This window comes from Mycoplasmopsis caviae, assembly GCF_024498215.1.
GTDB classification, from domain to species: Bacteria; Bacillota_I; Bacilli_A; order Mycoplasmatales; family Metamycoplasmataceae; genus Mycoplasmopsis; species Mycoplasmopsis caviae.
On the sequence record NZ_CP101806.1, the window covers coordinates 749728 to 807398 of the forward strand.

The following is a 57671-nucleotide window of genomic DNA, read 5'->3' on the forward strand; positions in this document are numbered from 1 at the left end:
TAATAAAACAGATGAGTTAAGTGATATTGAAAATGAACTTCGTAGCCTTGAAAATATTTACAAAAAAGTTGATGAAATACCTTTTGACTTTGTTAGAAAAAGAATGTCAGTTGTTGTTAAAAGTATTAAAAGTGGAAAAACACAATTGATTACAAAGGGTGCTGTAGAAGAGATTTTATCTATTTGTTCGAAATTAGAGTACAATGATGAAGTTGTTGACCTTGATGACAAAATGATCCAGAAGGTTTTGATGCAAGTTGATAAATTAAATGATCAAGGTATGCGTGTAATTGCTGTTGCTCGTAAGAGTAATCCGGGTCAGGTAGGCAAATTTGGTGTTGGAGATGAAAAAGATATGATCCTAATTGGCTATCTCGCTTTCTTAGATCCACCGAAAGAGTCAACTAAAAGTGCAATTGAAAATTTGCACAATTTAGGTGTTGATGTCAAAATTTTAACTGGTGATAATGCTAGAGTAACCAAAGCAATTTGTTCACAAGTTGGTATACCAAGTGAAAAAATTATGCTAGGAAAGGATTTAATTGACCTAAGTGACCAAGAATTGCAAAAGGTTGCTAATGAATATAATATTTATGCAAAGCTAAGTCCCGATCAAAAAGCAAGAGTTATAAGCGCTCTGAGAAATAATGGTCATGCTGTAGGGTACATGGGTGATGGTATTAATGATGCTCCTGCTATGAAAGTTGCTGATGTTTCAATTTCAGTTGATACGGCAGTTGATATAGCAAAGGAGAGTGCTAATATTATTCTTCTAGAAAAGGACTTGAATGTTTTAGCCACTGGAATTGTTGAAGGTCGTAAAACATATGCTAATATGAATAAATATGTGAAAATGACTGTAAGCAGTAATTTTGGAAATATTATAAGTATGATACTAGCATCAATTCTAATTCCTTTTGTGCCACTTATGGCAATTCAAGTTTTATTCTTAAACTTAATTTATGATTTTGCCTGTGGAACAATTCCATGAGATAGAGTTGATAGTGAACTAATAACGAAACCTCGAAAATGAAATGCTAAAAGTATTTTAAGGTTTATGCTCTGATTTGGGCCAGTTTCTTCCTTTGTTGATATCCTAGCTTTTATATTACTTTACTATGTGTTTATTCCTTATGCGCATCCAAATGTTGCCAAAAATTCAGAAGATTTTAAGATGCTTTTTTGAACAGGTTGATTCATAATTTCTATGTGAACACAAAGTTTAATTATTCATTTTATTAGAACAGAAAAAGTGCCTTTTATTCAATCACGTCCTGCATTTATATTACTATTTTTCTCAATATTTGGAAGTATATTAATTACAATAACTCCTTATATACCGGGTCTTAATACTGCACTAAAAGTAGCTCAACTTAATCCTTGATATTTTGTGCTTTTAATAGCCTCAATAATACTTTACATTCTTCTTGTTTTAATTGTCAAGAGAATATACATTAAGAAATATAAGGAACTATTGTAGTTTTCAAAAAGCCTATAAAACAGCCGAATTCAAAAAAACGGGTCTATCCCGTTTTTGATTATGCTTAATATACACAGAAGGTCAATAGCTTATTTGATAGTGACCTTATGCTTGTTGATTGTGCTTGAATAATATCTAAAATTTGGATAATAATATTCACCTAATTGATAGAATCCTTCTGAGTGATCCATATGAAAGTAGTGGCATAGTTCATGAACTATTACATAATCAATATATTTAGGATCAAGAGCAACTAAAAAAAGCGAATAACTTAATTTACTAAATGTTTGATACTTTTTAAAGTGTGTTCCCCACGCACTTTTCTTTTTTCTTATATAAAAATAAGGATTATTAATTTTCATTAAAGCACTATAAACAAGTTGTTTTTTAGAAATATATTCTTCTAAAAAAGTACTTAGTATTTTTTCAAAAACATTGGTCCTTTTCTTCTGGTCACTTGCACATTTAATTGAACATCTTATTGTTAGGATATTATTATCTTTATCATAAATAGCATCACTTGTGTCTCGATAGTGAAAACTCCATTTTAAAAGTGTTGACTTACCAAAAAAAATAATTGTGTGTTCAGCGACATCACTTGAAAGAATTAAATTGCTTGAGTTCTCAACTTTCTTGTTTGCTTTTTTAAACACTTTTAAAACAAGACTTTCAAGATTGTGAAAATTATAGTCTGCTTCACTTATGTGTCTAAAACACTTAATGCTAAATTTCTTAGCTTCAGAGTCATAGTGAACAATAATGTTAGTACAACGAGAATTTACTTTGGAATAAATAGGATATGAAACATTATCAATAACAATATTTTTGATTAGGTTCTCGTTATTTTTTCTTTGATTCATTTTTACTACTTAAAATTTTTCCAAAGCGTTTAATATCTTTTAGTGACGCGTTACGATTTGAGTTAACTGACTCATTAATTAATAATAACTCATCCTTAGTTAAGTCGCGATCTTCACTCATATCTTTTGCAACATCATCTAACAAGTTGGCCACTTGATCCTCTGTAGTAACTAATGCTCATGATTCTAAGTTATTGATATTAAAACTTGAGCCTGTTGGCAAAATAACCAAAGAGAAAACAGGAAAGTTAAAGCCACACATTTTGTAAAAGTGTTGTATGTGCTTAAAATTTTGAATAAGTGGGTTTTTGAATTTTAAGATCTTGTTGCCTTTTGTTTTAAGTTCTAACTCAACAGCACTAGCATCACCGCTTAGTTGTCCAACAAAATATTTAACTTCTATAATAAAAACTGCTTTATTGCTAATTAAAATTCCATCAAGTTCAAACATTTGACTTTGACCATATTTAAATAAGCCACCATTTAGATATTTATAATTTTTATCCTTGGCTATAGTTAGCAATTTGTTTCGTACTTTTGCTTCAAATCGAAAACCAATTGAATTATTTTTTTTACTTTTAATATGTTTGATAATCAAAAAACTTAACACTAGCGCAATAATAACTAGTGTTAATGGAATTCCAATTGACATTCCTATTATCATTTCAGTGCTTGGTTTAACCATATACATAATTATATTTAAAATTAAAATTAATATAGCAAATTAATAATATAATTAAGAAATTCCAAGGAGGTTAAAAATGAGTGCAAAAAAGATTATTTCTATTTTAGGTTCAGTAAACCAAGATAGTTTAAGCAATAAGATAAATAATTTAGTAACAAGTAGATTATTCAAAAAATATCCAAATAGTGAAATAACATTATTAAATTTAGCAAATTCACCTTTTAGCAAGCTAATGCTCAATGGCAAAGACACAAATTCTTTTTGAGAAGATACAGAGGCTAAAATGTGAATTGAGCGACTAAAAGAAGCAGACTACGTAGTTATAAATAGTCCAATGATTAATTTTAATTATAGTGTGTTAGTTAAAAACTTTATTGATGCAATTTGTATTGATGACCACTCCTTTAGTTACAAATATAGTAAGCAAAATGGTTCAGTTGGTTTATTAAACAAAATGAAGGTTATATTAATTGGAACTCAAGGAGCTCCAAAAGGATGATACACATTTGGAGACCATCTAAAAATGCTTGAAGGCACTTTTGGGTTTCTTGGAGCAAATAAAATTAAAAGTTTGCTTGTTGCTGGAACTAAGACAGCACCACTTAAAGATATGAGCCATGATGAGATAATTGCAAAATATGATGATGAAATTAACTCACTAATTGAACTATAAAACAGGATTTTTGGTCAAAATTTGAAACAAAAATTTATTCAAAAAACTCTCTTAGTTAGGAGAGTTTTTTAATCTTGCTTTTTCAAAATAATTTCGTTTAAGACAAAAAATTTATATACATTTTCTAAAATTGCATTGACCATTTTAAAAAAGTTTTTTTCGCTATCAAAATAATACTTAGTTATCTCAACTGATTCATTGATTATTATCTTAGGTTCAATTGACATTAATTCATGTGCACCATTAATTAATATAGCTCGAATTAGTGGACTAACTCTTTCTCAAATTCAGCTTTCTTTAAAAAATTGGCTAATTGATTTTTTGTAAAATTCATAATTTTTACTTATTTTTTCAAGATGCAAAAACTGTTCATTGCTTAAATTGCTTTCTGATTCAAATAATTCATTAATATTAATTTTTTGTTCCATTAATTCATAACGGTAAAGAACATTTATTATACCTAATCGAAATTGACGTCTATTTTGCATGACCTTATTTTATAACAAAAACTTTAATATACAAAATATTTAAAATAAATGAAAAAACTGTAAACTGTTTTAATGCTCAGAAGTAGAAAAAAATTAAGCCAAAATTCTCACAATGACAAAGATTTCTAATTAATATTATGATAATTTTCTTCTATTTTGTCCAATTTTTAAGGTTGTAAAAATTATAGCCAAAACACATAAAAGTTTGGCTATTTTTTAACCAAAACAACAAAAAATGTGTTATTTTTTGTTTTTGTGTGTACAACATTAAGGTTTACCGCATTTTTAAATGTTAAATTACATTTTTTAAAATTTTGCATATTAAAACATACAACATCATTAAGAAGTTGCTTTTAATTAATTCATTTTGTCTTCAATCCTAAAGTTTTTTCATAACTTTTGGGGATTGACATCATTTGTTAATTTCTTTTTAAATATTCTTCAATCAACAAATAAATTGTTGATTGAAATAAAAATAACTTATTTAATAAGTATTGAGCCGTTGGCTCTTATTAAGACCTGTCGGTCTTAAGAAGCAAAACTTCTTTTGTCTTGCCAGACAGGCTTTCTTCTTTTAAAAAGAAGAAACAAGAAAAACTTACTTAAATGATTTGTAATTAGCGTCAATAAATTCCTTCATTTCTTTTGTAATATCATTTAACTTTTCAAGATTTTCACTTAATAGTTTTTTAATAAATTCAATGTCTTTATTGTTTGGGTTTGCAGAATTCTTAAATATATTTTCAAGTTTTTCAAATGTACTGGATGTTCATGTTCTATTATGAAGCATGGTTTTAATTGTAGGCTCTTACACCTTGATGTTGTGGATCAAGATTTTTGATATTGCATATACATCGATTGCACTCAATTCGTTTCCTTTCGGTACTCTGGCTTCATATTTTCTTTTCCCCTCAACAAAGAATAATTTATTTTCAGGAGTTACCATAAGACTTTGCCTCTCCACTTTCAAACATAGAAACCCTAGCGCCATTATTATCAAATGGAGCAAGATATTTGTTGTCATATCTCACAGTATGATTAACTATTTTTCTTTTAATTACAAGATTCATCTCTTCTTCAAAAATTTCAGTATTTGGCTTTCTAAAAACATTTGATTTTTACTTACTGCTTCGGCCTTTTTAAATTGTTTGTTGTATTCATCAATTAAAAGTTCAATTTTTCCCAAAAAGTCTTCAAAACAGTTGATTCCGTTTGTATGAAAGAATGTTCCTATTCATCTTTGCAATGTTCAAAATGATCTTTCAACATTTGGTTTTGCCTTTGGATTCTCTGCTTGTTATAAGTTCAATTCCTCTTGCGTTTAGTGCTTCTTCCATATTTGTTCTTGTACTATCTGAACCTCAAAAGTTCTTCTTCTATCCGTTATTATTACTTGTGGAATGCCATACCTTTTAAATAATTGTGTTAGAAGATTTTGATATCCAATTGTTGTTTCCTCAATGTCAATTCAGATTGCTAACAAACTTTTTGTTGCCGCATCAACAACATTATAAATATGGTACTTCTTACTTTCTCCAAAAAGATGAAGTGGTGTTGCATCAATTTCAATAATTTGCCCAAAATCATAGTCAGAACTTTTATTTTGGTAAACACCTTTTAATGGATTTTTATTTAGAATTTTTTCATAAATTTTAATAAACTGTGCCTCGATTTTAGAAATATCTTGACCGTTTTCTAAAAACATTCTTCTTCTCTTAAGCTCATTTTTTACTTTTCTCGTTGCATATGAACTGCAATAACCAAGTCTAAGCATTCTTTTATAAAAGGTAGTGAAAGGCAACAATTTTTTTCATCATTAGTAAGGCTCATTATTGTAAAAATGCAACAAGGCTACACTAAGATCACCTTTTGATATTTTCTCAATATGTTCCACTAATTCATAATATCTATTAGTTAAATCAATAATAACTGAATCACTTACTTTCACACCCCTAAGTTTATTTTTATTACCATGTGATATACTGATTGCATCTTGGTTATTTGTAGATGCAATCAATATTTGATTTCTATATCTTTTAATTGTTTTTGTTGATGTTCTACAACCCAATTTTCCTAATATTTTTGATATTTCGGCATTTGGTCTATTTCAATATTGTTGAATTTTTTTAAATCTAAAATTTTTTTATCTTCATAATCAGTTGTTTTACCTGTATCAACTGCTTGAAATCTGGTTTTAATTACAAGATTTTCCATAATTTAAATTCTCCTTTTTAAAATAATAATTGAAACCTAAAAATGGACAAAATAAAAGATAAAAACAGGGTGGACAAAATAAAATAAAACCATTAATGACAAAGATTTCTAATTAATATTAACTTTTGTAATTATAATTAGATTACATATGAATATTAAATAAGGGAGGCAATTATGATAAGCAATGAGGAAAAACAATATCAAAGCATACTTGATAATTTACTTGATGTTAGTCCTAATGATAATGCAGTCTTTACAAGAGTAAATAATAAATTTGCTTTTGATTTTTACACACTTTTTGGGCCCGAAAGTTTCAGCAAAATTTACAGCAACAAAAACTTTGATATACCAATTTTAGAAGTAAACTTAATTAGAATTTGTAACTTATTAGAGGAAGCAAATAGTTATGAAGAAATTAAAAGAATTCTGGAAGAAAACAATATTGAAGTAAGTGACAATCGCAATAGTCAATTAAAAAAGAATCCTTTGGGTGTCAAAAATAATATTATCAATGAACTTAAAGTTAATTTTCAAAAACAATCTCTAAAGTGAAAATTGTTTTTTAATAAAGCAAATGAAATTAACACAGAAACTAATATTTGGCCTATGCATTTAGGTTTCTTATTTGTTAAATTAACCATTGATGGTAAAGCAATATATGGACCTTTATTCCTAAAAGAAGTCTACCTCGAAATTAGAAATGTAAGACCTTATTTAGTATCAAACGGTGATATAAAAGTAAATGAAAAATTATTATTTTTATTAAACAATGCTGACTTTGATTTAAATATTTCACAGAATTTTGGTGACTGATCAATTAAAGATTTAATTAAATACTTACATGAAGAATGAAGAGATATTTATAACTTTAATTTAGATCTTAATCAACCATTTAAACGTTGAATTCCAGAAGCTATTGGAAATCAAGCAATTGAATTTGAACCTGGTGTTGTTTTAGGTTTATTTCAGCCTAGTGGTGGCTATGCAAGAAATAGAATGCTTGAAATTATTAAGAACAAAGAACTTAATAAAATTCTTGATATTGAATTTAACAAAAACATCTATAAAAACAGGGTTAAACAAACAATTTATAATCCAAAGACATCGATTTTTAAAATCACACCAACAAATTATTCACAAGACAAAGCAATTGCATCAAGTCTAAATCAAAACACAATTATTTGAGGTCCACCTGGAACAGGTAAATCTCAAACAATTGTTAACATTTTGACAAATCTTTTGGTTTATGGAAAAAGTTCGCTTGTTTGCTCGCAAAAAAAAGCAGCCTTAGAGGTTATTAAGAATAGAATGGGTGCTTTAAAGATTTTTTGTCTTTTTATGCTGAATTCTAAAAATATGAATAAGAAGAATTTTTATCTACCTTTGCGAGAGTATTTAGAATATTTGGAAAACTATGATGATAAAGCAGACTTAAAACCATTGAGAATCATTAACCAGAAAGATATTCGTTTTGTAAACAACATTGCTAACTTTAGTAGTGATCCACGTTTTGTTAATATTACTCAAGCATTAGCTAAGGTACATAATAATTGAACATCATTTTCACAAGAAATTTGAAATGCAATTCTTAAATTACCTAAAAATATTTTGTACCCAACAGAGTTTAATTTTGATGACTCAAAAGCATTAGCAAAATCTATGCTTAAACTTAATAAGGTTAAATTCAAGTTTTGACACTTTAAAAACTGATTAGTTAAATTAACTGCTAACAAGATGTTTAATACATTTAAAAAGTTCCAAGGAAACTTAAATGATTCAGTTCAAGTTATTAAAAATTTAAAACAAGAAGACTTTGAATTCTTAAATGATTTAATAAATATTTTACCTTCGAACAACAATCAAGATGTCAGCGATGAAGCAGAACTTAAGAAGTTTATTGCTCAAGGAATTATTAAAAGAATTAACAATTTCACAAGCGAAGAAAAGGATCAATACTCTGAATTTGCAGCTACGATAAGACTTGGAACACTTGAGCCCTATAAATTTATTAAGCGCTTTGCTTATATGATTAAGAAAATTTTTCCTATTGTAATTGTTACTCCTGAAGCTGACCTAAGTGCATGAGTTAAAGATGAATTTGACTATGCAATACTTGATGAATCAAGTCAAATTTTCTTAGAAAAAGGTTTGCCAGTTCTTTATTTAGCAAAAATTAAAATACTTGCAGGTGATGACCAGCAAATGAAACCAAGTAACTGATTCGGGGTTCGTGTCAGCGATGATGAAAGCATCTACGGTAAAGTTGACAGCCTTTTAGATTTTGCTAAAAGTTTAGGTGTTTATAGTGTATTACTAGACAAAAATTATCGTTCAAACTATGCATCACTTATGACATTTAGTTCAAAATATTTTTATAAAAGTACTCTTGATGTTATTGACTCAGCAAATGTGGAAGCCGATTTTAAGCCAATTGATGTCTATGAAGTTAGCGGTACTTGAGAAAATAATCAAAATGTAGTTGAAGCTGAATTATCAATTAAACTTATTAAAGAAAACATTAATAAATATAACAAAATTATTTTGCTTTGTTTTAACTCAAAACAACAAGATTCAATAACATCAACAATCTTTAAAAATCACCCTGAACTAGAAAAAGCCATCAACAATGGTAATTTATTATTAAGAAACATTGAAAATATTCAAGGAGATGAAGCTGATTTGGTTATTGTTTCGATTGCTTATGATAGAAATACAGCTATTCATTCAACGTATGTTGGCCGCCCCGGTGGTATGAATGCATTAAATGTTGCAGTTAGTCGTGCCAAGGACAAAATGATTGTTATTAAGTCACTTCAGGCAAAAGACTTAACAATTATGACAGGTAACGAAGATGCTATTATGTTTAAGCGTTGACTTGAATTTCTTGAATTAAGTGATGCACAAAGACAAAATTTCTTGCACCTTGATGATGAAAGTTCAGCAAATAGTGAGCAAAATATAATTGATACTAAATCACTTAATGCTAATAGTTCTTTATTAAATCAGGAAATTAAAAACACTATTTTACAAGCAATTAAAGATAAACCATATTTAAAATTGATACCTAATGAAACATTAGGTACCTTAAAAGTTGATTATGTATTAAGAAGAAAACATGAACCAATTTTAACCTTTATGATTGATGACTATAATTATGTGAACAATCCTGAAGAATTCGTCATTTTTAAGGACTTGTGCAAATTTATAAGATCAAAAAAATATACTGTTTATAAATTGGATAGAATTTTGTGAGAGGATAAGAAGGAAGAAATATTGCAAACAATTGAATCGATTGAACCAGTTGATGTGACACAAGTAGTTGAAATTGCAAAAGAAATTCCTTCAAGTCAACTTGAAATTCTTGCACAAAACAACGAAGAAATTAAAGAGTCACAAGGAGTTGCCAATAATCAATCTCAACAAATGCTTGTAATTGTTGAAAATGCAAAAATGCTTGATATAAATGCTGAGCAAATCAAAAACCAAGAACACTCTGATTCATTTACAGTTGAGGAAGTTAAGGAAGTACCAGTTTTAGAAGCAAATGCTAAAAATGAAGCAATTGAGGATGTTTTAGAAAAAATAAGTCAAGATAGTGAAAATGCCAAAATAGAAAATAATAATTCTGTCGTTATAGATTCTAGCGAAACAAATAAAAGCACACAAGACGTTGTCGAATTAAATAAAGATAAAACTCAGGAAATTGGTTTTATTAAAGATGAAGCAACAATGGTTATTGATCTTGCTAATAGTGGTGAAATATCACAAGAATCAACAATGCCTATTTCTACCAAAAAGACTATAAAACAGGATAATACACAAAATGATGAAACTCACGATTCAATTGAAATCCAAGAAAAAACACTTGAACAATTAATTGAAGAAGGTGACAAAATTGAACAAAGTGAATATCTTGAACGTGAAGAAGTTAAAGTTAAAAGTTTCGAAGAATCTAAAAGAGAATGAGAGGTTATACTCACTCAAGAAATAAAAGTTAAAGAAAGAATAACAATACAAAGTAATGATAATAATTAATCTCCTTTTGGAGATTTTTTTGTGCAAAAAAACTATTGTCAAATGACAATAGTTCCTAAGTTATTATTTAGCTTCACGAGCAATTTTAATTAACATCGCAAATGTTTTAGGTTCACTAATTGCTAATTCAGAAAGCATTTTACGGTTAATTGTAACGTTTGCTCTCTTTAACCCATTAATAAATCTTGAATATGATAAACCCTCAACTCTAGTTGCAGCATTAATACGAGCAATTCATAATTTTCTGAATTCACGTTTAACTTGCTTACGGTCTCTAAATGCATATGTTCATGATTTAACAACTGCTTGTTTTACAACTTTGTAACCTATTGATTTGTGGCCAAAATATCCTTTTGCTAATTTAAGTCATTTTTTACGTCTTGCTCATGTAACTGTTCCACCTTTAACTCTCATGATAATTTCCTTTCACTATAAATTAAATAACTTCAAGTTGAGCATTAGATTAATGCTTTAAATCTCTTTACATCTGAAGAGTGCATTAATGCTGATTTACGAGCTTGACGTTTTTGTTTTGTTGTTTTGTTTTGGCTTAGGTGAGAACGATATGCTTGTTCACGCATAATTTTTCCAGTTCCTGTGATCTTAATACGTTTCTTAAGAGCACTTTTAGTCTTCATTTTAGGCATTTTATTGTTCTCCTTCGATAGTGTTTTCATTTGCAACACTGTCTTCTTGACTATCTGAATTTTTATCTACTAAGTTATGTTCTTTTTTATATTTATTAACCTTAATTTTATTTGGTTGTAAATACATATCTAAGAAACGGTCATTAACCAATGCAGCATCTTTTGCAATGTCTGCTAAGTCTTCAACAGCTTTATAAAATTTTTCTAATGTTTTATGACCTAGTTCAGGGCGTGCCAATTCACGTCCTCTAAATTTTAAACTAACCTTAATTCTATCGCCTTCAAGTAAAAATTCTCTTGCTTTTTTAGCTTTGACATTTAAGTCATGTTCACCGATAAGAGGTGTAAGCCTTATTTGACGATTTTGAATAACAGTTTGCTTTTCCTTAGCTGCTTTTTGTTTCTTTTTTCTTTCGTATTTAAATTTTCCATAATCTAAAATACGCGCAATTGGTTTAGGTTGAACACTGATTAAAACTAAGTCTAATCTTTGTTCCTTAGCCATTTCAATGGCTTCACGTGTTGGAAAAACACCAATTTTTTCACCATTTGCTCCGACAACAAACACTTTTTGAAAAGGTATGTTTTCATTAATCATGTGTTCTGCTGTAGGTTTTTTCATTTTTCCTTGTGGTTGTATAGTAAACTCCTTATAGATAAATTTTAAAATAAAAGTAAAAGTGGTTTCCCACTCTCAACTACATAAAACTTAAAATTAGGTTTTAATTGTAGCATAAACCCAAAGCTATTGGCTATCAGGTGAGAATTAAGATTCTACTTTCTGCAATTAAATATTGCTTATTTATTTTATCACACATTATTAAATAATGTAACAAATAATTTTAGGTAATGGTTTTATTTTATTTTGTCCACCCTGTTTTTATCTTTTATTTTGTCCATTTTTAGGTTTCAATTATTATTTTAAAAAGGAGAATTTAAATTATGGAAAATCTTGTAATTAAAACCAGATTTCAAGCAGTTGATACAGGTAAAACAACTGATTATGAAGATAAAAAAATTTTAGATTTAAAAAATTCAACAATATTGAAATAGACCAAATGCCGAAATATCAAAAATATTAGGAAAATTGGGTTGTAGAACATCAACAAAAACAATTAAAAGATATAGAAATCAAATATTGATTGCATCTACAAATAACCAAGATGCAATCAGTATATCACATGGTAATAAAAATAAACTTAGGGGTGTGAAAGTAAGTGATTCAGTTATTATTGATTTAACTAATAGATATTATGAATTAGTGGAACATATTGAGAAAATATCAAAAGGTGATCTTAGTGTAGCCTTGTTGCATTTTTACAATAATGAGACTTACTAATGATGAAAAAAATTGTTGCCTTTCACTACCTTTTATAAAAGAATGCTTAGACTTGGTTATTGCAGTTCATATGCAACGAGAAAAGTAAAAAAATGAGATTAAGAGAAGAAGAATGTTTTTAGAAAACGGTCAAGATATTTCTAAAATCGAGGCACAGTTTATTAAAATTTATGAAAAAATTCTAAATAAAAATCCATTAAAAGGTGTTTACCAAAATAAAAGTTCTGACTATGATTTTGGGCAAATTATTGAAATTGATGCAACACCACTTCATCTTTTTGGAGAAAGTAAGAAGTACCATATTTATAATGCTTTGTTGATGCGGCAACAAAAAGTTTGTTAGCAATCTGAATTGACATTGAGGAAACAACAATTGGATATCAAAATCTTCTAACACAATTATTTAAAAGGTATGGCATTCCACAAGTAATAATAACGGATAGAAGAAGAACTTTTTGAGGTTCAGATAGTACAAGAACAAGTATGGAAGAAGCGCTAAATGCAAGAGGAATTGAACTTATAACAAGCGACAATCCAAAGGCAAAACCAAATGTTGAAAGATCATTTTGAACATTGCAAAGATGAATAGGAACATTCTTTCATACAAACGGAATCAACTGTTTTGAAGACTTTTTGGGAAAAATTGAACTTTTAATTGATGAATACAACAAACAATTTAAAAGGCCGAAGCAGTAAGTAAAAAATCAAATGTTTTTAGAAAGCCAAATACTGAAATTTTTGAAGAAGAGATGAATCTTGTAATTAAAAGAAAAATAGTTAATCATACTGTGAGATATGACAACAAATATCTTGCTCCATTTGATAATAATGGCGCTAGGGTTTCTATGTTTGAAAGTGGAGGGGCAAAGCATGGTAACTCCTGAAAATAAATTATTCTTTGTTGAGGGAAAAGAAAATATGAAGCCAGAGTACCGAAAGGAAACGAATTGAGCGCAATCGATGTATATGCAATATCAAAAAATCTTGATCCACAACATCAAGGTGTAAGAGTCTACAATTAAAACCATGCTTCATAATAGAACATGAACATCCAGTACATTTGAAAAACTTGAAAATATATTTAAGAATTCTGCAAACCCAAACAATAAAGACATTGAATTTATTAAAAAACTATTAAGTGAAAATCTTGAAAAGTTAAATGATATTACAAAAGAAATGAAGGAATTTATTGACGCTAATTACAAATCATTTAAGTAAGTTTTTCTTGTTTCTTCTTTTTTAAAAGAAGAAAGCCTGTCTAGCAAGACAAAAAGAAGTTTTGCTTCTTAAGACCGACAGGTCTTAATAAGAGCCAACGGCTCAATACTTATTAAATAAGTTATTTTTATTTCAATCAACAATTTATTTGTTGATTGAAGAATATTTAAAAGAAATTAACAAATGATGTCAATCCCCAAAAGTTATGAAAAAACTTTAGGATTGAAGACAAAATGAATTAATTAAAAGCAACTTATTAATGATGTTGTATGTTTTAATATGCAAAATTTTAAAAAATGTAATTTAACATTTAAAAATGCGGTAAACCTTAATGTTGTACACACAAAACAAAAAAATAACACATTTTTTGCTGTTTTAGTTAAAAAAATAGCCAAACTTTTATGTGTTTTGGCTATAATTTTTACAACCTTAAAAATTGGACAAAATAGAAGAAAATTATCAAAATAATGTAACAAATAATTTTAGGATGTGTGAATTCCAAAACAAATTGAGCTCTTTAAATTCCAAAACAATTTGAACACTTTGTGGTAATTTTTCATTAGATTATTTTATGAATAAAGACACAAAAGATAAGGTATCAAAAAGTTAATTTTATAATTTAGTGCCTTATTTTTTATATTTATAAATATCCATATGAAAAAATCATTTAATACTAATCACAGAGATTCAACTGAATATGAATTAAATAAAAAATTAATATTGAAAAAATTGTTTTCTATTTAAAAAAGGCTTTACTGCAAGAAGAATTCATTCTTTGATTGGAGATGGATCGAGCGGAATTTCTTATTCAACTATTAGAAGATACATTAAACAAATTAGAGAGTGTGAAAAGGAAAATGCAACATCAATTGTAATGTATTCACATGGAAATTTAAACAACAAAAATGCAGAAAAAGATTTTAACAATGAAATAGAAAAGGCAATTACAAATATGAAATTAAAGGACAAAGAATATTTTAAAGATAGGGACAAAAATAAGTTTTCTGTACCTTTTAATCATTTTTTAAAAATAAAGACGAAGATAAACTTAAAGAAAAAATGTGCCTTACAACATTCATAAATAAATGTAATATGACAGGCTATGTTAAACCTACACAACATAAGAAAACAAGGAGAAATGTTAGAAATTATTTAATTGCATTAACAAAAACAGAAGATAAAAATATAAACAAAAAACAGCTTTATATAAAGATTAAATCAATTGATAATATGGAGAATGTTAAAAGGTTACCAAGAACAATGAATTCAGTTAAATTTGAATTTGGTGAACAAGTGCAAGCAGACGCTTGTTATGAAGCGTGAATTAAAGAATTAGACAATTTTCATATATATTTCATATATATACAATTGTAGAAACATCTTCCAAAATGTTGGTCTCAATATATGCTGAGAAAGAAGAAACAACAATAGGTTATATGAAACTTTTTGAACTTCTTTATAGGGCTTTGGGATTCCAATGTCTGTTAGAACAGATAAAAGAACGTGCTTTTCTTACAAAAGGAATGATACTGAATTAGCACGACAAATCATAAAAAAGGTACTGAAGTATCGTCTGCAAGTTACGGCGAATTTAAACTAGATGTGGAGCGAACAAACAGAACTTTACAACCTTGGTTAATAATTTTTTACGTGATAATAATATAAAAACTATTGATCAAATTAATGAAAATGCTCACTTGATCATTAATAAATATAATGAACATTTCAATAAAAAATAGGTGATAAATTAAATTTCTTTATAAAACCAAAAGATGAAATGGATACAAAGTTATATCTATCAATTGATAGAAAATTCAACAATGGTGTTATTCAATTTCAAAATAAATTTTATATACCGGTTACAGATGATAACAAGTACAAAATTATACAAAACGGTGTGGAATTGAGGTTCGTTCATAATTCAAATAATGAGTATTTCTTCATTATCAACAATAAACTATTCAAAGCAAGAATATTACGTGATGATGAGTTAACTGAGTTTCAAAAATTTTGTAAAACATTTCATTTGTTCTATGATGACAAAAGATCAGAATGCTTATATCGGGCCACAAAAGCAAGTAAAGACTTTTTACCTTACCTACGAAAGTTAATTGATGACATTAGCAATACTTCTAATTGCTCAAATGAACTCCTTAAAGAAAATCTAAATATGGCAGAATTAATTTATAAATCATTAAGCGATAACTATAAATTATTGCTAGATTCAGTTGAAAAAACAGCCAGCAACTAACTAACTGTTTATAAAAAAAGGCAATAATGGAGAATTTAATTCTCCATTTTTATTTTAAAAAATAATAGTTAATTCCAAAACAAAAGGAGAACTTATAGGAGCTCATTTTGTTTTGGAATTAAACACAAAAAAGAGCTCAATTTGTTTTAAAACTTACACACATTATTAGATAATGTAACAAATAATTTTAGGATGTTAGATATAGATCTTTGATTAGTACATTTTCAAATAATACAATGAAAAATTAAAACGAGGCAACTGCCTCGTAAATTTTATCAAGCATAGTAAACGTTTGAACTCTTTGGTGAATCTTCTCATTTAGTAACGCTGTCTTTTGTTCTGAATTCGCCTTTACGTCTAATATTACTTTGAACAATACCATTAATTGTGCTTGCAACTGATGTTAAAATACCAATAATTGATGTGATTGCAGCAATACTAATTCCACCATTAATGTTTGCTTCTTGTTCTTTTGTTAAAGGTTTAAAATTTAGTGGTTTATTTTTCATTTTTCTCCTTTCACAATTCACTTTACAAAATTAACTTAAATGTTTAATTTCTGGAATAATTTGGTAAAAATTATGCCAAAATCACAAAAAATTACAAAGCCTCCACACTTTGTAATCAAAATTTATTTTCTATTTTGTTCTAAATTTTCAAGTCTTTCATTTAGTTTTTTAAGTTCATTTAAAATAAGTTCTTCTGTTGTTGGCTTTGGTTCAATAACAGCAGGTGGGTTTTTCTTTAATTTTTTAGCTTCAATTACGTTTCTAATTAAATATATCACTATCAAGGCTACAAAAATTATAAATGCAACAATAATAAACGAAATTAGTGCTGCTAAGAATTTACCAATTAAAATATTGCCAACTTTTAATTCTTTAACTTCATCAACATTAAACAATTTTGCAATTGCTTGCATAATAACATCGTTTGCTAACGAAGATACAACTGCATTAAATGCAGTACCTAATAAAAGACCGATAGCAAGCATGAACATATTGCCACGTTTAACAACTGTTCAAGCATCATTACAAGATTTTTTAAACATGATTTAATTATATATTCTTTTAAATTCTATAATATGCAATAAGGTATTTTTTCATAATAAACACATTTGATTTTGGTTTTATATTTTTTTCTAAAACGCCTGTTTTATAGGCTAATAAAAAAATAAGTAATTTTAAAATTACTTACTGTTTTTTTGATTTCTTGCTTGTTTGTTTTTTGTCTTTGGTCTTTTCAACTTTTGCTTTTGGCTCTTTTTTCTCTTTAGAAGTTGCATTCTCACTTTTGGTTTCAACAACAACTTTTTCGCTTTTTTCTTCTTGTTTTGCTTTTGTATCAACTGATGAATTTTGGTTAATTACAACTAAGGCTGGTTTAATAACTCTATCATATAGTTTAAATCCAACTGCACTAACTTTGATAATTGAATTGTGTTTTTTATCAGCATGTTTTTCAACTTCAAGCACTTTTTGAGTATTAGGATCAAAGTCATCTCCAATTTTAGGTTCAATTGCTCTGATGCCGTGTTTTGTTAAAACATCATTAATCAAATTAATAATCATTTCAAAACCTACAACATAGTTTTTAACACCACTATTTTCCGATCGAGCACCTGCTTTAATTGCTCCTTGAAGTGTGGCAAAATGAGTTGAGAAATCTTCGAAGAATTTTTGAAGTGCATATTGTTTAATTTTGTCAACTTCTTCCTTTGGAACTGTAACTCTTTGAACTGTTTCAGGAACCTTTGCAGCTCTTAATTCTTTTAATTCTGCATTTTGCTCTTCTAATTGTTTTCTAAGAACATCAACTTGTTTTCTTAATGCAGCAGGGTCAACACCTTTACTTTCTTGCTCGCTTGTTTGTTCTAATGATTTAGTAGTTTTATTTGACATTAATTCTTTAATTTGTTTAGCTTTATTGTCAACATCTTCCTTTAAAGCAGTATTGTCTGCAACGAATTTCTTATTATCTTCAATTAATTTTTGAATAATTTTTTCTTGGTTCTCATATTGTTTTTTAATATCAACAACATTTTTTGAGAAATTATCATTTTCGACTTTTAAGTTATTAATTTCATTCATTTGTTTTTCGTTTTTGGCTTTGAGTTCTTCAAGTTCTTTTAAATGATTACCTGTTGATGTGCTTAATTTTTGAATTTCTTCTCTTAAAGCTATTAATTGTTTATACGATTTAACATATTCGCTGTCTTGGTAGTCTAAAACTTCAACAACAAATCTAAAAGTTTTATCTTTAAAATCAGAAACCTCATAATTTTTTGGAAAACTTACAACAAAGTCAATAATCGGTCTAACTGTTCGGTCAATAATATTGTTGTCAAAATTTGGTAAAAATGTGTTTTCACCTAAAATAAAACTAACTTTTTCTTTTGACAAATGTTTTTGATATACATTTGAACTATTATATACCGCAACATTCGCAACTATGCCCTCACCAATTTTAAATTTATTTAAATTTGGAACTACTTTCATTATTTTTCTCCTTCTTCTTTTCTAGTGATTGGTTTATTTTCAATAAATTCCTCAAGTGCTTTGAGAGCACTAAAACCCTTCTCATAATCCATTCGGTTTGTGCCAACAAGTGCTATTTCTTTAATTTTATTTTGTGTTTCAATTTTTTTACTTATAAATGTACTGTGATCATCAAAAATTGCAATTTTTAAATTCTTGTCTTCATCAATTTCGCTTTCTATTGTTTTTCATATCGATTTGTTTTCAATTAAGTGAAGTATTCTACTTAGGTCTTGTCTTGAAATATCATCGGCTAAAATTATATTATCTTTACCGTAAACTACATTAGCATTTTTAATTTGAAAGTCAAAAACATTTGTAACAAAACTTTGAAGAATACTTTCATAGTTTTTTATTGTTTCTGACAATATTGGAGTGAGTGCTTCAGCAGTACTCTTGAGTTTTAAAATAGGTACATCTATCAATCTTTCTTTAAATATTCGTATCGCAATTTTTAAATCTTCCATTGACACGAGATTTAAGTCAATAGTTATTGTTTTAGATGTAACTTCACCATATGAGGTAACTAAAATAATGGTTGCTTCTGAGTTGTTTAGTGGAACTAATTGAATACTCTTAAGCGTCGCGTCCTCATTACTTTCTGATGTAACTAATGTTATACCAACTGTTTCACAAATAGTTTTTGCTGCTTCTTTGACAGTTTGGTCAATTGAAACTCTACGTCTAGCAAAAATGTCCTTTAATTTTTCATATAAAACATTTGAATCTTTATTTACCAAATTTTTAACATAGTAGTTATAACCAATATTCGATGGAATACGACCACTAGAAGTATGCGTTTTTTCCAATAAACCTTGATCTTCAAATTCATTTAGTATATATCTAACTTTTGAGGATGAAATGCTTAACTTATATTTCTCAACAAGCATTTGAGATCCAATTGGTATACCTTCCTCAATATATGATTCAATTACATATTTAAGAATTTTCTTTTTTTCTTCATTTAATGATATTTCAGCCATGTACTAATTATATATTAAAGTTAGTTTTATGTTAGTAATTAACATATAGAGTGCTAAATTTGTTTTTTATACTTATTAGCCTGTTTTATAGTTATTTTAGTTAAAATTTGTTGCTACATATTAAATATTTTTCTTGTCTAAGTGCCAAAAATAAAAAGTAAGAGTTAGTTCTCTTACTTAATTAAAATATCACTATTCAACTTTTGTATCAGTTGCTTGGGTTGGTGTTGCAACTTCTTCTTTTGTCATTAAAATAATTATGTGTGCAACAAAGTCGCAAATCGCAACAAAGAAACCAACAATGTATAAAATAAATGGCAATTTATATTGTTCTTTGCTTACAATTTTAACCATGATTAATATCTTTAAAATAAATACTGTAATCATTGAAAAAAATGCTAACACTACTGCAAACAATACACCTGTGCTTGCAGCAAGTACACCTGTTGATCCTATTTGTGGACTAGTCATTGAAGCAACAAAAGTTGGGTACAATAATGCTATTGAAACAACAACTAATATTGCAGCGATAACTTCAATAAGGATTGCTGATAGTGCTAATTTCTTTACTTTTGACATATTTAATTTTCCTTAAAATAAACTGAATTATTATTTTTTAGTCTTTTGCTTTTGTTTTGCTAAACGTTGGTTAAATTTATCAATCATACCAGTTGCTTTTGTTTTTGTTCTATCTCCTGTATAAACTACATGGCAACCTGAACAAACATCGACAGAAATTGATTTTTTAGTTGAGCCAAATTGAAACTTTTTACCACAAGTTGAGCATGTTGCATCAACTGTGAAGTATTGTGGATGTATATTTTTTCTCATAAATAAACTCCTTTAACTATTATTTTGAGTAGAACTCAACAATAAAGTTTTCCTTAATTTCTGGATGTAATTCGCTTCTATCTGGCATTCTGTCATATTTAACACTAAAACCTTTACGGCTTAATCATGTTGATGCTGATCTATCTTTTAGATTCGATTCAATAACTGAATTTTTGTGGCTCTTTTCCTTTAATTCAATTGTTGAACCAACTTCAACATGCATTGAAGGGATGTCAACTTTATGTCCATTTAATGTAAAATGGCCATGGCTAACTAATTGACGTGCTTGGCGACGTGTTGATGCAAAGCCAGCTCTATAAACTAAGTTGTCTAGACGGCTTTCTAAAAGTTGTAACAAGTTTGTACCTGTAACACCCTTAATTTTTGTAGCACGTATGTAGTATTTGTGCATTTGTCTTTCATTTAAACCATAAACATATTTAACTTTTTGTTTTTCATAAAGGTGAAGTCCATAGTCACTTAATTTAACACGTTTGTTTCCGTGTTGACCAGGTGCATATGTTCTTTTTCTACCTTTTGAAAATTCTTTACCAGTTTCTAAAATTGAAAAACCATAACGACGGCTCTTTTTAAAAACAGGACCTCTATATCTCATATTTCCTCTTTCTGCATAAAACAAGAAGAGGGCAATCTCTAGATGAATTAATAAAGTTCTAATGATTTTGGTCTTAGCAGCAAACCTACTTTCAACTCAATACGAAACTTTATTATTTTTCTCCTATGAATGCCTGCTGTTATATGCTATTTAATTTTATATTAAAAGTTAATAAATCATAACAAATTTGTTAATTACTGATTTTGTTGTTTTTTTTACTCATTTTTTATACTTTCGGTCACTTTATTTTCAAATTTTATTCGTAATGTTGATTTTCAAAAATAACTTAATCCTATTGGTGCAAAGATCGCTATAACAATCATCAAAACATTCAACGCAATCACAATTGCAATCTTGCCACCACGGTAAAAGAATGGCTCAATAAAATTTAAGAAACTATAAACTACTATGTCACTGTCAACATATTGACTTAACACATTTGCTTTATTTGAGTAATTGTTAGTAAAGTTACCTGAGTATTTTCTGCCTAATCAAAATATCACAAAAGCTAATACAAAATAACCAATTACACCTAAATTTGATAAAAACATAAGTTTTTTATCAACAACAATATTTTTGCGATTGAAAATTAAAATTAGAATTCCAATAAAAGGGTTAATTGCATGAACATTTGTACTTGTAAATAACGCTAATGCAGTATATTTTGCACCAAATACTTTTGGGAAAATTAAACTTCAATAAATTGCAAATGTAATAGTTATATAAACAACACTAATAAAGAAAGTTTTTTGAATTCTTTTATTGTTGTAAAAGTAACCAAAAAGTACCATACTAATACCTAACAAGAAGTTAGACATATATGTAAACGTTTGAGTATATTTTCAACTATTACCTATAAATGAAGGTGCAGCTTTAGATGCTTGAATCTTAGCAATAATGCCAGGGTTTGCAGCCTCAAGTTCCTTAATTATTTTATCTAATTTAATTGAAGTATTTAGTCAGGTTAAAACTAAGCTTAATAGTGTAATTGCTAAAACAATTACTCCAAAAATAAAGGTAATTTTTCTTAAAATTGTTCAATTTTTAAAGTCAAAATTACATTTTTTTTCACATGTAGAATTTGTCATTTTTCATCCTTTCAATAGTTAAAACTTAATTATTATAAATTATTTTAAAAAATGAGAAAAAATAATTTAATTATTAGAACTTTTGCATTTTTACAATTTATCTATAAAATAGTGTTTTTTGACAAAAAAACGAACATTTAATTAGTTAAATTATTAATATGATTAACCGTTCAAAATAATTAAAAAAAATCTTAAAAATTAGACATTTAGTGCTATAATATTTTAATATATTTTATATATTAAAAGTTTGTAAGGAGGAATTCCATGAGTAACAAAAAAAATGACAAAGAAAAAGAAGTAAAAAGCAAACTTAATTTAGATGATGACAAAGATCCAATTATTGAGGAATTAAATGAAGAATATATTCCTGATGAAGAACTTTTTGTTGCTTTTAAACCACAAAAAAATGAAGCAAAAGTTGTTGATGAAGAGGAAGAAGAAGTACCGCAAAACAAAGATGACTATGTAGTTCAATCTCAAATTTTAGAATCTCCAAAAGATGGCATTCATCCTATCGAAGTGCATAAAGAGATGAAAAACTCATTTTTAGAATATGCAATGAGTGTTATTGTTTCTCGTGCTCTTCCTGATGCTCGTGATGGACTTAAACCTGTTCATAGACGGATTCTATTTGATATGAATGAATTAGGTATTACATATAGTTCTCAACACAGAAAAAGTGCTCGTATTGTTGGTGATGTTTTAGGTAAGTACCACCCTCATGGTGATAGCTCGGTTTATGAAGCAATGGTTCGTATGGCTCAAGACTTCAGCATGCGTTATCCACTTGTTGATGGTCATGGAAACTTCGGTTCAATTGATGGTGATGAAGCTGCTGCTATGCGTTATACAGAAGCTAGAATGAGTAAGTTAGCAGGAGAAATGTTAGATGGGATCAAAAAAGACACAGTTGATTTTGTTGATAACTATGATGCTAGCGAAAAGGAACCATCAGTTTTACCAGCAGGCTTTCCTAACCTTTTGGTTTCAGGCGGTAGTGGTATAGCCGTTGGTATGGCTACAAGTATTCCACCACACAACTTAGGCGAAACTATTGATGCAACTATTGCTTTAGCTAATAATCCTGACATTGATATTTATGAATTAATGAAATTTTTACCTGGTCCAGACTTCCCAACAGGTGCTATGATTTTAGGAAACAGCGGAATTAAAGATGCTTATTTAACAGGTAAGGGTTCAATTCCAATTAGGTCAGTAGCTAAGGTTGAAGAATACTCAAATGGTAAGGGTAAAATTATTGTTACCGAAATTCCTTACGAAATTAAGAAAACTGCAATTATTGAAAAAATCGCTGAGTTGGTTAAGGATAAACAAATTGAAGGTATTTCTGACTTGCGTGATGAAAGTAGTCGCGAAGGTATTAGAATTGTTATTGATGTTAAAAAAAATGTTAATCCTTACGTGTTATTAAATAAACTTTACCGTCAAACAAATTTACAAGCAAACTATAACGTAAACTTTGTGGCTCTTGTTAATGGAGAACCTAAAGTATTAAATCTTAAACAAGCTCTTGAAGTTTATCTAAAACATCAAGAAGATGTTGTTACAAGAAGACTTAAATTTGATCTAGGTAAGGCTGAGGATAGATTACATATTTTAGAAGGCTTGAAAATTGCTGTTGAAAATATTGATGAAGTGATTGCTATAATCAAAAAATCTAAAACTGATGCTGAAGCACAAACTAATTTATCTAAAAGATTTAATTTAACTGAAAAACAAACAAAAGCAATAGTTGACATGAGACTTGGACGTCTAACTGGGCTTGCTATTGAAAATATGCTTGAAGAAATGGCTCAATTAAGAAGCGAAATCGAAAGAATCTTATTTATCTTAGCTAACCACAGTGAGTTAATTAAATTAATTGTCCAAGAATTAAGTGAAATTAAAGAAAAATACAATGACAAACGTAGAACACAAATCAACTATGAAATTCAAGGTACTATAACTGATGAAGATTTAATTCCACAGCGTGATATTGTTATAACCACAAGTTCAAAAGGCTTTGTTAAAAGAATGGACTTAGAAGAATATAAAACACAACGTCGTGGTGGTGTTGGCATTGGTACAATGAAAACATATGATGACGACGACATTGCTTCAATACTAACAACAACTACTCATACAGACTTACTTCTATTTTCAAATCAAGCTCGCGTGTATCGTATTAGAGCTCATGAAATACCAGAATTATCACGTCAAAGTAAAGGTGTTGCATTTATAAATATTATCCCTTCACTTCGTGTTAAAGAAGGCGAGAGAATTGTTTCAATGCTCCCTGTTGATAACTATGACGAAGAACATTATTTATTTACAGCCACTAAAAATGGTATTATCAAGAAAACTAGATTAAGTGAATATGAACGAATTAACTCAAATGGTAAATATGCGTTTAATCTCCGTGAAGGCGACGAGTTAATTAGAGCAATAATTATTACAGATAATGACTTACTTCTTCTTGCAAATGATGAAGAACGAATTGTTAAATTCCAAGCTGTTGACTTTAGACCAATTAGTAGAACTGCAACAGGTGTTAAAGGAATGGGCCTTGATGACCACCAAACTGTTTCAAGTGCTTCATCAAGCCAAGAAGGTGAACTAGTTTTAACTATTGGTAAAAAAGGTTTTGGAAAGCTTACACATCATTCATTATTTAGATTAATTAAACGTGGTGGAAAAGGTGTAAAAGGTATTAATAGTAAATCGGCTGGAAATATTGTATTTGCACGCTTTGTAAATCCACAAGATGAACTACTAATTATTACAACAAGTGGGCTAACAATAAGAACTGCAATTAGCCAAATTAGCCAAACCGGTCGTGCTGCCAAAGGTGTTAAGATTATCAATCTAAAAAAACGTGAAGAAATTCAAGCAGTTGAAATTATTAAGATTGATGAGAAAACCGATCCAGAAGCAACAATGGCTGCTACTGCTGTTGTTCAAAGTATTATTGAACAAAGTCAAGAAATTAGCCTTGACGATACAAATAGTAGTGAAATTGAAAGTAATGCACAATAATTTAACAAATTTTTAATATATTAGGTAAAGCATGCAAACAAGTAATTCAAAATTAAAAGATTCAGTTATCGCATCAAGCGATAATCTTTTAATTTGTAATAATGGATTTTTACTTAAATCATATGCAGGAAATAAAATTGAATTATCAACAATCCTTCGACTTATGCAAGCTTTTAATAATTCAATTTTAAATAAGCATTGTAATATTTTATTAAGCTATGAAGGCAGTTCATTTGATAGTGATAATTTTAAATATATAGCATCATATTTTATTCAAAAAGGTCACATTGTATTTAACTATCATAATTGCTTATCCACTAACTTAATTTTAGACGAATTTGCCTATAAAAAAGGTAAATACGACTTTTTGATAAAATTTAATAATATTATAAATAATCACTATCTCGAAGTTAAAATATTAGATAACAACTTTGAACTTTTAAATACCCAAGTACAAGAAAATATATACAATTATTATCAAAATAATTCATGAGAAAATCAGGAAATTAAGCTTAATAGTCCAATATTAATCAATGAATTTGAACTCATTGATGAATTAACTTCAAATGAACAAATGCTTAAGGCTTTTACCAATGTTAAGCAAAGATATAAGACATTGAGTTATTTTGCTTATGATAATGACTTTAGTAAAAGAGTTGGCAGTGAGTTGTTAAATAATTATCAATGTAAATTTATTAGCAATAACAAAAATATTTCACTTTCAAGATTAAAGTGATTATCATTTTTCGCAACACGTTCTCTTTACTACAAACAAAAAATTCAAAACATTTTTCACTTTGATAACAATAGTAATCTTAGTGTTTGTTTAAGATTAAGTGAAAAATTTAAGTGACTAAATTCACATGAATTAGTTTTAATTTACCTTGATTTTTTCTTAGAAGAAATCAAGCGGAATGGAATTGATATTACAAATTCCTTTGTAATTGTTCCTCAAAACACAACATTTCAAATATTAGAATTATTGAAGCAGTATAAAGTTAAATATTATTATTATGATCCAAATGGAAACAGCAAGTTATTAAAGAGTGAAAATTGCTTATTTGCTTATATTGAGAATAAATATATTGCAAATCCACGTTTTTCTAACCAATTTAATAACTATTATTTCTTTATTTGCTTAATCTGAATGCTGAATAGTTATACAAATAGAAATAATTTACTTTCATTTAAACATAATCAACTGAGTGAGCGTGTTGGAAAGGTTAAGATTTTTAAAAAATCATATAAATTTCAATTTGACAAAATTGATAATTTACTGAAATACTTTTCATTAAATTATAAGAGGTGATTTGTTACTTATAATGCTTATAAGGTTTGAAATGATAATAAATATATGCTTTTTAAATTAATTAACAATAGAAAGCACCAAGCAATCTTTTATTGAGATGACATAAGAGAAAGGCTTGTTGTTGAGTACCAAATGTGCAGTCATTTTGAGGACATTTCTAATAGTATTTGAATAGATAAAATTAAGCTTCAAATTTTGTTGTATTTTCTTATAAAACAGTCAAATTCGTCAAAATTCACTAAGAGTATTAAAAACAAAAACCACCCATAGCTTGAAAACTTTAACATAATATTTAATTCTTGGAATTGAATATGACTTCCTACAATAGTGAGCAAAATTTTAAAAATATAAGGCCTTGTAAACCTTATATTTTTGCTATTCTAGTTTGTTGCACTATTAGTAAATTCATACTCAATTAACTTGGTATCATTTGAGTTCTCATCACTTGAATTATTAATAGTTAATTGAACTTTAAAGGTAAAGTTAAATGCAATTTTGTTACTTTCTTCTTTAAAATTGTTAATTTTAGTTCCCATTATTTTAAGATCAATTACTTGATATTTATCGTTAAATATTCCGGTATTTTCATCAAAATTAGAACTACTTAATGTAATCCCTTCATTTGTTAAATTTCATGCTTTAAGTGTTGCTAATTTGTATGTTTCGTTTTCCTTTGAAATTAATGATGTTCATGAGTTTTGACCTGATGTAAAGCCAAAGTAACTTTGGTCACTGCTATTTATTTCAAAATCAGCTTTCTTACCTTCATTTGTATATTTATCAGTAACCTTTTTAACTAATGCACTATATTCTTGATCGCTACCTGCTTTATTAATTAATTTAAATGTTTTTGTTAAATCTTTAAATACTTCTGCACTCAATTTTTGGAAACCGTCTATTGTAACAATTGGTTTATTAGTTGATTGATATTTAACACCACTCTTTTCACAATTGAACTCATACTTAACAAACAATTTACCTTGTTCATCATTTGACTTGGCTTCTATTGTATTAATAGTAACTTGATCGCTTTCAAAGTTTTTATAATCATCACTTATGGTAATTAAATTATTTGTAAATTGTTGAGAAGCATTTTTACTATTAAATTTGCCACTATAATATGAAGCATATTTATCATCACTTGGCTTACTAATTGTTACAACAGTTTCAAGAAATTTAAAGTAATCTTGAATATCACCATCTTTTAGTTCTATTTCTGAACTAACTGTTGTAACAGTTTTTTCTTTAATTTGACCATTTTCCTTGTAATTATATTTAAGACTAAGTGTAATTGTATAGTTGTCGCTAGATTTATGGTTTAGTGATAATCCTGAAATTGAAGCACCTGCATTTAGGAATTTGTCAACTTTAATTTCATTGTTATCTTGTGTTCAAAGTTTATATTCACTAATATATGGTTTTAATTGTTCATTTGTTAGATTTTTAATTTCACTAATCTTTTTCTTATCTTTAAACAACTTGTTCTTGTCTACTTTTGCACTTAGGGATTTAGCAGAAGTGAACATTTTAAAATAATTTGATGACTTAATTTTTGTTTTCTTGAATGCTGTTCCTTTATATGAACCACTAACCTCAAATTCAATATTTCCTTCTTTGTCATCTGATCTAATAAGTGTTGCTTGAGTAATAATAAAGTCTCCAGCATTGCTATTTGATTTAATTTTTGACTCATTCATTGAAGCAAAAATGTCTTTATCTAATCCAAGAGCACTTTCAAGTGAACTAAAGTGCTCGTTAGATAGTTCACTTTGAACTTGTGGATTTAAAACTTTCTTTTTAAAACCGGTAATTTTTTTACTAAATTCTTTAACGTTTGTTGGGTTGTTTATTTCTTTTAATTCAAATTTAATGATTAATTCACCACTTTGGTCATCACTGCTTAGTTCTTTAACCGTAGCACTAATTTTGTTATTTTTAACATCAATAATTATCTTGTCCTTGCTAATTGAACTAGGTAAATGATTTCCGTATTTATCTGCATCTATATTTTTAATCTTAATTTCAACATTACTTAGTTCATTATCTAAATTAATACTATGAGAAGGTTCATTTTTCTTTTCTTGACCGCAACTTGAAGATATTAGAGCACTTGTTAATAGTGTGAAAGTTGACATTGAACCTAGTGATAATAAAATCTTTTTATTCTTTTTCATTTTTACTCTTTTCCTATTTAAAATAATTTTGTTAATTATTATATTACATATGGTAATAAGACTTATTTAATAAATTAAGCCCCGAACATTCCTTTGCGAACAGCCTCATATGTTTTGTTTCCAAAGAACTCTTTAACAAGGCTTAGACCAAATTCCATTGAACTCGCCGCACATCTTCCGCTAATAATGTTTTTATCTACAGTAACCATTTGTTCATTTCGTCCATCTCCACTAACTATTGACTCAATTGGAAATGAACTATATTTAACTTGATTACTAATTAGTTTGTTTTCAAATAAAACATTTGGTGCATCACATATTGCACATACCTTTTTATTGTTTTTTATAAAGTATTCTATGACTTCTATGCTTTTAGGATCTTTTCTTAATTCTTGTGCACCTTTACCACCTGGGATAAATATAGCATCATATTCATCAAGATTTACTTTATTTTCTAATTCAAGTGTACATAGACCAAATTGTCCACTAGCACTCTTATATTTGTGGTTATAAAAAGTAATTTTGTCTACTTTGCTACTTCTTTTAAGGCAAGCAATAACAGTTGTTAGTTCAATATCATTGAACATTGGGTGAGTTAAAACTAATAATTTCATTTTTGTCTCCTTTAAATATTGTTTAAATTATATACAAAATAAATGCGTTATTTTATTCAACATTGCAACAATAAATTGGTATTAATTATATAATTAACTGTAAGTTTTAAAACAAATTGAGCTCTTTTTTGTGTTTAATTCCAAAACAAAACGAGCCCTATAAGTTCTCCTTTTGTTTTGGAATTAACTATTATTTTTAAAATAAAAATGGAGAATTAAATTCTCCATTATTGCCTTATTTTTTATAAACAGTTAGTTAGTTGCTGGCTGTTTTTTCAACTGAATCTAGCAATAATTTATAGTTATCGCTTAATGATTTATAAATTAATTCTGCCATATTTAGATTTTCTTTAAGGAGTTCATTTGAGCAATTAGAAGTATTGCTAATGTCATCAATTAACTTTCGTAGGTAAGGTAAAAAATCTTTACTTGCTTTTGTGGCCTGATATAAGCATTCTGATCTTTTGTCATCATAGAACAAATGAAATGTTTTACAAAATTTTTGAAACTCAGTTAACTCATCATCACGTAATATTCTTGCTTTGAATAGTTTATTGTTGATAATGAAGAAATACTCATTATTTGAATTATGAACGAACCTCAATTCCACACCGTTTTGTATAATTTTGTACTTGTTATCATCTGTAACCGGTATATAAAATTTATTTTGAAATTGAATAACACCATTGTTGAATTTTCTATCAATTGATAAATATAACTTTGTATCCATTTCATCTTTTGGTTTTATAAAGAAATTTAATTTATCACCTATTTTTTATTGAAATGTTCATTATATTTATTAATGATCAAGAGAGCATTTTCATTAATTTGATCAATAGTTTTTATATTATTATCACGTAAAAAATTATTAACCAAGGTTGTAAAGTTCTGTTTGTTCGCTCCACATCTGGTTTAAATTCGCCGTAACTTGCAGACGATACTTCAGTACCTTTTTTATGATTTATCGTGCTAATTCAGTATCATTCCCTTTGTAAGAAAAGCACGTTCTTTTATCTGTTCTAACAGACATTGGAATCCCAAAAGCCCTATAAAGAAGTTCAAAAAGTTTCATATAACCTATTGTTGTTTCTTCTTTCTCAGCATATATTGAGACCAACATTTTGGAAGATGTTTCTACAATTGTATATATATGAAAATTGTCTAATTCTTTAATTCACGCTTCATAACAAACATCTGCTTGCACTTGTTCACCAAATTCAAATTTAACTGAATTCATTGTTCTTGGTAACCTTTTAACATTTTCCATATTATCAATTGATTTAATCTTTATATAAGGCTGTTTTTTGTTTATATTTTTATCTTCTGTTTTTGTTAATACAATTAAATAATTTCTAACATTTCTCCTTGTTTTCTTATGTTGTGTAGGTTTAACATAGCCTGTCATATTACATTTATTTATGAATGTTGTGAGGCACATTTTTCTTTAAGTTTATCTTCGTCTTTATTTTTAAAAAATGATTAAAAGGTACAGAAAACTTATTTTCATCCCTATCTTTAAAATATTCTTTGTCCTTTAATTTCATATTTGTAATTGCCTTTTCTATTTCATTGTTAAAATCTTTTTCTGCATTTTTGTTGTTTAAATTTCCATGTGAATACATTACAATTGGTGTTGCATTTTCCTTTTCACACACTCTAATTTGTTTAATGTATCTTCTAATAGTTGAATAAGAAATTCCACTCGATCCATCTCCAATCAAAGAATGAATTCTTCTTGCAGTAAAGCCCTTTTTAAATAGAAAACAATTTTTTCAATATTAATTTTTTTATTTAATTCATATTCAGTTGAATCTTTGTGTTTAGTATTAAATGATTTTTTCATACAGATATTTATAAATATAAAAAATAAGGCACTAAATTATAAAATTAACTTTTTGATGCCTTATTTTTTGTGTCTTTATTTATAAAATAATCTAATGAAAAATTACCATAAAGTGTTCAAATTGTTTTAGAATTTAAAGAGCTCAATTTGTTTTGGAATTCACACATTGCAACAATAAATTGGTATTAATTATATAATTAACATAAATTATTGTTAAATTAATAACTAATACATAATTTTAACTAGTAATATATGAATAGATAAAAACAATTAAAGGAGAAAAATATGAATTTAGATATGTGGTCGCTTGCTTTATTTCTGATTTCATTATTTGTAAGTATAGCAAGTATATTTTTAACTATGACAATATATTTGTGAACTAAACATGACTCAGATCGTAGCGAAAAAATCATTAAATCTATTAAGGAAGAGTTAGATAAGGAAATTCCTAATCACATTAATAATTTAGGAAGTAATATTGATACAAAAATTACTAACTCATTTACGATGATAAATGATAACTTCAAGTCATTAAGAGAAGAAATTGAAACAAAAATGAAGTCATTTGAGATATCAATTAAAGACGGTATTAGTAATATTAGAGATGAAATCAACAAAAAATTTGAAGATGAAATTTCTAAAAAAATGAATGAGAACTTTAAAAATATTAAAGAAAATATGGAAAATTTGGACAAAAATCTTATTCGTTTTGAAACTCTGCAAGAATCAGTTAAGTCATTGCAAAAAACTTTTGATGGAACTAAGAGTAGAGGAAACTTTGGTGAATTTAATCTTCAAAATGTATTGAGTGAGCATCTATCAAAAGATTTATGGGCTGCACAAGTTGATCTAAAGAAATTATCAAAAACAAACTTAAGCGAGGCTTCTGGCGTTCTTGATGATGATACTTCAAATAATGAAAGAGTTGACTTTGCTATTAAGATGCCTAATAGTGATAATGATGAAAACGGTAATTATTTACCAATAGATTGTAAGTTTCCGCTTCAATCATTTATCGAATACCAAGAAGCAGATAGTAAAGATGATAGACTAAAAGCTCAGGCTAATTTTAGAAAAGTTATTATCGAGCAAGCTAAAAGTATCAGTTCAAAATACATAATTAAAAATGTTACTACTAAACATGCAATTATGTATTTACCATCCGAAGCTGTTTTTGCACTTGCTGTTAGTGATACTGAATTAAATACATTATTAAATAAAAATTACAATATTACTCTTGCTGGTCCAACCACTATACTAGTTATAATACAAACTATTGCTTATTTTAATTATGGAATTAGTATGAAGCAAAACGTTGATATATTATTGGATCAATTTGCAGAATTTAGAAAGAGCCAAAGTGCACTACAAAGCAAAATTGAGGGTTGCAAAAAGAAAAATGATAATACCGGTATTGAACTAGAACGTGCAATGAATATTGTTCAAAAAATGGGGAATAAAATTAATAAATCAGTGGAATTTGCTATGAAAAAAGGCGTTCTTAAACCTGACTATGATTTTGAATCTCATATCAAGAATTCGCCAATGTTAGAGGGTTTGAGTGATGAATATGAAAAAGAAGATGCTGAATAAGTAGCATCTTCTTTTTCATAATAAGGCTATAAAACAGCCTTATTAGTAAATCTATTGTATAGCAGCTGTATCACTTTTGTATTGGTTTTCAATCTTTGAATTTAATGTTTTTAATTCTGCAAATACAGTATTAATATCACTCTCAACAGATTGAACAAAATATGGTTGTTGTTTCAAATTATTAATTAATTCAGCATCTTCAAGTTTTGCTTTTAATTGTTTTGAAAAATTCTTTGCATATTCAATATATATATTTTTGCCGCTTCATTTTGACCTAAAGTCTTCTAATTTTTCAACAATAACCTTTGATTTTTTTTCTTCAACTTCGAAGGCAAAGTTTACTTGCATTCAATATGTAGTTGTTCCTTTGTCAACATCTTTGGTAAGACTTAATGATGGTTTTGATTCTATACTAATAAAAAGTTTTCTGAATTCCTCTTTAATAAAATGAAGGCTAGCGTTAAGATTTTTTAATTCAGTTAGTTTAGAAGTTAAGGTTGCTTTTTTTGTTTTTTCAGCCTGTGTCGCAGTATTATTTTTAATTTTTGCTTCAATTAATTCTAATTGTTTTTTAATTTCTGATTCAACGTATTCATAATCAACTTTATCGCCACTAATTGATAAATCGCTTTTGATTCTTTTAATATGTGCTGTAATTTTTTCTAAAAGTTTTTTATCGAATTGATCTTTAAATTCATTGTATGCTTCAATTGTTTTTTGTAATTTGCTTTTGTTTGATTAAATAAATTTGAGAATTCTTTATATATTTTTGTCTCAAAGTCGTCTTTTTTACCACATGAAGAACTCATTACCGGTATTGTTAAGAGTGTCGAAGCAGTAAGAAGTGAGCTCAAAACAATTTTATTTTTTTTCATATTATTTCTCCAAGAATTCTAACTTATCAGTATTAAATTCCTCAAAATATTTTTCTCATTTTTGAGTAAATTTAGCATTGTCTTCAATATATTTATTTAATCTATCTAATTGACCAAAAGCACTTAGCATCTTAATCATATCAGTTGATATTGATTTATTATTTTGAGCATCATAATTATCATATGATTTATATTCTCATATCTTATCTTTATACTTTTCTAATTCAGCAATAAGATTATCTTTTAGATCTTTGAAATTTGAACTAGCATATTTAGTCTCTAGTGAAGTTGTTTTATTTTTGATACTTGTTATCATTGCTTCTCTAGTTGTTTTATCAGTGAATTTATTAATTGTATCCATTGTTACAGATCAATTACCTTTTTCAATAAATTCTTTCAAAGAATTTAATTCCTTAAATTTATTTTCAACAGAATAAGAGTGTTCAAAGAATTTTTTGTTTTGAAGCAATCTTATGTCATTGGCAGCATCAAAATATAAATTTTCCCCACTTAAGGTTTTAATTTTTAACACTGAATCTTTTTGTTGACCAAAATTAATGTAACTGATATTACCTTGAAGTTTGTAGTATAGAATTTTTGCAACAAGTAATGTCATAAATTCTGCACTAGTACCACTAGTTTTAATAAATTCTTTGAATTTATTTTTTTGTGAACTTAAATCACTTACATAAACCTTATTTAAGCGATTTTTGTATTTCTTAAATACAAAATTGTAAGGATCTTCACTAAATTCTTTAATTTCTTTTTTGCCGATTCATGATCTATCAATAAATGGAGAATAATCAAGTGACTTGGTAGTTTGATAAGTTTTATCAAGAATTTCTGAATTGTTAATTCCTTTTGCAATTAGGTAATAAGGAGCAAAAGCATTTAATGAATTACTTTTTTCTTTGAAATTAGATTCCTTTATAGTATTGCCGTCTATATAATTTCCATTAATTGTGGCTCTTCATTGACCTAAGAGATTAATAACCTTTGAATATAAATTAACTAAATCTTCTTTTGTTTTTGAAGGCATATTTTTTATTTCATTTATTATGTTTTCAAAAACAATCATTGGAATTTTGTCAGAAGATGAAACAACATCTTCAAATTTATTGAATTTTTCTTGTTGTGTTTTGCTATTATAAACAATGTTCTTTGCATCATCGCCGGCACTTGCTTCACGCAAAATAACTGATGCAAATGGACTATCTTTAAAATAAGCCGATAAGAATTTTTTAATCATAGTTGGAAGTGCATATGATTGACTATTTGTTTTAGTTAAGTTTTCAATATTAACTGAATCAATTAAATTATATGTATAAATGGTTTCAAGTCCAGAAACTGATACATCCGCAATTGTTTGTTTTCAAGCAACATATCTTAATTTCTTAATTTTTTCGTGCATTGCTTTAATTGTTTCAATTGACTTAAGGTATTGTATTCTACTAATTTGTGGATTTTTCTTTTCTTCTTCAAATAATTTTTCGTATTCTATTTCTTTTGTATAAAGTTGGTGATTGTTTGCAAAATCTAATACTTCTTCATATTTCCTAGCACCACTAAATGGATTAATGCATGAAATTGAAACTAATGGGAGTATAGTTGTTGATGTTAGTGCAAGAGGAAAATATAATTTTGACTTTTTCATATCAACTCCTCTTAAAGAATAACACTATAGTGTCATGATCTAATACCAGCATATGTGATATACGCACCAATAAACACTATAACTATTGAAAATGATAATAATCCAATTGCATAGGCTTTTAAATTATTATAAATTTCAACAATTTTGTTTTCTAATTCAACCTTATCTCTTAGTGCATTAAATTGATTTACTCTTGAAATTAGAATTGAACAAACAATAACACCAATAATTCCCAAAAATCCAATTATTGCTCAAATAATAGTTTTTGCTTTTATGTTTAATTTCTTCATAATTATCCTTTAATTGTACTTCCTTGACGTGAAATAGATGACATAATTTTCTTTCTGAATACAAAGTAGAATGCAAACATTGGAAGAATAACAAGAATAGCACCAGCCATTTTAATACTTGGATATACAATTTCTTCAACACCATTGTTAACTTTACCAACACTAAATAGTCACACTGACATAACACGATAATTTGTTCCAGCTATAAGACTTGGTCACAAGTATGAGTTTCATGATGCAAGTGTTGTTAGAATAATAACTGTTAATGTCGTAGGTGATACCATAGGTATTGCGATCTTAAACATATATTTAAGACCTACAGCGTTATCAATCATAGCAACTTCTTTAATTCTATTTGGAATAGCTTCAAAAGCATTTCTGAACATTAAAGCATTAAATATTGATGCCACAAATGGAATTGCAATGAAAAATAGGTTGTTAAAGAATAGATATGCTGAATTTTTAGCTGTGCTAATACCAACCGTTTTAGTTAATAATTCATTTAACCTAACTTTCATTCAATATTGTCCAGATAGAAGTGCAACCTCTGGCAGAATTAAGAGAGACATTAGAATAAATCAAACAAATGATTTACCTCTTCATTGTTTAAGGCTAAATGCATAACCTAAAAACATTGTAATAAGGATTTTTAAAACATTTGAAAAGATAACATTAGAAAATGTTAGCAAGAATGAAAATCAATAACCATTTTGTCAACCATTAGTAGGGTTGCTTCAAGCAGCTGAAATGTTTTGACCAATGTTTCACTCTTTTGGTTTAGCTATATTTTCAAATAAATTCATACCATTTTTAAGACCTAATGATATTTGTCTATTAAGGTTTGCCACAATAAACATGTATGCAAACGGGATTAGGACAACAGCCCCAAAAAACACTAGCAGGAATATTTTAAAAAATGTTTTCGTAAATAAACTAAAGATCGATGTATCTTGAACTTGTTGAGTTACCTTTTCGCGCTTTTTTCTTAGCTTCAAATTCGCGAATTTCGTTCGAATTTTTAATCTTGTTTCAAACATTTGATTCTCCTAAATTAAGTGATGCTAGTGTTAAGGTGCTAAATCCACCTCTAATAATTGTTGAATAACATACCCCGATTACAAATAACATAACTGATGCAGCGCCTGAAATATTGGCTGCTTTTTTAGATGAATCACTTGCTCATTGGAATATGTAAAGCATTAATGTTGAAGCACCTGAATTAATAGCCGCTGCAGGGTTATTTTCAAAAAGTGCTAAAGGGAATACCTTAATACCATTTATAATACCCATTGTAACTATAAATGTAATAGTTTTCATTATAGATGGTAATGTAATTGTAAAAAATTGTTTAAAGTTAGATACACCATCAATTGATGCTGATCTATATAAGTTTTTATCAACTGAAAGCATTGCTGTTGTAAATAATAATATGTTAAATGCTAAACCATTTCATACACCATTAACAATCATAACAAAGATTGAAGTCATAGCATATGCTGGATCTTTTTCTTGTGGATCAAGTCAACCAATGTTTAGTCCAAAAATTGTGTTGAATGTACCATTTTTTTGGAAAATTTGAACAAATGCTAATGAAACAGCAACTATGTTAGTAACATAAGGCAAGAAGAATATTGTTTGTCAAAATCCTTGTGCTCTTTTTCTAACAATTGATGCTATCAGTGATGATACTAAAAGCGAAACTGCCATTGATATAGGTAATATTAATAACCCATATATAAATGAGTTTCTAAAGCCTACAGCAAATTCCCTGTTTTCAAATAAATCGCTAAAGTTTTGTAATGTAAACGAGTTATTTGGTGTCAAAAATGAATAAATAAGGTTGAATATGAATGGCACAAGTGTAAATAATGCCAATACAATAATACCTGGCAATATAAGAAGAAATGGTACTATAAAAGGTTTTCGTTTATCTATTACTGAACCTGAAATAGCACTTTTTCTGCCCGCTTGCTTCTTTAATGAAAAATGAAGTAAGAAAGGAAAAGTTCTACAAAGTCAAATTCAAAATCTATTTTTTGATTTCATAGTTAACTCTTTCTTCTGTTACAGCATTAAATAGATGAATTCTATCTACTGGAATAGAGAAGAATATCTTGTCGCCAACTTTATAATCATATTTATTATTAATTAAGAAGTTGATTTTTTCATTTTCCATTGTTTTAACAATAAGTTTAGATTCCTTACCGAAGTTTTCAGCAGCTCAAACACTACCTTCAAACATAGCGTCCTTACTACTTTCATGTAGTATAAAGTCCTCGGCACGAACACCAATTTTGAAATCTGCATCACTAAAGTCAGGTAAGTGTACACCTTTGATTTCAACATCTCTAATGTACATTTTTCCATCTTTATAGTTAGCGTTAAATAATCCCATTTCTGGCATACCTAAAAATCTTGCAACGAATTGGTTCTTAGGTTTGTTGTATAACTCAAGAGGTGAACCCATTTGTTGAACTTTAGCCATAGACATACATACAACAATGTCACTAATTGACATAGCTTCTTCTTGGTCATGTGTAACAAAAACTGTGGTTATACCTAATTGTTGTTGAATTTCTCTAATTCATTGTCTTGTGTTAATTCTTAATTTAGCATCAAGGTTTGATAGAGGTTCATCCATAAGAAGAATTTTAGGTTTTTTAACAATAGCACGTGCAATTGAAACACGTTGTTGTTGACCACCAGAAAGTCTGGTTGGTTTCTTTTGAAGAATTGGAAGAATTTCAACACGTTTAGCAACTTCTAAAACTTCATTGTGGATTGCTTTTTTAATTGAAATAATGTCTTTTGACAATTCAACAACTTGTTGTCTTTCTTCATTAGTTAAGAAGTTCTTTAATTGCTTATCTTCTTTTTTCTTAGCATCAAGACCGTATTTTGTTCTTAATTCTTTATCAATTTTTTCATGTGATTCGTTAATGTATAAAGGAATTATTTCAAGATTTCTTTTAAGTCTTTTTAGTGTTGAATTTTGGCTCTTAGATTTTAGCTCACTTTTAGCTAAGATAACCTTCTCTTTTAAGCGAGGCAATATTTCAGCATATTGTTTATCAATTTCCACACCTTTAACAAAGTAGTTATATCTAATAACATTTGAAGATAATTTAGACTCATATTTGAATAATTTTTTAACATCATTATCACTATATGATTCTTTTTCAAGAACAATTAATTTTGTAATTAATTCTTGTGTTTTCTTTTTAAGTTCAAGAGCAATATTCTTTGATTCATCATTTTTCTTTGAACCTAGGTTTTTAAATTTTAATAAACCACTTGTTTCAACTTCTTGAAGAATATCACAAGTTTTGAAATTTTCATCAAGCACATTATTGAGTCTATCAGTTTTACGAATTTCAAAGAACCTTTGCTTTTCTGCCTTAATATCACTCTTAAGGTTTTTAAAGTATTTTAATGTATTTTTTGCCAAAACACTTGTATCGGAAGTATATCTATTTAAATTAATTTTGTAGTTGCTAGTTGCTTTTGTGTATTCGTCGTGAACTTTTGTATATTCTTGTGAATACTCTCTTTCCATTTCATCAAGAATAGCTCGTGAATTTTGAACAGATTCGAGATATTCATTAATTTCCTGATCATTTGCACCTAATTTTTTAAGATATATTGAGTTTATTTTAGCCTTAGCAATAATTTTTTTAGTTATAACAGAGTTTTGTCAATCCATATCATTTTTTAATGGAAAAGCAATGTTTCCATAAACACTCATGTGTGGATATAGAGCATAATTTTGGAAAACAAAACCTAATTTTCTTTTTTGAGGTGTTATATGTGTAACATCTTTACCATAAAATAGAACATTCCCACTACTAATGGTTAACAAACCTGAGATAGCATTTAATGTTGTTGTTTTACCAGAACCTGATGGGCCTAAAAGAGTTACTAATTTTCCCTCAGGTATTTTAAAACTTACATTATCAACTGCTAAGGTCTCGCCAAAATCAATGAATACATTTTTTAACTCAATAGCTGTTGTTGACTCCTCACCAGCCATGCCTTTTACTTTATTAAGTAGTCTCTTGTATTCATTAATATCTTCTTCGCTATATTTAGTTAATTTTCTCTTTATGAATTTAAATAGTCTTTTTAATAAAATCATATTTTTAATTATCACTTTCTATAATAAATTTGGATAAGCTTTTTTCTCATAGTCAAAAACTGTTGTATCATGTTTAAATTTCTTTTTTCTTATAAAACTTGTATAAGCACTATTTGGCTTTAATTTATAGATTTTCGCAAATCTCTCAGGATACTTAAATTTTTTGAAAGCACCTACTCTATTATGAGAAGCTTCCTCCATTGCATAGGCAATTTGTAATAGTGTATAGTAAGGTAATGTGTATTTTACATTGATTAATTTAATATCAGTATCGCTTACATGAGGCAATGTCCATCCAGCTCTTGTTATTTCAACAGCATATGAGAGATACTTTTCATCAGTTGGTTTTTCCTTATAAAAAATATCTCCAACTAAACGATCATAAGTGTCTTCACCGTGGTAAAATAATAAGTATGTTTCGCCAACTTTTAATGTTTTAGCGCAAAATTTGGATGCTTTTTCAGCTCAACTATTTTCTTCTGTATCAGACTTAGTTCCAGATACAGCCTTTTCAGGTGTATCAATCCCAAAGATTCTAACTTTAACTTTTGAGCCTTTACCATGTTTTATATATTGTTTGAATGAATCATCTAATATTTCAGCGACAACTGTATCACCATCAGAAATGTCAGCGATTTTTACTGGTATTAAATTTTGTTTATTTTTTTCTTTGTTTAAATCAAATTTAATACGATAATCCAATTTACTACAAGCACCACTTATTGTTGTTAAAGCAGTCAATCCCGCTATTAATGGTGTACCAATAGTTAATATTTTTTTTATTTTCATTTTTTCTTCTTTACATTAAAAGTAAAACTCATTTGTTAAGTTTTACTTTTAATATTTAATTTATTAATTAAATGTTTGAATTTTTGACTCAATCGAACTTATAAAATCATTTTTATATGATACATCATGTGCTGGATTATTTTTAAGAGTTGTTGCTAATGCAATAAATGCTGATTTAACTTCATTTCTATATAAGTCAGCAAATGGACTAATAGGTTCTTCATATAACGTTGCATTTGAAGATGTTCCAACAACTTTTTTTAACTGTTCAAACATAGATGTATGATATTGGTTGCCATCTTCAAACAAGTCTTTGTATTCAGTACTTTCGAAACCTTTGAAAGGAACTAAATACCCTGAATTCTTTGTGAAGAATTTCAATGTTGTTGTTTCTGTGTATGTTTCAGCTTTTGTGGCATCAAATTTATTATCTTCTGATTTTTGGAATTTATAATTTTTGCTTGTGTCAAATAATCATTTTACAAACAATCTAGTAGACTTGTTAATCTTTTCATTAGAATGGAAACCAATCAAGTTTGGACCTTGTAAAAATGAAGTTTCTTTACTGTTTTCATCTCATTTTGTAGGAGACATTAGACCAATAAGTTCTGTTTTTTCTAATTGCCCACTTGCTCCAAGTGAATTAATTGAAATATTTGCATTAATTGTTATTGTTGCTGTTGTAACATCAAAATCAGTCACAAATAAATCATATTGCTTCGTGCCGCTTTTATCTTTTGCTTGACCTAAATATTTAATTTTGTCGCTAAATGTACTATCCTTTAGTAATGCAACTTTTTCATTTTGACTTTCAAGTTTAATCAAATATCTCTTTGGTGAACTTGATTGAGTTTTTAATGTATTAACAATTTCATCATACTTTGAATCATAAGATGAATCAAGAATTAATGAATAATTATCAGCTTTACCAACATCAACAGATTTTAAAATTGGGCTAGTATATGTTTTTGTTGGTTTTGATTTGTCAGTTTCACCTTCAAATTTGCTAGCATTTGATTGTTCAACTGAAAATAGTGATTCAAAATTCTTGTCTTTTGCAGTACCATAATTAACTAATTGTAATTCTTTTTCAGTGATTAAAGTAGTTTTATTATCTTTTGTTAACTTTAAACTATAACTATTTGAAACTTTTTTAATGTAGTTGAAATGTCAACCTGCCGAAGAACCAAAACTACCACCTATTTTATGGAAAGTTTGATCTGATGAAGCATATTGACCATCTCCATATAACTTCAAACCACCTGACTTAACAGCTTCCATAACCGTTTTAAAGATTGGTTCAAGATTTTCATATGCAGCACCACTAGTTTTTATAGCATTTTCATAACTAATTGTTGGCACACCTGTTGTAGCATCAACAATCTTTTTAATTGGTAATGCTTCTTCGTTACCATTTGCTTTTGAGAATGCCAAATAATGTCAAGCACCAGCAAAATCATCAAGCCCTAAAACGTGAACAGGTGTTGTTTTTGGATCTTTAGATTTTTCAAAACATTTTTGTGCTTTTGTAGCAAATTCAAACAAATCTTTTCCATTTGTTAAAATATTTTTGCTAATTGCTTTATTATCAAAGATTTTTTTAATTTCTTCTTTGTCAATTGCTTTGCCAAAATGTAAATCATCACCAACCACTTTAATATCTTCATCTCATGTGTTAGTGCTTAGATTAAATTTTGTTTCTAGTTCATTATCTACTGTTAAACCCGCTTCTTTTAAACTCTTAAGAATATATTTGAAAACAGGACCGTTAATACCAAAGTTAACTGTAGATTTTAAAAATGGTAAATAGTTTACTTCACCTTGTTTAACACCTGAAATACTGTCATTAATTTTCATGAAAGATTCATGAACACTTTCTCTTTCAACACCATAATCATCATTAGCGGTTTTACCTAAATCCAAATTCATACCATATTCAATAGCAGTTGCAACTGTGCCACCATAATTTAGTGTTAATTGTGGCATATTACTTTGGTCTTTATTTGATAGTGCAGTACTAATACTCTTGTGACCTTGTGAATATCCACTACCTGCATTGTGTAAATCAACTTCCGCAAAATCCTCTTTGTGTTTTTCATAAAAGTCTTTGTTACGGCCTTCTTTATCATTATATGCATCAATAACTCACTTCAACGCATTTCATTGTTGCTTGCCACGTGCAAAAGTAACATCAAGTCTAACTTTATTTGTGTTAACATCAAACTTTGTCTTACCTCCGCCACAAGAACCAGAGATAAATGGCACTGCTGCCATACTTGCTCCGGCAATTGTTAAAGCGATTTTTTTAAACTTATTATTCATAAAATCCTTCCATAAATCATTTATATCTATTAGTTATCATAAGCACTATGGCTATATATAACTTGTTAAAATTATATTATTTTAATATATATTAAAATGTATATTAAAAATTAAAATGGAAACTTTTCCACTGGGTATATATTTAAAACTTTTTTAGTATAATTATTTATTATGAAAAAATGAAAACTTTTAATTGGTTCATCTTTATTTATAATACCTACTTCAACATGCTTGCTTTCTTTTTCCTGTACTTCAAAGGATTATAGAAATCTAGATACATTAAATAAAAGTATCAATGAATTTAAAAAGGATGTTAAAGAAAATAAGACTGATGATAAATACAAAAAATTAAATGATAGTTTTTTCGCATATACAAAGTACTATGAAATTGTTTATAAATGACTTTATCTTGATAGCTATCAAGTTGCACTAATTGATCACTACACACTTCACTACAATAATAATTTAGCCACTTTTAATTTTTATAAGAATTTATATACAAAAGTTGATAATAATGAGGAAGTTGAAATTGATGAGGCACACAGTGTAGAAACATGAGACAAATTGATTCATAACGCTATTGTGCGACGTAATAACAAATTTAACATTTAAGTAGGAACAATATGAAAAGAGATTATTTTAATGCCGGTGAAATAGAAACATCTTCAAGAATGAAACGTTATGGCGAATTGCTAAAAATTTATTATATCTGTCTTTGCGTTTTCATCATTTTAGCAATTGTTATTTTTGCTCTTTTTGGCAATAAAACAGAGATTTTGGCAAAAGGCCAAAGTGTTGGTAAATATTCATATAGTGAACTTTTGTACATATGTACTGGAACAGTTACGATTCTTGTAATAGCATATTCAATGCTTTCAATTATAATAGCAAATGTATACATTTTTAAATTGGAAAAATTTAGAAACAAGAACAAGAATAAGGAAAATTATGATACTTTAATCAAAGATTATATTATCTCCCTTAATAAGTTATCTAAATGCGTTAACATACTTACACTAAATAAAAATATGAGTGACTATATTGTTGAATATTTTTACTCATAGTCAAATAAATCAAAAAAATAATGCTATGCTCTAGCATTATTTTTTCGCCTTAGGTTTCGATAGGTTAAAATCGGTTTTTGAAATTTTAATTTCAGAAGTAAACATACTTATATCCATAACTTGTGTATAGTCAACACCTTCTGGAATTTCGCTAAAGCCATCAAAAGGCAAATCTTTTGTACTTTTAGCAACTTTTTGATATTCTAATTCCTGAGCTAAGATCGGATTAACTAGATTATATTTTTCAATTCATCTATTAATTTGTTCTTTTGTACCAAATAAATAATGACCTTGTTCAATTAAATATAAGTCAGAATAATTTGGAAATTTTTGCTCTTGTAAATAAGATGAGTCAAAATCACAGTTAACAAATTTTAAATTTGCGTTCTCAATTTTAGGAATAGAAGCAAATAAATTTTGGGTATATGGGTGCATTGGTTTTTTATAAATAATATCTGTTTTACCACCTTCAACAAATTTACCATTGTGCATAATTTGAACTTCATTTGCTAAATATTCAATCATTGAAAGGTCATGAGCTATAAATATTATTCCAATATTTTTCTTTTCACACAATTCCTTTAATAAGTTCACAATTTGTGCTTGAATTGAAATGTCTAATGATGCGATTGGTTCATCAGCAATAATTATTTTTGGTTCAACAATTAAAGCACGTGCTATTGCAACTCTTTGTAACTGCCCGCCTGAAAATTCATGGGGATAACGATATGCAAATTGTTTAAGTAAACCAACATCTTCGAGAGATTTATAAATGATATTTTTGCAAATAAGCTCTTTTATTGATCTTTTGATTATAAGATTTCTAAATAAATCTTTAAAAAATGATAAGAACCCACCTTGCTTTTTAACATTAAGGCCCATAAATGTTTTAATAGTTTTTAAGTCATCTTGCAATTGTTTTATTTCAATATCAAGAGCATTAAGTGAAAGAACTTTGTCTTTTAATTTGTTTTGCAAACTATTTGCATAATTTACATTTTCTACCTTTTGTTCTTTTGAACTATTATCTAATCATATTTTCAACCTGTCATTAAATAACTTAACTAGTTTTGAATTTGAATAGTTTTCATAAAAGGATTGTAGTCTCAATTTTAGGGTTTCGTTTTTTTCTTCATTTATTTTTAAAACTTCCTCGACATTGTTTAATTGTTGTATTATATTTTGCCTATGAACCGCAAGTTTTTCATCAAATTGTTTTTTAAATTGATTAATTGATGATTCTAATTGAAATTTGCTTAAGGTTGAATCATTATCTGCCTTTAAATTCCTTGATAAAATCATTTGCTCAGATATTAAACCTTTAATATGGTCAATCTCTTCGTCATATTTTGTATTATTCAAATTGTTCTTTATAACAAATTTATTAATATCAAATTGAAAATATGTTTCATAAGTTGATTGCATATTTTCCTTAATTTCTTTATTAAACACAAGTGATTGAAAATATTTATTAAAAAAATCAAGACTATAATTTTTTAAATCATAAATTAATTCCTTAATATCTTTTGGTAATAAATTATTAAGATGTGTCATATTCTTCTTTAGAAGTTCAATAAGTTTTTATTTAAAAATTGTTTTTTGTAACAGTATTTGTAAAATTCTTCATCATTTGTTGAATTTAATTCAATATTTAAATTCTTGTTTTCAAATTTGTATTCATCAATATAATTTTTAAATAAAATTACATTATCTTTTTTATTAGAAATAAATTCATTTTGAATATTCTTTATATCTTTATTTAAGTTGTTGACAATTAGCATTGATTCATAATTTTGGTTGCTCATTTTGTCTAAAACAAGCAACTTTTTCATATCACTTTCATGTTTATCAAGCAAAAATGTACCAAAAGAAAAATTACCGCTTGAATATTCAGTTTGTTTTTGTTTATAAAAGTCCAACAACTGGTTTGCATCTTTGTGTAAATTATCAATTATTTGAATCTGAAGATCTTGTTTTTCTTCAAAAAAAGAATAAATATTGTTAAATAAATCAATTGGTAAACTATTTTCTTGATCTTCAAAACGAAATTTGTTTTTTTCTCATTCATCAATAAAATCATTACTTAGGCAATTAATTGAATTTAGTCCTTCATTTTGTAAACTTCGATATTTTAATAAAAATTCTGGACCGAATATTTCTTTAACCTGTTTTCAGTTTTTAAAAATCTCTTTTGTTTTTTGAGTTAATATTTCATTACCTATTAGAGTTTCTTTTAATATTGAATAAATGGTTTTTTGCTCATCCATTGAATTTTTAGGATTTTGAAAAATCATTTGAATATTTTTTTTAAGGTGTTTTCTATCTTGCTCAGTTGTTTTTTTGTTATTAATCAGTTTATTATCAACATATATAACACCTTGATAGTCATCATAAAGTTTTGCAATAGTTCGACCCACAGTTGTTTTACCACTACCACTTTCACCAATTAGTCCCAAAATTTGACCCTCATATAAATTGAAACTAACATTATCAACTGCCTTATGAATTTTATTATTATTAAAAAAATATTTTTTTAAACCTTGAACTTCAAGGATTTTTTTTCTATTTGTTGAGTTCATGAAAACTCCTCTATATTAATGAATTAATTGCTATTTAATTTTATTAAAAATTTATTTAAAGTAAATAAAAACAACAAAGAATAAGCCACCTTTTTGCTAATTCTTTGTTGATAAAAGTTAATTTTCTTCTTTTTTGTGATGTTTAATAATCTGTAGCAATTTTCTATTTGATTGTTTCTTTCATTTTTTATTAAGAATTCAAGCAACAATTCTTTGAATTCTTGAAGCAGTATATCTTTTTGAAGTACACGCCTCAATAAATGACTCATATGTAGGATGAACTATGTTTTTCTTAAGTAAGTTCTCAATTCCTTCCGAAACTAATGGAACTCTTTTTATTTTTTTAAGTGGAACTTTGTTCATTATTTTTTGGAATTTTCAATAAAGTGAACTTATTGTTGCTGGTGTTTTTTTAAACCTCATTGGACTAAAAGTACTAATGTCTTGGCCCTGATAAATTAGTTTTCTTAAATATGATGCAGAAGCGAATTCATCCACAACTTCTTCCGAGTGGAAACCTACTTCTCTTCTTAGTGTATGAACTTTAATCGGGAGATTATTATCAACTATAACCTTAATATATTCAAAACCCAAAATATCATTAGGTAGTTGGTAACTTTCGCCAACTAATTCATTCATTACTTCACTAACCGCTCTTGGATAACTTAGGCCAGATTTTTTCATCTTTTGCATTAATAAGTGAGAAAATTCGCTATGTTTTTCTTTCATTATCTTAGCACAATAAAGCATTGAGTCAGGATCGTTGCTTTCGCTACCAAAAACAATTTTGTCAACTTTTGCTCTATACAATTTCATAACTGCATTATAAGCAAAAATATGTGCAGCTTGAACACCTTCTTCAAATTTAAGTTTAAGAACTTTATCAACTCCATATTTTTTAGCGATTTTTTTTCTTTGTCCAAATGGAGCAACTATCAATTCTCCGCGTTGGCTATATTTATCGCTCATAACAACAATAATTTTTTCACCTGGAAAGTGTTCTTTAACTCAATTTAATTGTTTAATATGACCATTGTGAAATGGATTATATTCAGCAATAATTCCAACCGCCATTAAGTTCTCCTTTAATAAATATTTACAATTATAAATGATAAAATTAAAAAAACAAACATTTATAGAAATCAACAAAATCAATGCTTGAAAAATCTATAAAATTATGCGAAACTTGATTTTTTAATTGTTTTTGAGTTCTAAAAACGTGCTTTTAGCACTTATTTTATCAAAATCATTTATTGTTTCTAACTCTTTGTTTCTAAAGAATCTTATTGCTTTTACAACCTTAAATCTAGCATCAAATTCCATATTTTCCTTAATTTTAAAATCTATAAATTCAACGTAGTATTTAGTATCAAAATTAACCTGTAAAAGAGCATAATAATTGTAATTATTTATCTCAACAAGAGTAGCATAAATTCCTTGTCTTAGTGGTATTAGTAGATTATGTTTTTTTACTTCAATCTTAGACTCATATGTAGAAAATGAAGCACTAAAACTATAAGGATACATATTGATTGTGTTAAGTAAATCAATATCCCCAAATTCAATAAGTTCTTTAAGATAAGTAGTAGATATCTTTTGATTATTTTTAAGTTTGATAATCTTTTGACCCAAAACTTTGTCTGCACCATAATTATCAATTAAGAATTTAACATCTCCTTGACGCTTAAAACCAAACTTAAATTCCTCACCTATTATTAGTAAATAGTCATCTTGATCTTTGATTAATTTGTCAATAAAATCTTTAGGGCTCATGTGACTAATATCACTATAAAACAGGCTTATAGCAAAATTAATTTTTAAATTTGCAAACTCCTGCAAGCGATTTTTTTCATCAGAAAAAATTAAATAATTTGATTTGTTTAAGTTTTCAATATCACTAAAATAAACTAATACTATATCTCTTTCATGCTCATCTTGCTTTGCAATTTCTCTGGCTTTTTTTAAAAGTTGATAATGACCTAAATGAAAGGATTCAAAAGAACCTATTATGAAAATAGGTCTTTTGAATTTGTTTATATTATCAAATGAATAAACTTTTAAGGACATAAGTTAATTATAAATTAAATCTATTTAATTAGTTCTAATTCCTTAAGTTTGTAATAAGCACCATCAGATGTTGGATCAAGTGCTATATCATTAGCAACTGCTTTGAGATATTCACTTGCTTTTTCCATAGTTACACCATATGCAGCATCTCTAATCATTTCGTAGTCATTTGAACTATCACCAAATGCAATTAGATTTTTCTTTGAATCAAAGCCTAAATATTTAGCAAGTCAATCAAGACTATGAGATTTTGTAATTCCTTTTGGGCTTACAAAAACTCCTGTTGCTCATTGAGAATTAACCTCTAAATCCATATTATGTTTTGCAATTAGTTCTTTTGCTTTTTTAACACAATCATTTGTTCTTTGAATATCTTTTGCTGTTATTGTAATGACGTGCAAGTGATCTTTTTCCATTAAATTGTAGTCAACTGGTTTCATTTTGGCTTGATGTGGTCTTAAAAATCAAGTGTCGATATTCATTTTTGGCGAATATCAACCATAATTTCGATCCATAATTGTAAAACCTTCACAAGTTATATATTTGTTAAAAAACTCATATAGGATTTTAAAATCTTCAAATTTAATTGTTTTTTCAAAAATTATATCTTTGTGCTTGCAATCGTAAACAAAAGCACCATTTGCACCAATGAAGTAATCAAGGTTTGAAGCTTTATTCATTAAATTACCAATAGTAACAAATTCTCTTGCTGTGGCAAGTGCTGATTTAATGTTAGATTCTTCAAGTTTCTTGAACATTAATTCAATATTGTTACTAAACTCAGGTTGGGCATATGGCAAAATAGTACCATCGATGTCAAAAGCAGCTAATTTAATATTTTTCTTTAGTTCTTCTTTTTTCATAATTACTCCTTATAATCGATTTCCAAACAATTTAATAACTTTTAGTTTGCTATCTTTTGACTCAAGAATTCCAAGTATTAAACTATTTTCTTTTTGTTTATTAACCAATAAATATTTTCCATCTTCTAAAACTTTTTTGCTTTCAATAATTCTACCAACTTTAAGATCTAAAATTTCTTGCTCAGTAGCACAATAAAATTTAATATCAAAAAGGTTACTTTTGTCAACTTCGCAATATTCTACTGTTTTATTAGAAATACTTAAGTCGCCTATTTTAATTCTTTCAAGATCACTCATATATGAGTAAGTATTAAAAGCTATTCCAACATCGTTTGATAATGAGCGAATGTATGTGCCATAAGAAACTTCTAATTCTACAATTAGTTCTTGTTTTTGATAGTCAAAATTAAGAATTTTAGATGAATAAATTTTGATATTTTGGTTATCTAATTTAACATTTTTTCCATCTCTTGCAAGTTGATAACTACGTGTGCCGTTTATCTTTTTAGCACTATAAATTGGCGGAATTTGGCAATTTTGCTCCAAAAATCAATTATTAATTTTTTCTAAATCATCGCTTGTTATTTTAACCTGTGAAGAGTTTGTGATTTCTCCCTCGGCATCATATGTGCTTGTTTGCTGACCAAATTTAATTTTAGCGATATAAGTTTTTGATTTATGACTAATATATGATATTAATTTAGTATCTTCATCACTTGCACAAAGTAATAAGCCAGAGGCTAGTGGATCAAGAGTTCCGCTATGTCCAATCTTCTTAATATTCATCTTTTTAGCAAAATTTCTTATGCAGCTAAAAGATGAAATTCCTTTTGGTTTTCTTAAAAGATAAAACATTATTCTCCTTATTGGTGTGCCATATAATTTTATAAAAAAATTATAGAACTTAAAGCATTTTTTACTAATATGCGGGCAATAAAAAACAGGTAAAAACCTGTTAATTATTAAGCAGAAAAATCGTTAATTCCTTGGAATAATTGTTCTTCTGAACCAGGCAATTTTCAATAATTGCTTTCTGAACGTTTTTTAATTCCAAGTTGTCTTCTTGTTTCAAGTTTGATTCAAATTCATGTACAAATAAATATAGAACTATATGAACCAACAATAAGACCAAAAATCATAACAATATTAAATGATAAATCAGTTGCGTTTCCAAACATCAACAATACAAGAATTGATATAACTGTTGTTAGTGTTGTATATAGACTACGTTTAAATGTATCTTTAATTGCGTTGTTTGCAATTTCCTTAATTAATTCCTTTGATAAGAAAACGCCATGGTATTTAGTATTAATTGTTTCCTTAATTCTTTCAAAAACAATAATAGTATCATTGGCAGAAAATGCCGTAATTGACAACAAGGCAGCAATCATAATTGGAGAAAGTTGCAATCTGGTTATAGCAATAAATGATACTGCCATAAATAAATCATGCACTAATCCAATAACAGCAGCAATTGAATAAGTTCATTTAAATCTTATAAATGTATAAGCAATAACAATTAGAAAAGCAACTGCGATAGCAATCATTGAGTTTTTAAGTAAATCAAAAGCTCTTGACGTTGAAATAGCATATGCTATAAATCTAGGTTCGTTTCCTGGGTTATTGTCAATTCTAAAGCTAAGGACGTCCTTTTCAATTTTATCCAAGAAACCTGTTAAATCTTGTGTTGTTTCAATTTGCAATTTTCAGTTGCTTCCTTTATCAATCGCAACAATATGATATGTAATTTTACTTGGATCAACACCTCAGTTAACTAAACTGTTTTGAAATTTATTTTGTAATTGGAAAATTTCATCTTGCGTATAAGCACTTTCTAAACTCTCGATTGAAATTCTTGCGCCACTACCAAATTCAAGTGATCTATTAAAACCAGCTCAGAAATTTTTGTTAATTATTGCAAATATTGTAAATATGATTATTCCAATGACTAAGAATATTAGCGAACTAATAACAAATCATTTTGCATTTTTAACAAAACTAAATCTTGTCAATTTATTTTCTTTTTGTGGAGCTAGAATCTTCTTCTGTTTAATACCAAGAAGTCAAAGTCTGTTATCAAAAACACCGGTATTTACAAGCAATGAACTTAATCCTCTTGTAAAAATAAGCATAACTATTAATGTGAATACAACTGAAAAAACAAGCGAAATACTAAAGCCTTTTACTGTTGAAGTTCCAAAGAAAAAAATAACAAATGAAATCAACAATGTAAGAATATTTGCATCTAAAATTGAACTCAGTGTTCTTCTGTTTGCATTTTTTAATGCTTTTTGCAACCGGTCGCCAGAATAAACTTCGTTTTTAAGCCTTTCAAATGTAATAATATTTGAATCAACACTTATTCCAATACCAATAATTAGAGCAGCAATTGTTACAGGAGAATACTCTCCACGCAACACTGTAAACAATAGCAATGTTAAAAACATATATAATGCAATAGAAATTGTACTTAATGCACCTAATAAACCATAATTTACAATCATAAAGACTGCAATAATACTAAATACAACAGCCCCTGCTAGTAGTGCGCTTCTAAATGAGTTGGATGTCTTTTTAGGTTCAATGTAGTTTGATGATAATTGTTTTAGACTATAGTTTGCAGAACCAAAGTTAATATTTGCAACAATTTTTTTGGCTCTTTCTTCTGTAAATCCACCAGAGATTGAAAAGTGTGTACCAGTAAGTGGTCCATTCAACCCAGCCTCACTAATTAGATAGTTTGCTGCTTTGAACTCATGTACTTTTAGTGCATTTTTTTTGTTTTTAGAATCCTTTGCCTTATTTCCAATGTGTACAAAGTTGTATGGATTTTCACCCGATTCTTTTCAATCGGCTGCATATTCACTAGATTTAGCAAATTTAACTAACGCATCAAGGTTAAGTCACATCATTATTGACTGTGTACTTTTGGTCTTATCAGCCACAAAAGATGTAGCTTTATATCACTCATTAGCTGCATCATTGTTTCTTAAATGAACATCAATTGCATATGCATTATTAAAACCAAATCTTAATGATGCACCGTTTTCTTTCAATGGTGGAATATAGTCACTAATTTTGTTGTAATCAATTTTTTCAGCTTTTTCATTAAATTTGCCATTAATGAACAAAGGCACCATATTTCCATCCGTCAAAATTAATGATGGTTTAAGTGAAACAATTTTTTCTAATTCTTCTTTCTCTTTTGGACTAAGCTGACCATTTTGAGTAATTTTCAAAATACCATCACCCTCAACGCTAACTGTTGTACCATTGAATGCAATACCACCAGTTAAACGATCATCCATAATATTAGCAATATTTTTTGCATATTTATCATCAACTAATTTACCTTCACGCTTAGCTTGAACTAAAACTTCAACACCACCACCATATTCAATTGATAAATTAGGTTTTTTAGAAACATAAAAAAGGCTTCCACAAACAATGGCAATGATTGTGGAAATTAATGTAATACTTAAAATAACTCATCTTTTTCAGTTGCTTCAACTGAAAATTTTTCCAAATATAGATTTAAGTTTATATCACATAATTTTCTATTATATATTAAATATAATATTTAATTAGTATTTTTAAGTAATAATTGACACTTTTTTCTTCTAAATTATCTCAAGTTTGTTTTTTAATAGATAATCAACCCCTTTTGTGGTTATTTTTCGACCTCTTGGACCTTTAGTTACTAACTTTAGATATAACAAAAGGGGTTCAAGTTCATAGATTAAGATTTCTTTACTAATGTTTAGAACACCAGCAATTGAGTCAATTGCTGCAAACTTATTTTCAAATGTTTCATTTAGAACTCTTAAGTATTCGATGTGTTCGCGACCTAATCCTAAGTCATAGAGTTCTAAGTGTTTAAATGTTGAATAAGCCGTCTTTTTGGAAATTCTATCCTCTTTATTTTGAATAGAAAAGTCTAAAATTCGCTTTAGTAAATGATTGGCTACTCTTGGTGTTCCCTTTGAATATTTTGCCACAAGTGGTATAACACCATTTTCACTTTTAATATTCAAAACATTTTCGCTATTTTGTAATATTTTTTCTAGATCTTCTTCATTATATTGACTTAATCTTGCAATAAATCCAAATCGATCCTTTAATGGTTGAGTTAGTAAATTAATTTTTGTTGTGGCACCAATTAATGTAAAAGGTTTAAGATTCATTCTCATAACCTTACTATTACCTTCTGGCCCAATAATGATGTCAATTTTGTAATCTTCCATAGCATTATAAATAATCTCCTCTACGTTTTTATTCATACTATGGATTTCATCAATAAAGACAATATCATTTTCTTTTACATTTGCAAAGACAGTTAATATATCACTTTTCTTTTCTAAAAGAGCACCTTGCAGATAATGAATTTTAGCCCCTAACTCATTAGCTAAAATAGTAGCCAGCGATGTCTTACCAGTTCCTGGTGGCCCGTAAAAAAGAATATGATCAAGTGGTTCTTTTCGGTGTCTTGAACCCTCAATCATTGTTTTTAATGTATATGTTAATTTTTCTTGGCCAACAAATTCAAGAAAATTTGCTGGTCTAAGCACTAAGTTGTTCATTATGTGCACCACTTTGTGAAATAAACTTAATTGCTTCTTCAATCATTGACTCAACGTCTTGGTTTAAGTCAACTTTGGTTAATGCTGAATCAATTTGAGCTGCTTTAAAACCAAGCATCTTTAGTGTTTCTTTTGCTTCGCCTAATAAATTTGAATTCTTAACTTGTTTTTGAGCATCAATATTATTAGTCATCTTAGCTCACTTGTCTTGCAGTTCACTAATTACTAAACGTGCAATTCGTGGATTAATATAAGGTATTTCAATTAAGTGGTCTACTTTACCAAGAGCAATTAATGATGCTATTTTTTCTCAGCCTTGATTAAGAATATTAAAAGCAACTCTTGGGCCAATACCATTTAAATTAATTAAGTCCACAAATAGTAATCTCTCCTTGAAATCTTTAAATCCATATAATGATCATGTATAGTCATTCTTTATTTCATATAAATACAATTTGTGTTTTTGTTTTGCTTCTACTCTAGCATGATCTGGAAAGATTATTGAATAACCAACCCCTTGACTTTCAAAAATTAAGTTTTGATTGTTTTTATAAACTATTTCACCAATTCTATATAAAACCATTTTTATCTCCTTTCGAAATAACCTTTTTACTTTGAAACAAAAAACATACAAAATTGGAAAAATATGTGAAAAAAGAACCGAAATTACCATATTTTTCCAATTTTGTATTTTTTATAGTTAGTTTAGCAAAGGAATATTAAGGGAAAATTATGAGAAAAAGTAAATTAAATTTCGCAATATTTGAATCGGTTGCTTGAAAATATAAGTTTAAAATAATGCAAATCGACTATTTTGAAAAAAACATAACAATTGATATCTTATGTGATGATAACTCTTGTATTAAATGAGCAATAATGCCAAGTAATGAAATGAGATATAGTTGAATTGCTGCTAATAATAGTCAAATGAGTACTTCAATTAAAGAATATATTAGTGAAATGTTAAGAAAAATAAAAAGATATCAGCTCAACAATACCGATATCCTTATGTGCCGTGGCATTTGGTGCGCGGGGAGGGACTTGAACCCTCATGCCGTTAAGCACTAGAGCCTAAATCTAGCGTGTCTGCCAATTTCACCACTCGCGCACTTTAAGCTTTTATTAGGAATTGCACCTTTAAAAAGTTTCTTAAATAAAAAAAGAAAACTTTTCTAACTATAGCAAAGCATATATGGTGCCGTCTATAGGACTCGAACCTACGACCTACTGATTACAAGTCAGTTGCTCTACCAACTGAGCTAAGACGGCATGGTGGAGAATAAGGGGCTCGAACCCATGACCTCCGCCTTGTAAGGGCGATGCTCTCCCAACTGAGCTAATTCTCCAAAATGGTAGTCTGTACGGGAATCGAACCCGTGCGTGCATGGATGAAAACCATGTGTGTTAACCGCTTCACCAACAGACCATATGGCGCCGATTACAAGGATTGAACTTGTGACCAACTGGTTAACAGCCAGCTGCTCTACCGCTGAGCTAAATCGGCATTTCTTAGGTTATGCTTTATTATTATATAGTAAAAAGTTTTTTATCAAATAAAAAAGCAAAATATTTTTTTCAAAATTTTTTTAGCTCAAAAATTCATATACAAGCTATTTTTTCAACAAAAACCGAAAATATAATAAATGCTAAAAGTGCTATAAAACAGGCTTTTTAGTAAAAATTAATCATAAAATATTTTTTATTATTAATATTTAATATTAATTTTAAATATATAGTTTAAAATATTATAAGTATATATTTAGTGTTTATTTTATTTATTGGAGAACAAATGATTAATTATTTATTAAAAAGAGAAGATATCAAAATGAATAAGGCTGAAATTGATAAAATGATCAATTCAGCTATTAGTGATTTAAAAATTGATACAAGCAAAATTGATGCAGTTTCACTTTTACATAAGTCTTTTGATTATGAATGTGAAAAAATTTTTAAAAATGCTAGAAATTTAATTTTAAAAGATGACCCTTTTGCTTATGTTCCAGATTTTGCAATCAGAAAAGATATTTTCTCAAATAGCGTTATTAGTGGCGAAATAATAATTACCTATTATCCTTTTGAAGAAATTAAAAAACTTAATTATAAAAATATCACAGATATAAACTATGTTTATAGTTATTTTGATGATATATCAGTTAATGCAATTTTTGAAAGCACCATTAAAAACTTTACTTTTAAAAATCCTGCTTATGATTTTGTCAAACAAAATGATGCTGTTAAATTAAACATAAAAATATTCCAAAACAATGCGTTGGTTAAAGAAGATAACAATTTTAATGTTATTGCAAATAGAACAAATAATTTTACAATCAATAATATAGTTTTAAATCACAGATTTGGTGAATTTTTCACTTTTAACGATCCACTAAATCGTAGGTGAGAAGTTCAAATAGTAGAAATTATAAGAACAATTCCAATGCCTATTACTAATCAAAATGTTCAATTTTTGAAAATTCCATATGTTATAAATTTGATGACTCTTAAAACATTTTTTTCATCAATGATTAAAAAAGACAATGCAATAAAAGAAGCAATGAGATATTTTGACTTTTTTATTAGTGAATTAGAAAACAATAATAATATTATTTTCCCTGATGAATACATCAATAGCAAAATTGCTAATTATACATCTAATTATCTAGAAAAAGTTCGACCTGAAAATCGTGAAGCAATACAAAATAGCATAATTCAAAAAGATGAATATGGAATTCAAATAATTGAAAATGCAGTTAGAAGCGCTAAAAGAGAAATAATTGAGGGTCTAGCAAAAAAGGCTATTTACATATTGGAAAAAATTAAAGTTCATAATATGGAAATAACCCAGGAATTAAATCAAAGTAGCATTGTTTTATTCCAAAATAGCTATTTCAACAAAAAAGAAAACAAAAATGTTAACACAGTTAAAGATGATTTAATAGATATAAAAATTGCTTTAAAACTTTTACAACTAAATGTGCCTCAATTATTTATGATAATTGCAAGGGATGCAGCTATAGCTGTATAGTTTATAGCTTTTTTTAAATTAATTATTTAGGAGGAAAAATGATTGAAGTTAATAATTTGAGCAAAATTTTTAGTGACAAAAAATTGTTTGAAAATGTCAATTTAAAATTTACTACTGGAAATACTTATGGGATAATTGGTGCTAATGGGGCAGGTAAGAGTACATTTTTAAAAATTTTAGCAGGTGAAATTGAGCAAAGTGGTGGACAAATTATTGTAGAAAAAGGTCGTAGACTTAGTGTGCTTAGTCAAGATCACAACGCATATGATGACATGAATGTTACAGATGTTGTTGTTATGGGTAATACTGACTTATACAAAATTAAACAAGAAAAGGATGCAATTTATTCAAATCCTGAAGCAACAATGGATGATTACACAAGAGCAGGTGAACTTGAAGAAAAATTTGGTGAATTAGGCGGTTGAACTGCTGAAAATGATGCACAAGAATTACTTTCAGGGCTTCAAATTCCTAAAAACAAATGAGACTCAAGAATGTCAGAGTTGACTGCTAATCAAAAAATTAAAGTTCTTCTAGCAAAAGCACTTTTTGGTAACCCTGATATTTTAATAATGGACGAACCTACTAACCACCTTGATTTGCGTTCAATAAAGTGGCTTGAAAACTTTTTAGCTGACTATCAAAATGTTGTCATTGTTGTTAGCCATGATAGTGATTTCCTTGACAACATATGTACTCATATTGTTGATATTGACTATAATGAAGCCAAAATTTACACAGGAAACTATACATTTTGAAAAGAAAGTAGTGAACTTGCAAGGGAATTAATGAAACAATCAAATGCTAAAAAAGAAGTTCAAATCGAAAAACTTAAAACATTTATCGCTCGCTTTAGTGCTAACGCATCAAAAAGTAGACAAGCTACAAGTAGAAAAAAATCACTTGAAAAAATAACA

The 57671-nt window shown here is 27.7% G+C and carries 63 protein-coding genes and 5 tRNA genes (2 of these 68 only partly in view); 20 read left to right on the forward strand and 48 right to left on the reverse strand.

What is annotated here, in order from left to right:
- Positions 1-1480: the 3' portion of a magnesium-translocating P-type ATPase gene (mgtA, locus tag NPA07_RS03730; protein WP_126118468.1), read on the forward strand. The gene continues 1235 nt to the left of window position 1, outside the view; the window shows 1480 of its 2715 coding nt (coding positions 1236-2715); the start codon falls outside the window, past its left edge; it ends in the stop codon at positions 1478-1480.
- An 89-nt stretch (positions 1481-1569) separates the two neighbouring features.
- On the opposite strand, the gene NPA07_RS03735 is transcribed toward mgtA, so the two are convergent.
- A complete protein-coding gene (locus NPA07_RS03735) occupies positions 1570-2340 on the reverse strand; it encodes a YgjP-like metallopeptidase domain-containing protein (RefSeq protein WP_126118467.1) in 771 nt (256 codons plus the stop codon).
- A complete protein-coding gene (locus NPA07_RS03740) occupies positions 2321-3025 on the reverse strand; it encodes a nuclease-related domain-containing protein (RefSeq protein WP_126118466.1) in 705 nt (234 codons plus the stop codon). Before NPA07_RS03740 ends, NPA07_RS03735 begins: the two co-directional genes overlap by 20 nt.
- A gap of 76 nt (positions 3026-3101) precedes the next feature.
- Here NPA07_RS03740 and NPA07_RS03745 point away from each other — a divergent pair, with 76 nt between their 5' ends.
- The gene (locus NPA07_RS03745) at positions 3102-3698 is read left to right on the forward strand and encodes an FMN-dependent NADH-azoreductase (RefSeq protein WP_126118465.1); all 597 of its coding nucleotides are present in this window, start codon (positions 3102-3104) and stop codon (positions 3696-3698) included.
- 68 nt (positions 3699-3766) lie between these two features.
- Here the strand turns inward: NPA07_RS03745 and NPA07_RS03750 are convergent, their stop codons facing one another.
- From NPA07_RS03750 to NPA07_RS03785, 8 genes are all read right to left on the reverse strand, one after another.
- Complete coding sequence (locus NPA07_RS03750; RefSeq protein WP_126118464.1) at positions 3767-4186, reverse strand: transcription antitermination factor NusB; 420 nt, start codon at positions 4184-4186, stop codon at positions 3767-3769.
- A 598-nt stretch (positions 4187-4784) separates the two neighbouring features.
- Entirely contained in the window at positions 4785-4976 is a 192-nt protein-coding gene (locus NPA07_RS03755; RefSeq protein WP_256553072.1) for a hypothetical protein, read from the reverse strand.
- Positions 4977-4994: 18 nt separating this feature from the next.
- Positions 4995-5132, reverse strand: coding sequence for a hypothetical protein (locus NPA07_RS03760; RefSeq protein WP_256553130.1), 138 nt, complete (start codon positions 5130-5132; stop codon positions 4995-4997).
- On the reverse strand, positions 5113-5256 hold the full coding sequence (locus NPA07_RS03765; RefSeq protein ID WP_256553115.1) for a hypothetical protein: 144 nt from the start codon (positions 5254-5256) through the stop codon (positions 5113-5115). Before NPA07_RS03765 ends, NPA07_RS03760 begins: the two co-directional genes overlap by 20 nt.
- Positions 5244-5432 carry a hypothetical protein gene (locus NPA07_RS03770; protein ID WP_256553131.1) on the reverse strand — a complete coding sequence of 63 codons (189 nt, stop codon included), beginning with the start codon at positions 5430-5432 and terminating at the stop codon, positions 5244-5246. The genes NPA07_RS03765 and NPA07_RS03770 overlap by 13 nt, the downstream gene beginning before the upstream one ends.
- 75 nt (positions 5433-5507) lie before the next feature.
- Positions 5508-5960 (reverse strand): DDE-type integrase/transposase/recombinase, encoded by a 453-nt coding sequence (locus NPA07_RS03775; protein WP_256553132.1) that lies wholly within the window; start codon positions 5958-5960, stop codon positions 5508-5510.
- 42 nt (positions 5961-6002) lie between these two features.
- Positions 6003-6254, reverse strand: a complete 252-nt coding sequence (locus tag NPA07_RS03780; RefSeq protein WP_256553133.1) for a hypothetical protein — start codon at positions 6252-6254, stop codon at positions 6003-6005.
- A gap of 5 nt (positions 6255-6259) precedes the next feature.
- Positions 6260-6400: a hypothetical protein gene (locus tag NPA07_RS03785; protein ID WP_256553090.1), complete on the reverse strand. Its 141-nt coding sequence runs from the start codon at positions 6398-6400 to the stop codon at positions 6260-6262.
- A gap of 174 nt (positions 6401-6574) precedes the next feature.
- Between NPA07_RS03785 and NPA07_RS03790 the strand changes: the two genes are divergently transcribed.
- Positions 6575-10435 carry a DEAD/DEAH box helicase gene (locus NPA07_RS03790; RefSeq protein WP_126118463.1) on the forward strand — a complete coding sequence of 1287 codons (3861 nt, stop codon included), beginning with the start codon at positions 6575-6577 and terminating at the stop codon, positions 10433-10435.
- Positions 10436-10498: 63 nt separating this feature from the next.
- Here NPA07_RS03790 and rplT read toward each other — a convergent pair whose 3' ends face one another.
- Genes rplT through infC form a run of 3 tightly spaced genes read right to left on the reverse strand, consistent with a single transcriptional unit; the run spans position 10499 to position 11680 of the window.
- Entirely contained in the window at positions 10499-10849 is a 351-nt protein-coding gene (gene rplT, locus NPA07_RS03795; protein WP_126118462.1) for a 50S ribosomal protein L20, read from the reverse strand.
- A gap of 44 nt (positions 10850-10893) precedes the next feature.
- Entirely contained in the window at positions 10894-11082 is a 189-nt protein-coding gene (gene rpmI, locus NPA07_RS03800; protein WP_126118461.1) for a 50S ribosomal protein L35, read from the reverse strand.
- A 1-nt stretch (position 11083) separates the two neighbouring features.
- A complete protein-coding gene (gene infC, locus NPA07_RS03805; protein ID WP_164535731.1) occupies positions 11084-11680 on the reverse strand; it encodes a translation initiation factor IF-3 in 597 nt (198 codons plus the stop codon).
- 489 nt (positions 11681-12169) lie between these two features.
- Here infC and NPA07_RS03810 point away from each other — a divergent pair, with 489 nt between their 5' ends.
- From NPA07_RS03810 to NPA07_RS03855, 10 genes are all read left to right on the forward strand, one after another.
- The gene (locus NPA07_RS03810) at positions 12170-12421 is read left to right on the forward strand and encodes a hypothetical protein (protein WP_256553103.1); all 252 of its coding nucleotides are present in this window, start codon (positions 12170-12172) and stop codon (positions 12419-12421) included.
- A gap of 112 nt (positions 12422-12533) precedes the next feature.
- Entirely contained in the window at positions 12534-12764 is a 231-nt protein-coding gene (locus tag NPA07_RS03815) for a hypothetical protein (protein WP_256553134.1), read from the forward strand.
- Positions 12758-13117 carry a hypothetical protein gene (locus tag NPA07_RS03820; RefSeq protein WP_256553135.1) on the forward strand — a complete coding sequence of 120 codons (360 nt, stop codon included), beginning with the start codon at positions 12758-12760 and terminating at the stop codon, positions 13115-13117. The genes NPA07_RS03815 and NPA07_RS03820 overlap by 7 nt, the downstream gene beginning before the upstream one ends.
- Before the next feature lie 53 nt (positions 13118-13170).
- Positions 13171-13311: a hypothetical protein gene (locus NPA07_RS03825; RefSeq protein ID WP_256553136.1), complete on the forward strand. Its 141-nt coding sequence runs from the start codon at positions 13171-13173 to the stop codon at positions 13309-13311.
- Complete coding sequence (locus NPA07_RS03830; protein WP_256553137.1) at positions 13292-13429, forward strand: hypothetical protein; 138 nt, start codon at positions 13292-13294, stop codon at positions 13427-13429. The genes NPA07_RS03825 and NPA07_RS03830 overlap by 20 nt, the downstream gene beginning before the upstream one ends.
- A gap of 18 nt (positions 13430-13447) precedes the next feature.
- Positions 13448-13639, forward strand: coding sequence for a hypothetical protein (locus NPA07_RS03835; RefSeq protein WP_256553072.1), 192 nt, complete (start codon positions 13448-13450; stop codon positions 13637-13639).
- A gap of 775 nt (positions 13640-14414) precedes the next feature.
- On the forward strand, positions 14415-14720 hold the full coding sequence (locus NPA07_RS03840) for a hypothetical protein (RefSeq protein ID WP_256553138.1): 306 nt from the start codon (positions 14415-14417) through the stop codon (positions 14718-14720).
- 11 nt (positions 14721-14731) lie between these two features.
- Complete coding sequence (locus NPA07_RS03845; protein WP_256553139.1) at positions 14732-15013, forward strand: hypothetical protein; 282 nt, start codon at positions 14732-14734, stop codon at positions 15011-15013.
- Between the two features lie 14 nt (positions 15014-15027).
- Positions 15028-15177, forward strand: a complete 150-nt coding sequence (locus NPA07_RS03850; protein ID WP_256553140.1) for a hypothetical protein — start codon at positions 15028-15030, stop codon at positions 15175-15177.
- A 239-nt stretch (positions 15178-15416) separates the two neighbouring features.
- Positions 15417-15890, forward strand: a complete 474-nt coding sequence (locus tag NPA07_RS03855; RefSeq protein ID WP_256553141.1) for a hypothetical protein — start codon at positions 15417-15419, stop codon at positions 15888-15890.
- Positions 15891-16162: 272 nt separating this feature from the next.
- Here the strand turns inward: NPA07_RS03855 and NPA07_RS03860 are convergent, their stop codons facing one another.
- The 8 genes from NPA07_RS03860 to NPA07_RS03895 form a co-directional block, all read right to left on the reverse strand.
- Positions 16163-16399: a hypothetical protein gene (locus NPA07_RS03860; RefSeq protein ID WP_126118456.1), complete on the reverse strand. Its 237-nt coding sequence runs from the start codon at positions 16397-16399 to the stop codon at positions 16163-16165.
- Positions 16400-16521: 122 nt separating this feature from the next.
- Positions 16522-16941, reverse strand: coding sequence for a large conductance mechanosensitive channel protein MscL (locus NPA07_RS03865; protein ID WP_126118455.1), 420 nt, complete (start codon positions 16939-16941; stop codon positions 16522-16524).
- Between the two features lie 142 nt (positions 16942-17083).
- Entirely contained in the window at positions 17084-18388 is a 1305-nt protein-coding gene (grpE, locus tag NPA07_RS03870) for a nucleotide exchange factor GrpE (protein ID WP_256553143.1), read from the reverse strand.
- Positions 18388-19410: a heat-inducible transcriptional repressor HrcA gene (gene hrcA / locus NPA07_RS03875; RefSeq protein WP_126118454.1), complete on the reverse strand. Its 1023-nt coding sequence runs from the start codon at positions 19408-19410 to the stop codon at positions 18388-18390. Before hrcA ends, grpE begins: the two co-directional genes overlap by 1 nt.
- A gap of 192 nt (positions 19411-19602) precedes the next feature.
- Entirely contained in the window at positions 19603-19989 is a 387-nt protein-coding gene (locus NPA07_RS03880) for a hypothetical protein (protein ID WP_126118453.1), read from the reverse strand.
- A 30-nt stretch (positions 19990-20019) separates the two neighbouring features.
- Positions 20020-20241 (reverse strand): 50S ribosomal protein L31, encoded by a 222-nt coding sequence (gene rpmE / locus NPA07_RS03885; protein ID WP_126118452.1) that lies wholly within the window; start codon positions 20239-20241, stop codon positions 20020-20022.
- A 19-nt stretch (positions 20242-20260) separates the two neighbouring features.
- The gene (rpsD, locus tag NPA07_RS03890; protein WP_126118451.1) at positions 20261-20857 is read right to left on the reverse strand and encodes a 30S ribosomal protein S4; all 597 of its coding nucleotides are present in this window, start codon (positions 20855-20857) and stop codon (positions 20261-20263) included.
- 215 nt (positions 20858-21072) lie between these two features.
- Positions 21073-21945 (reverse strand): MAGa3780 family membrane protein, encoded by an 873-nt coding sequence (locus tag NPA07_RS03895; protein ID WP_126118450.1) that lies wholly within the window; start codon positions 21943-21945, stop codon positions 21073-21075.
- Between the two features lie 264 nt (positions 21946-22209).
- On the opposite strand from NPA07_RS03895, the gene gyrA reads away from it, so the two are divergent.
- A complete protein-coding gene (gene gyrA / locus NPA07_RS03900; protein WP_256553144.1) occupies positions 22210-24981 on the forward strand; it encodes a DNA gyrase subunit A in 2772 nt (923 codons plus the stop codon).
- 31 nt (positions 24982-25012) lie between these two features.
- Positions 25013-26560, forward strand: coding sequence for an MAG5620 family putative phospho-sugar mutase (locus NPA07_RS03905; RefSeq protein ID WP_126118449.1), 1548 nt, complete (start codon positions 25013-25015; stop codon positions 26558-26560).
- A 110-nt stretch (positions 26561-26670) separates the two neighbouring features.
- On the opposite strand, the gene NPA07_RS03910 is transcribed toward NPA07_RS03905, so the two are convergent.
- From NPA07_RS03910 to NPA07_RS03930, 5 genes are all read right to left on the reverse strand, one after another.
- Entirely contained in the window at positions 26671-28464 is a 1794-nt protein-coding gene (locus NPA07_RS03910) for a lipoprotein 17-related variable surface protein (RefSeq protein ID WP_126118448.1), read from the reverse strand.
- A gap of 74 nt (positions 28465-28538) precedes the next feature.
- The gene (locus tag NPA07_RS03915) at positions 28539-29078 is read right to left on the reverse strand and encodes a DJ-1/PfpI family protein (RefSeq protein ID WP_126118447.1); all 540 of its coding nucleotides are present in this window, start codon (positions 29076-29078) and stop codon (positions 28539-28541) included.
- Positions 29079-29334: 256 nt separating this feature from the next.
- Positions 29335-29808 carry a hypothetical protein gene (locus NPA07_RS03920; RefSeq protein WP_256553145.1) on the reverse strand — a complete coding sequence of 158 codons (474 nt, stop codon included), beginning with the start codon at positions 29806-29808 and terminating at the stop codon, positions 29335-29337.
- A 231-nt stretch (positions 29809-30039) separates the two neighbouring features.
- Entirely contained in the window at positions 30040-30483 is a 444-nt protein-coding gene (locus tag NPA07_RS03925) for a hypothetical protein (protein ID WP_256553146.1), read from the reverse strand.
- A gap of 7 nt (positions 30484-30490) precedes the next feature.
- Positions 30491-30799: a hypothetical protein gene (locus NPA07_RS03930; RefSeq protein ID WP_256553147.1), complete on the reverse strand. Its 309-nt coding sequence runs from the start codon at positions 30797-30799 to the stop codon at positions 30491-30493.
- A gap of 407 nt (positions 30800-31206) precedes the next feature.
- On the opposite strand from NPA07_RS03930, the gene rmuC reads away from it, so the two are divergent.
- Positions 31207-32514, forward strand: coding sequence for a DNA recombination protein RmuC (rmuC, locus tag NPA07_RS03935; RefSeq protein WP_235659554.1), 1308 nt, complete (start codon positions 31207-31209; stop codon positions 32512-32514).
- 51 nt (positions 32515-32565) lie between these two features.
- On the opposite strand, the gene NPA07_RS03940 is transcribed toward rmuC, so the two are convergent.
- From NPA07_RS03940 to NPA07_RS03975, 8 genes are all read right to left on the reverse strand, one after another.
- On the reverse strand, positions 32566-32862 hold the full coding sequence (locus NPA07_RS03940) for a hypothetical protein (protein WP_126118446.1): 297 nt from the start codon (positions 32860-32862) through the stop codon (positions 32566-32568).
- Between the two features lie 528 nt (positions 32863-33390).
- On the reverse strand, positions 33391-35043 hold the full coding sequence (locus NPA07_RS03945; RefSeq protein ID WP_126118445.1) for a hypothetical protein: 1653 nt from the start codon (positions 35041-35043) through the stop codon (positions 33391-33393).
- An 11-nt stretch (positions 35044-35054) separates the two neighbouring features.
- Positions 35055-35333, reverse strand: coding sequence for a hypothetical protein (locus NPA07_RS03950; RefSeq protein WP_126118444.1), 279 nt, complete (start codon positions 35331-35333; stop codon positions 35055-35057).
- Positions 35334-35335: 2 nt separating this feature from the next.
- Positions 35336-36328: a carbohydrate ABC transporter permease gene (locus NPA07_RS03955; RefSeq protein ID WP_318032783.1), complete on the reverse strand. Its 993-nt coding sequence runs from the start codon at positions 36326-36328 to the stop codon at positions 35336-35338.
- Positions 36267-37379, reverse strand: coding sequence for a carbohydrate ABC transporter permease (locus NPA07_RS03960; protein ID WP_126118442.1), 1113 nt, complete (start codon positions 37377-37379; stop codon positions 36267-36269). Before NPA07_RS03960 ends, NPA07_RS03955 begins: the two co-directional genes overlap by 62 nt.
- On the reverse strand, positions 37363-39468 hold the full coding sequence (locus NPA07_RS03965) for an ATP-binding cassette domain-containing protein (RefSeq protein ID WP_126118441.1): 2106 nt from the start codon (positions 39466-39468) through the stop codon (positions 37363-37365). The genes NPA07_RS03960 and NPA07_RS03965 overlap by 17 nt, the downstream gene beginning before the upstream one ends.
- An 18-nt stretch (positions 39469-39486) precedes the next feature.
- Entirely contained in the window at positions 39487-40257 is a 771-nt protein-coding gene (locus NPA07_RS03970; RefSeq protein WP_126118440.1) for a thermonuclease family protein, read from the reverse strand.
- 63 nt (positions 40258-40320) lie between these two features.
- Entirely contained in the window at positions 40321-42579 is a 2259-nt protein-coding gene (locus NPA07_RS03975) for a P68 family surface lipoprotein (protein WP_126118439.1), read from the reverse strand.
- A 171-nt stretch (positions 42580-42750) separates the two neighbouring features.
- Between NPA07_RS03975 and NPA07_RS03980 the strand changes: the two genes are divergently transcribed.
- The gene (locus NPA07_RS03980) at positions 42751-43191 is read left to right on the forward strand and encodes a hypothetical protein (RefSeq protein ID WP_126118438.1); all 441 of its coding nucleotides are present in this window, start codon (positions 42751-42753) and stop codon (positions 43189-43191) included.
- Between the two features lie 11 nt (positions 43192-43202).
- Positions 43203-43643 carry a hypothetical protein gene (locus NPA07_RS03985; protein WP_126118437.1) on the forward strand — a complete coding sequence of 147 codons (441 nt, stop codon included), beginning with the start codon at positions 43203-43205 and terminating at the stop codon, positions 43641-43643.
- A gap of 36 nt (positions 43644-43679) precedes the next feature.
- On the opposite strand, the gene NPA07_RS03990 is transcribed toward NPA07_RS03985, so the two are convergent.
- From NPA07_RS03990 to NPA07_RS04055, 14 genes are all read right to left on the reverse strand, one after another.
- Positions 43680-45197, reverse strand: coding sequence for an ATP-binding cassette domain-containing protein (locus NPA07_RS03990; protein ID WP_256553148.1), 1518 nt, complete (start codon positions 45195-45197; stop codon positions 43680-43682).
- An 8-nt stretch (positions 45198-45205) separates the two neighbouring features.
- Positions 45206-46222, reverse strand: coding sequence for an ATP-binding cassette domain-containing protein (locus NPA07_RS03995; RefSeq protein WP_256553149.1), 1017 nt, complete (start codon positions 46220-46222; stop codon positions 45206-45208).
- 117 nt (positions 46223-46339) lie between these two features.
- Positions 46340-47296: a nucleotidyltransferase gene (locus tag NPA07_RS04000; RefSeq protein ID WP_126118435.1), complete on the reverse strand. Its 957-nt coding sequence runs from the start codon at positions 47294-47296 to the stop codon at positions 46340-46342.
- Between the two features lie 120 nt (positions 47297-47416).
- Positions 47417-48289, reverse strand: a complete 873-nt coding sequence (locus NPA07_RS04005) for an FAD synthase (protein ID WP_126118434.1) — start codon at positions 48287-48289, stop codon at positions 47417-47419.
- A 20-nt stretch (positions 48290-48309) separates the two neighbouring features.
- Positions 48310-49152, reverse strand: a complete 843-nt coding sequence (locus NPA07_RS04010) for a YcsE-related riboflavin metabolism phosphatase (RefSeq protein ID WP_126118433.1) — start codon at positions 49150-49152, stop codon at positions 48310-48312.
- A 9-nt stretch (positions 49153-49161) separates the two neighbouring features.
- Positions 49162-50007 (reverse strand): tRNA pseudouridine(55) synthase TruB, encoded by an 846-nt coding sequence (gene truB / locus NPA07_RS04015; RefSeq protein ID WP_126118432.1) that lies wholly within the window; start codon positions 50005-50007, stop codon positions 49162-49164.
- Between the two features lie 107 nt (positions 50008-50114).
- On the reverse strand, positions 50115-52703 hold the full coding sequence (gene secDF / locus NPA07_RS04020; RefSeq protein ID WP_126118431.1) for a protein translocase subunit SecDF: 2589 nt from the start codon (positions 52701-52703) through the stop codon (positions 50115-50117).
- Positions 52704-52772: 69 nt separating this feature from the next.
- A complete protein-coding gene (ruvB, locus tag NPA07_RS04025) occupies positions 52773-53732 on the reverse strand; it encodes a Holliday junction branch migration DNA helicase RuvB (RefSeq protein ID WP_126118430.1) in 960 nt (319 codons plus the stop codon).
- A complete protein-coding gene (ruvA, locus tag NPA07_RS04030; protein WP_126118429.1) occupies positions 53713-54315 on the reverse strand; it encodes a Holliday junction branch migration protein RuvA in 603 nt (200 codons plus the stop codon). Before ruvA ends, ruvB begins: the two co-directional genes overlap by 20 nt.
- Positions 54316-54755: 440 nt before the next feature.
- A tRNA-Leu gene (locus tag NPA07_RS04035) sits at positions 54756-54840 on the reverse strand.
- A gap of 85 nt (positions 54841-54925) precedes the next feature.
- Positions 54926-55001, reverse strand: a tRNA-Thr gene (locus NPA07_RS04040).
- Position 55002: 1 nt separating this feature from the next.
- Positions 55003-55078: transfer RNA gene (locus NPA07_RS04045), tRNA-Val, on the reverse strand.
- A 4-nt stretch (positions 55079-55082) separates the two neighbouring features.
- Positions 55083-55158: transfer RNA gene (locus NPA07_RS04050), tRNA-Glu, on the reverse strand.
- Between the two features lie 3 nt (positions 55159-55161).
- A tRNA-Asn gene (locus NPA07_RS04055) sits at positions 55162-55236 on the reverse strand.
- Between the two features lie 285 nt (positions 55237-55521).
- On the opposite strand from NPA07_RS04055, the gene NPA07_RS04060 reads away from it, so the two are divergent.
- Together NPA07_RS04060 and NPA07_RS04065 are read left to right on the forward strand one after the other, a co-directional pair.
- Entirely contained in the window at positions 55522-56754 is a 1233-nt protein-coding gene (locus NPA07_RS04060; RefSeq protein WP_126118428.1) for a trigger factor-related chaperone, read from the forward strand.
- Positions 56755-56792: 38 nt separating this feature from the next.
- Positions 56793-57671 carry the 5' portion of an ABC-F family ATP-binding cassette domain-containing protein gene (locus NPA07_RS04065; protein ID WP_126118427.1) on the forward strand. It continues 735 nt past the right edge of the window, so 879 of the gene's 1614 nt are visible here — the first part of the coding sequence; it begins with the start codon at positions 56793-56795; its stop codon lies off the right edge, out of view.